The organism is Microbacterium album (assembly GCF_014643695.1).
Lineage (GTDB): Bacteria > Actinomycetota > Actinomycetes > Actinomycetales > Microbacteriaceae > Microbacterium > Microbacterium album.
In genome coordinates this window covers 1-47,295 of the sequence record NZ_BMJY01000020.1, presented here as the reverse complement: position 1 = coordinate 47,295, position 47,295 = coordinate 1, and the positions used below count along the sequence as shown (strand labels likewise).

The window sequence follows — 47,295 nt, the reverse complement described above, 5'->3', positions numbered from 1 at the left end:
CACAACCGGAGGCCCTCACCCCAGCACAAGCTCAGCCCCGTGTCGGGAAACAACGTCCCTGGACATCACAGCTAGTCAACGGTCGAGGAGGTCGCGGCGGACGATCACGGCGTCGCGGCCGGGGCCGACCCCGATGACGGAGATGTGCGTGCCGCTCATCTGCTCGAGGGCGAGGACGTAGTCGCGCGCGGCCTGCGGGAGGTCCTCGAACGTGCGCGCGCCGGAGATGTCCTCGTGCCAGCCGGGGAACATCTCGAGGATCGGCTTGGCGTGGTGGAAGTCGGTCTGGTTGACGGGCAGCTCGTCGAAGCGGCGGCCCTCCACGTCGTACGCGACGCAGACGGGGATCTCGTCCAGCCCCGTGAGGATGTCGAGCTTGGTCAGCACGAGATCCGTGATGCCGTTGACCCGCGTGGCGTAGCGCGTGATCGGCGCGTCGTACCAGCCGACCCGGCGCGGGCGGCCGGTCGTCGTGCCGAACTCGAACCCCCGCGCGCGCAGGAAGTCGCCGCTCTCGTCGAACAGCTCGGTGGGGAACGGCCCGGACCCGACGCGGGTGGTGTACGCCTTCACGATGCCGACGATGCGGTCCAGGCGCCCGGGTCCCACGCCCGAGCCGGTCGACGCCCCGCCCGCCGTCGCCGACGAGGACGTGACGAACGGATACGTGCCGTGGTCGACGTCCAGCATGGTCGCCTGCCCGCCCTCGAACACCACGACGTCGCCCGCGTCGAGGGCGTCGTTCAGCAGCAGGCCCGTGTCGGCGACCAGGGGCGCGAGGCGGTCGGCGTACGACAGCAGGTCCTCGAGGATCTCGTCGCACGTGATGGCCCGCCGGTTGAACACCTTGACCAGCAGGTGGTTCTTCTGATCGAGCGCGCCCTCGATCTTCTGGCGCAGGATGCTCTCGTCGAACAGGTCCTGCACACGGATGCCCACGCGGTTGATCTTGTCCGCGTACGCGGGGCCGATGCCGCGCCCCGTCGTGCCGATCTGGCGCTTGCCGAGGAAGCGCTCGGTGACCTTGTCGAGCGTGCGGTGGTAGTGCGTGATGAGGTGCGCGTTGGCGCTGACCTTCAGCCGGGAGACGTCGATGCCGCGCGCCGAGAGCGCGTCGAGCTCGGCGAACAGCACCTCCAGATCCACCACGACGCCGTTGCCGATCACCGGCGTCACGCCGGGCGACAGAATGCCCGAGGGCAGCAGGTGCAGGGCGTACTTCTCGTCGCCGACCACGACCGTGTGGCCGGCGTTGTTGCCGCCGTTGAACTTCACGACCCAGTCGGTCCGCTCCCCGAGCAGATCCGTGGCCTTGCCCTTGCCCTCATCGCCCCACTGGACGCCGACGATGACGATGCCTGGCATGGAAATACCCCCTGATGGGATCGGTGTGCCCGGGTGCCGGAGGCGGCGTCCGGGAGGGCCGCGAAGGCCCCGGTCAGTCTACCGGCGGGCCCGGCGATGCTCGGCGTCTCCCCCTCCCGGTAGCCTGGAGGGCGGAGGGGCGGCGCCGTGACGACCGCGGCCGACGGGGCATCCGGACGGGGCCCGCGACGCACCTTCGCGAGCGAGGGGGACCGCGCCGGATGGAACTGCAGCAGGAACAGCAGCGGCAGGGCGAGCCGTCGATCCACGGGGACGGGCGGGGCGCGCCGTCCGAGGCCGAGCTCGCCCGCGCGGCAGACGTGCTGCGTGGGATCTCCGAGGCGTACTCGGCCAAGATGGTCGGCCAGGAGCGCCTGCGCTCGAGCCTGCTGGTCGCGCTCATCGCGGGCGGGCACATCCTGCTCGAGAGCGTGCCGGGCCTGGCGAAGACCACCGCCGCCAGCACCCTCGCGGACACGGTCAGCGGCCGCTTCAAGCGCATCCAGTGCACGCCCGACCTGCTGCCGAGCGACATCACCGGCAACCAGGTGTACGACGCCAGCTCGGGCAGCTTCCGCACCGTGCTCGGGCCCGTGCACGCCAACTTCGTGCTGCTCGACGAGATCAACCGCTCGAGCGCCAAGACCCAGAGCGCGATGCTCGAGGCGATGCAGGAGCATCAGACGACGATCGGCGGAGAGGTGCATCGCCTGCCGAAGCCGTTCCTGGTCATGGCGACGCAGAACCCCATCGAGCAGGAGGGGACGTACGCGCTCCCCGAGGCGCAGCTCGACCGCTTCCTCCTCAAGGAGATCGTCGAGTACCCCAGCCCGCAGGAGGAGTTCGCGGTGCTCGAGCGGATCGACACGGGCGCGCTCGACCCCGAGCATCACGTCCGCAGCACCGCGACGCTCGACGACGTGCTCATGCTGCAGGACATCGCGCGGCGCATCCACGTCTCCCCCGCGATCCGCAACTACATCGTGGGTCTCAGCTACGTCACGCGGAATCCCGCCGCGTACATCGGCGAGGAGCGCGCGCGCTACGTCAAGTACGGCGCCAGCCCGCGCGGGAGCATCGCGTTCCTGCAGTGCTCCCGCGCGCTCGCGCTGCTCAACGGCCGCGCGCACGTGCTGCCGGAGGACATCCAGACGCTGCGGCACCTCGTGCTGCGGCACCGCGTGCTGCTGACGTTCGAGGCCGAGGCCGACGGCGTCCGCAGCGAGGAGCTGATCGACGCCGTCTTCGCCGCCGTGCCGACGCCGTAGGACGCCCCGTGGCCACGCTGCTCACGCGGGTGAAGAGCCGCCTCTTCATCCCCTCGTCGCGCAAGTCGCTGCACGCGCTCGAGGGCGCGCACGCGTCGCTGCTGCGCGGACGCAGCCTCGACTTCGAGGACCTGCGGGCCTACGAGCACGGCGACGACATCCGCGACATCGACTGGAGGGCGACGGCGCGGCTGTCGACGCTGCTGGTCAAGCGGTCGCGCGCCACCCGGATGCACACGGTGCTGTTCGTGGTCGACACCGGGCGCGGCATGGCGGCGCTCGCGCCGGACGAACGCCCCAAGAAGGACCTCGCGATCCTCGCGGTCGGCGCGCTCGGCGTGCTGACGCTCCGCCACGGCGACGACTTCTCGGTGCTGCACGGCGACGCCGCGGGCGTGCGCCGGACCCCCGCGCGCCGGTCGGAGGGCGCGCTCGAGCACGCGCTCAGGGCCATCGACGCCGCCGCGGCGCCGCACGCCGCGGCGAGCGCCCGCGACGAGCTGCTGCGCGCCGTCGTGCGCAGCGTGAGCCGCCGCATGATCGTGGTCGTCGTGACCGACGAGCAGCCGCTCGGCGACGAGACCGAGCGGCTGCTGCGGCGCCTGCGCGTGCAGCACGACCTGCTCTGGATCACCGTGCGCGACGCCGATCCCGTGCTCGCCGCCGCGCCCCGGTCGCCCGCGCGGGCGGAGCGGCGCGATGTCGACAGCGGCTGGGCCGTGCCCGCCTTCCTGCACGGCGACGACGCCGTCGTGCGCGAGCTGCGGGAGCAGCGGGAGGCCGAGGACGCCCGGCGGGGCGCGGCGCTCGACGCGCTGGGCATCGGGCACGCGGCGCTCGGATCGCACGACGACGCCGTGCCGCAGCTGCTCCGCCTGCTGCACCGGAGGGCTGATGTCGGGACCCGATGAGCTGTACCCGCCGGCCCAGTACGGCGTCGGGTGGCTGCTGCTGGCGCTCGGGATCCTCGCGGCGCTCGTCGCGCTCGCCTGGCTGGTGGTGCTGCTGACCCGGTCGCGTGCCGAGCGGCAGCCCCCGCCCGCACCACCCGCCCCCGTGCCGCTCGACGTGCTCGCGCAGCTGCGGCACGAGTACGGCGAGCGGATCGACCGGATCGAGCAGGCGTACCGCGCCGGCGAGCTCGACCCGCGCCGCGCGAACGCGGAGCTGAGCCGGGCGGTCCGCGAGTTCGTCAACGAGTACTCGGGCCTCGAGGCTCCGGTCATGACGCTGCAGGATCTCGCGGCGCGCGGGGTCCACCCGGCGCTCCTCGATGCGCTGCAGCGCCACTACTACCCCAGCATCTTCCGCAGCGGCCCTCCGGTCGACCCGATCGCGGGCGCGGCAGCGGCGCGAGAGGTGGTCGCGGCATGGCACTAGCGACCGTCTGGCCCCTGATCGCCGTCGCCGCCGCAGTGCTCGCCGCGGCGGGGGCGGGGCTGGCGTACGGCTGGCGTCGCCGGCCGGGCCGGGACGGCACGGTCGACGCCGCGCTCGTCGCGCGCGCCGAGCGCGTGCGGGACCTGCCCGCCGTGCGGCGCGCCACGCGCCGCCACGCGGCCGCGGTCGCCGGGCTCTTGGCGCTCGCGACCACCGCCGCGCTGCTGGGCGGCGTGGTCGGATCCCGCCCGCTCGCGGAGCAGACGATCGTGCCCGAGAACACCAGCCGCGACATCATGCTGTGCCTGGACGTCTCGGGGTCGATGAGCGAGGTCGACGTCGAGGTGATCACGGTCTTCGAGGAGCTGCTGGAGGGCTTCGAGGGCGAGCGCATCGGGCTGACGATCTTCAACAGCTCCCCCGTGCAGGTCTTCCCCCTCACCGACGACTACGAGTTCGCGCGCGATCAGCTCGCGAGCATCCGGCGCAGCTTCGACTACGTCGACGACGTGCCGGAGCACTGGCTCGGCACGCTCAACGGCGCGGGGGCGTCGCTGATCGGCGACGGGCTCGCCGCCTGCGCCCTGCGCTTCGACCACAGGGACGAGGAGCGGTCCCGCTCGATCGTGTTCGCGACCGACAACGAGGTGAACGGGGCGAGCATCGTCACGCTCGAGGAAGCCGCGGGGCTCGCCGCCGCGGCGGGGGTCCGCGTCTTCGCGCTGAACCCGGTCGAGGGGAAGGACGCCGACGTGAGCGCTCAGCTCGCGGCCGCGGCGGCGAGCACGGGAGGCGCGGCGTACGCGCTGCGCGGCGCCACCACGGTCGGCGACATCATCTCCGAGGTGCAGCGGCAGGAGGCCACCGCCCTGATCGGGCAGGCCCGCGTCGTGTGGGCCGACGAGCCGACCGTCTGGATCGTGCTGCTGCTGCTCACCGTGCTGGGCGGCGTCGTGCTGATGTGGAGGGCACGCCTGTGATCCTGCAGCCTGTGATCCTGCATCCCGTGATCCTGCAGCCTGTGCTCCCGCCACTCCCGCTCGCGGTGATCGTCCTCCCCGCGCTGGGCGTCGCCGCGTGGGCGCTCGTGCGATCGCGCACGGCCTCCTCGCGCCTGGCGTGGGCGCTGCGGGTGCTGCTCGTCGTCGCCGTGGCCGTCCTCGCGCTGCGCCCGGGGATGCCCGGCGGCACGGCCCAGACCGTCGCCACCGACACGGATGTGGTGCTGGTCGTGGATGCGACCTCCAGCATCACCGCGGAGGACTGGGGCGACGGCTCCCCGCGGCTCGACGGGGTGCGCTCCGACGTCCAGGCGCTCGTCGCCGCCTACCCGGGGGCGCGCTTCGCGCTCCTCACGTTCGACACGAACGCCGAGCTGCGCCTGCCGCTCACGACCGACGTGGACGCGCTCATCACGGCGATGGAGGTGCTGCGGCCGCCCGTCACGCAGAACGCCCGCGGCAGCTCGATCGGGGTCGCGAGCGCCATGCTCGCCGACACGCTGCGCGCGGCCGCGACATCCTCGCCGGAGCGCGCCCGCATGGTCTTCTACCTGGGGGACGGCGAGCAGACGGCCCCCGGCGCCCCGGAGTCCTTCGCCGACAGCGCCGCGCTCGTCGACGGCGGCGCGGTGCTCGGCTACGGCACGCAGGAGGGCGGTCGGATGCGGGCCGTCACGGGTCGCGGCGACGACGACGCCGCGCCGTACATCCTCGACGGCGCCGAACCGGCGCTGTCGCGCATCGACGAGGCGGCCCTGCAGACCATCGCGGACGAGATCGGCGTGCCGTACCAGCACCGCACCGCGGAGACCGCGCCGGAACTGCCGCCCGCGCCGGCCGCGACGTCCGTGGTCGCCGAGGCGCGCACGCCGGGCAGCACGATCGAGCTGTCGTGGCTCGTGGCCCTGCTCGTGGCCGGCCTGCTCGCGGTCGAGGTCGCGCGCGGCGCCGCCCACCTCGCCCGCACGCTCCGCCTCGCCCGCCCGGGCCGGCCGGACCGGGCGGGCGGACGACCCGAGGACGGGAGACGCGCATGAACCGTCACGACGCCCCCCGCGCGGACACGCGACGGCGTGTCCGCCGCTGGATCCTGTGGGGCGGCGCGCCGTTCGCGCTGGTCGCGCTCGTCGTGGTCGCCAAGATCCTGAGCATGTACGCGTTCGCCCACCAGACGATCACGTCGACCCTGGCCGACGACGCGCCCGCCGCGATCCGCGCGGCGCAGGGGCAGGCGCCGCTGAACTGGTTCGAGCCGTACAAGGCGCCGTACAACCTCGGCGTCGCCCTCGCCGCGGCCGAGCGCCTGCCGGAGTCCCGCGCCAAGCTCGAGGAGGCCCTCGCGCTCGCGAACGGGCTCGAGGAGTGCCCCGTGCGCGTCAACCTCGCGCTCGTGATCGAGCGCCTCGGCGACGCCGCCCGGGGCCGCGGGGAGCCCGACGCGGCCGCGGAGCTCTACGCGGAGGCGATGGACGTCACGCTCGCCACGCCGGACGAGTGCCGCACCCCCGAGGCCGACGAGCAGTCGCCGGATCCCGAGCGCAGCACCACCGAGAGCCTCGAACGGCTCGAGGACCGCCTGCTCGAGAAGCAGGGCGAGCAGCAGGACCGGCAGGACCAGCAGAGCCCCCCGCCGTCCGACCCGCAGCCCGAACCCAGTCCGCCGACCCCGTCGCCCGATCAGCTCCAGGAGCTGGAGGACCGGCTGACGGACGGCGCGCGCGAGCGGGAGGAGCGCGGCGAGGAGCCGCCCGGAACCGGAGTGGAGCGGCCATGGTAGGCGGCGCGTCCGGCATCCCCCCGCGGGATCGCTACCGGGGCGGCACGGACGGCGCTCCCCCGCTGCCGCCGCCGGGCGGCTATCGCGGCGCGCGGCGCATCCCGGTGCACCCGGATGCCGCCGCCATCCCGGGCCTCGGCACCTTCGCGGCCCCGCCCCCGCGACCGCGGCCCCGCGCCCATCCGCTCGGGTGGATCGCGCTCGCCGGGGCGAGCCTGTTCGCCCTGGTGCTCCTGGGCATGCTCGCGTTCGGCGCGACCGACGCGTTCTACGGAGTGACGGCCCTGACGATCCAGCTGCTCGTGGCGGCGGCGATCGTGGCGGCTTTCGTGGTGCGCCGCGGGCGGACGCTCGCGGGGATCGCGCTGGCGCTGACCCTCCTCGTGAACGTCGCGACCGTCGGCGCGCTGAGCGCCGTGCACACCTCGGCCGCCGGCACCTATCCGGGCGCGAGCGACCCGCGGGCCGCGTACCCCGGTGTGCGTGGCGTCGACCCCGACGACATCCTCGCGCGGCGCTCATTGGAGCAGGTCCGGGACGAGACCGACGCGCTGCTGGAACGCGTGCGCGACCGCCTGAGCGCCGAGTACGGGTACACCTGGGTGCAGGCGGGAGGCGAGGATCTCCGCCCCGAGCGCAACGGATACGGCGGTGAGTCCCTCCTGGTCGAGTACACGTCGCCGAGCTGGGCGACCGTCGAGCCGATCACGGACGTCTCCCGCAAGTACGCCGTGATGGCGACGATCGACGAGGTGCTCGTGAGCGGGGGGTACTGGAACCTCCTGCCGCTCAACGATCCGCGCTCCGGCATCGACCCGGGTGTCCTCACGCGCTTCTACGGCAGCGACGACCCGGACACGCAGGCGATGTGGGAGTGGTACAGCTCACGCATGGACGACCGGCTGAGCCCGGACCGCGGCGAGACGACCCTCTTCTACGCCACGCTCCACGATCTCTCGCGCGATCCCACGGGCGACTTCCGCGCGGCGCGCGAGGCCCAGCACGCCCGCACGGGCGAGCCCCTTGAGGGCCTGCAGCTGACGTTCCTCGCCCCCATGCTGCTGAGCGAGGCGGACCGCGAGGCGTTCGAGCAGGGCATCCGCGACCATCCCGGCGGCTGAGTTCCCGCGGCGGCGCGGATCCCGCATGATGGAGGCATGTCGACGAACAGCGCACGCGTGACCAACCGCACCGCCTGGGCCGCCTTCTGGGTCGGGCTCATCGGGCTCGTGCTGATGCCGATCCCGCTGTTCGTCGGGCTCGTGCTGGGCGGCGGCCTGTCGCTCGTGGCCGCCGTGCTGGCGGTCATCGCTCTGCTGAAGGGCCTCAGCCGTCAGGGCAAGGGCATCGCGCCCGTCGTGTTCGCGGGCATCTTCGTGGCCCTGACGTGGGCGGGCATCTCGGTCGGCGGCGGCGTCATCTGGTGATCCGCGCCGGGCGGCGGCCGGACGCCTCGCGGCGGGACGACACGGCTGCACGCCATAGGATTGTCAGCATGTCGAAGGTCCTCGAATCCCTGCCCGTCGGCGAGCGCGTCGGCATCGCCTTCTCCGGGGGGCTCGACACCTCGGTCGCGGTCGCCTGGATGCGCGACAAGGGCGCCGTGCCGTTCACCTACACCGGCGATCTCGGCCAGTACGACGAGGACGACATCGCGTCGATCCCGAGCCGCGCGCTCAAGTACGGCGCCGAGGCGTCGCGCCTGATCGACTGCAAGCCGATGCTGGTCGAGGAGGGCCTCACCGCGCTCGCGTGCGGCGCCTTCCACATCCGCTCGGCCGGACGCACGTACTTCAACACCACGCCTCTCGGCCGCGCCGTCACGGGCACGCTCCTGGTGCGCGCGATGAAGGAGGACGGCGTCGAGATCTGGGGCGACGGCTCGACCTACAAGGGCAACGACATCGAGCGGTTCTACCGCTACGGCCTGCTGGCCAACCCCCGCCTGCGCATCTACAAGCCGTGGCTGGACGCGACGTTCGTCACGGAGCTGGGCGGGCGCAAGGAGATGAGCGAGTGGCTCGTCGCGCACGGCTTCCCCTACCGCGACTCGGCGGAGAAGGCCTACTCGACCGACGCCAACATCTGGGGCGCCACGCACGAGGCCAAGACGCTGGAGGAGCTGGACGTCTCGCTGGAGATCGTCGAGCCCATCATGGGCGTGCGGTTCTGGGACCCGGCCGTCGAGATCCCCGCGGAGGATGTCACGATCGCGTTCGAGGGCGGGCGCCCCGTCGCCATCAACGGCACGGAGTTCGCCGACGCCGTCGCGCTCGTGCAGGAGGCGAACGCGATCGGCGGCCGCCACGGGCTCGGCATGAGCGACCAGATCGAGAACCGGATCATCGAGGCCAAGTCGCGCGGCATCTACGAGGCGCCCGGCATGGCGCTGCTGTTCATCGCGTACGAGCGCCTCGTCAACGCGATCCTCAACGAGGACACGCTCGCCACATACCACGAGCAGGGCCGGCGCCTCGGTCGCCTCATGTACGAGGGCCGCTGGCTCGAGCCGCAGTCGTTCATGCTGCGCGAGTCGATCCAGAAGTGGGTCGGGTCGGCGATCACGGGCTCCGTGACGCTGCGCCTGCGCCGCGGCGAGGACTACACGATCCTCGACACCTCCGGTCCCGCGCTGTCGTACGCGGCCGAGAAGCTGTCGATGGAGCGCGTCGGCGACGCGGCGTTCGGTCCCACCGACCGCATCGGCCAGCTCACGATGCGCAACCTCGACATCGCCGACTCGCGCACCCGCCTGGAGCAGTACGCCGGGCTGGGCCTCATCGGGGGGCCGACCGCGGAGCTGGTGGGCGCGCTCGAGTCGGGCGGCGCGGCGCAGATCACCCACTCCGCCGAGCCGGTGGGCCTGGGCGAGGGCGAGCTGGCCGAGGCCGTCGACCAGGCGAGCGAGTCGGCCGCCTTCGACTCCGGCACCGACTGACCGGAGGGGCGGGACCGACCCGAGCGGCGGGCTGTGCGGCTCAGCCGCGCTTCGGCTTGTCGTCCGGGGCCGCCCCGTCGATCAGCGGGACACCGCCGTCACGGGCCGCGGAGGCGAGGCGCCGGTCGAAGGTGACGAGCGGCACAGCGAGCGACAATGCGCTGGCCAGCACGACGGCATCGGGCATCCTCAGTCCGCGGGACCGGGCCACCGCGATGTCCTCGGGCGATGGCGCGCCCTCGTCGATGACCGCGAAGCCCGCGCGTGCGAGCGCTGCACGCTGCAGCGCCGCCTCCTCGCGGCCGCCGCGTCGCGCCGGGTGGACCAGCACTTCGCTCAGCGTGAGCGGATGGACGTGTTTCGGCCGCCCGACCAGCGTGCGCAGCACGGCCGCGGCCTGCTCATGCGTGGCGTCACGGGCGTCGAGGAGCGCGATGATGACGTTGGCGTCGACGACCACTCCCGCCGAGCTCACTCGGGCCACTCCTCGCGGAGCTCCTCGAGGTAGCCCCCCGGATAGGAGGAGGAGCCGATGAGCTCCTCGAGAGCGCGCCGCTCGGCGTCATCCCGTTCCCGCAGCTCCTCCGCCCGCTCCACGGCGAGCGCGACGATGAGCCGGGCGCCGTCCAGACCCGCGTAGTGCCGCCGCGCGATCTCCATCGCCTCGGCGAGCTCGCCGGTCTCCGTCACCATGTGACGCTTCTTCGCGGTCGGCATGAATCAAGTGTTGCACTTTCATCAGCACGGAGCAACACCCATGGGTGTGCCGGCGCCGTCCCCGACGCGTCCGGGTCAGCGGCGCAGGATGCGCCGCGCGAGCCAGTTGCCGAGGCCCTGGACGATCTGCGTGATGATGACGATGATCACGAGCGCGGACCAGGTCACGACCTCGTCGAACTGCCGGTAGCCGAAGGCGAGCGCGTAGTTTCCGAGGCCGCTGCCGCCCGCGATGCCCGCCACGGCCGACATGTCGATGATCGCGACGGTCGCGAACGTGAAGCCCAGGATGAGCGGACCGAGCCCCTCGGGCAGGATCACCGTGAGGATGATCCGCCACGGTCCGGCTCCGGCCGAGCGGGCCGCCTCGATCACCCCCGGGTCGACCGTGACGAGGTTCTGCTCGACGATGCGGGCGATGCCGAACGTCGCGGCGAGCGAGAGCGTGAAGATGATCGCCTCGTTTCCGATGCCGCGGCCCACGACCATCCGCGCCAACGGCTGCAGAGCGACCAGGAAGATGATGAAGGGGATCGGCCGGATCGTGTTGACGAGAGCGTTGAGCACCCAGTACACGACCGGCTGGGCGAGGATGGCGCCGGGTCGCGTGACCGTGACGGCGGTGCCGACGACGAGGCCGCCGAGCCCGCCGAGGACGAGCGATGCAGCCACGAGCCACAGCGTGACACCCGTCTGCTCGAGCAGAGCGGGAGCGAGGCCGACGAGGCGGTCGAGGAGCTCGGTCATGCCGCGACCTCCGTGATCGTGACACCCGGGCCGACCGCGGCGAACGCCTCCTGCACGGCGGCGTCATCGCCGCGCACCGCGATCGTGAGCAGACCGTAGACGCGACCCTGGATGTCGTCGACCCCGCCGTGTACGAGGTTGAAATCGACCCCCGCGCGGGCCAGCGCACCGAACACGCGGGCCTCGGAGGCGCCGTCGTCGGTGAACGAGATCGTGAAGAAGCGGCCCTCGTGCTGGCGGCGCAGCGCCGCCAGCGCGTCCCCGTCCGGCAGGGCGCGGACGACCGTGCGGACGAAGCGCTGCGCCGTGTCGCTCTGCGGGCGCGTGAAGACGTCGTACGTCTTCCCCTGCTCGACCACGCGACCCCGTTCCATCACGGCGACGCGATTCGCGATGCGGGAGATTACGTCCATCTCGTGCGTGATCACGACGGTCGTGACTCCGAACTCGCGATTGATCCGCGCGAGTAGGTCGAGCACCTCGTCGGTGGTCTCCGGATCCAGGGCGCTGGTCGCCTCGTCGGCGAGCAGGATCGCCGGCTGCGCCGCGAGAGCACGGGCGATGCCGACGCGCTGCTGCTGTCCGCCGGAGAGCTGCTCGGGGTACGCGGTGGCCTTGTCGGCGAGCCCCACGAAGTCGAGCAGCTCAGCGACGCGCTCGCGGCGCTGCGCCCGTGGCATCCGCGCCACCTCGAGGGGATACGCCACGTTGCCGCGGATCGTGCGCGAGCGCAGCAGGTTGAAGCGCTGGAAGATCATGCCGATCCCCTGCCGCACGCCGCGCAGCCGGCGCTCGGGCAGGGTCGTGATGTCGACGCCGTCGATCTCTATCGACCCGGACGTGACCGGCTCCAGCCCGTTGATGAGCCGCACGAGCGTCGACTTGCCGGCCCCCGAGTAGCCGATGACGCCGAAGACGTCTCCCCGCTCGATGTCGAGGCTCACGCCGTCGACGGCGGAGACAGCCTCGCCCCCGCGTCGGGGCGCGGGATAGACCTTCGAGACGTCGCGGATGCGGATGTGGGTCATGGCTCCTCGCGCGGACGATGCTCGGCACGACGGAGGGCGCGTGCGCGATCCATTGTCGCGCACGCGCCCTCGTCGGATCAGCTGTTGGCCCGGATGTCTTCCTCGACCGTGACCAGCGCGGCCTGCAGCTCGGACTTCGGGGTCGTGAGGAAGACCGCCGTGCCGCCCGAGACGTCCTGCACGCCCTCGAGCACCTCCGGGGTCGACTGGTAGATCTCCACGAGGCGGTTCAGCACCTCGTTGTCCACGTCGTCGGCGCGCACCGCGAAGATGTTCACGTACGGCAGCGCGGACGGGTCGGCCGGGTCGTCCTGCGCGATGGCGTCGGTCGCGTCGAGCCCCGCGTTGCCGAGGAAGTCGTTGTTGACGATGGCCGCGGCGACGTCCGGCAGCGAGGTGACCGTCAGCGCCGCGTCGAGCGCCTCGACCGCCACGCGCGATTCCGCCTCGATCACGTCCTCGAGCGTCGAGAACGGGCTTCCGCCGTCCTCGAGCGCGACCAGGCCCGCCGACTGAAGCACGAGCAGGCCGCGCGCCTGGTTGACCGTGTCGTTCGGCACGACGACCGTCTCGCCGTCGGGGATGTCCTCGACACTGTCGTACTTGTCGGAGTAGAGGCCGAGCGGGTAGATGGCCGTGGCGCCGATCGGCTGCAGGTCCTCGCCCGCGCTGACGTTGTAGTCGCCGAGGTACTGGATGTGCTGGAACTGGTTGATGTGCAGCTCCCCCTCGGTCAGAGCGGGGTTCAGCTGGGGGTACTCGGTGAAGCCGACGATCTCGAGTGCGATGCCCTCGGCTTCCACGGCCTCCTTGTAGACATCCCAGTAGGGGTCGCTGGCCCCGACGACGCCGAGGCGTACCGGGTTCTCCTCCGTGCCGAGCTCGGCGTCGGAGGCCTGGCCGGCGCAGCCGGCGAGCGCGAGAAGGCTGAGGGCGGCGAGGGGCGCGAGTGCGCGGATGGCGCGAGACATGGTGACTCCTTCGGGTGCGGTGACCCCACGCTAAGCGCCCGCCGCACCCACGTTCCAATCCGCACGACACACGCCGAAACAGTCCAGCCCTCACCCTCCAGCCCGACCACCGCGTCGGAGAAATCCACCGCGTCGGAGTGGGATCGCCGGATCGCTCCGAAGGCGTGGATATCTCCGAATCCGTGGCGCCGGATCCGGCCCCGCGAGGGGTCAGCCGCGCGCGGCGCCGGGCCGAGCCCGGTGCAGACCCTGGGCGATCGCGGTGGCGATGAGGTCCTGCACGGTGACCCAGTCCTCGAAGATCTGGCGATAGCCGATGCGGATGACGTGATAACCCATGAGAGTGAGCCGGGCGTCGTGCTCGTTGTCGGCGAGTCGCTGCGCGTCGACGTGGTGGCCTCCGTCCACCTGCACGACGAGGCGTTCGCCGATCAGCAGGTCCACCCGGCGGCCGGCGATCCACACCTGGCGCCGCATGGGCAGGCACATCCAGCGCAGGCGCGACATGACGACGGTCTCGGTGCCGGCGTCGGCGAAGGGGCGGGCGTCGGCGAGGACGCGCCGCGCATCCGGACCCAGCGGAAGACGACGCATCACGTCGAGATCGAGAAGGCCCTGACTCAGCGCGGACTCCCACACTGCGAGGGCGTGCTCGTACGGCTGGCATGCCGCCAGGATGGCCAGCGCGTTGACGAGGGAGTCCTCGATCATGGTCGGGTCACGGGGCACGAGCGCTGCGGCCCAGTGCACGCGGGCCGCCGTCTCGCGCATCAGGCGCGCGTGCGGCTCGGCCGCGACATGAACGGCCTGCGCGCGTTCTGACCACAGCCCGCGGCGCCGCGCCAGGGTCACGCAGCTCAGCACGACGCCGAGCTCGGCCGCCGCGCGCAATTCCGGGTCGACGTCCGGCACGCAGAACCAGCCCGGCCGGATCCGCTCCACCGCCCCCGCCGCCAGCGCGCGGCGCAGCGCGTGACGGGTCACACCCCGCCGGGCGAGGGACTGCGCCCGGGCGACCCCGCCGAGTCCTGTCAGCACCACCACCGGATCCATGCCGCCAGGCTCGCTCCGCGACACCCCCGCGGAACGCTCCAACACCGCCAGCGGGGACAACTCTCCCCCTCGCTGCGCCTGGGGACGACCCGCGCGCCGCACCACCGCGTCGGAGAAATCCACCGCGTAGGAGCAGGATCGCCGGATCGCTCCGAAGGCGTGGATATCTCCGAATCCGTGGCGCCGGGACGCCGGGACGCGGGGCTCGTCAGGGCTGGTCGCGGCGGTCGCGGAGCTCGTCGAGCACGAGCGTGTCCTCTTCGACCGTGCCGTTGCGGTAGGCCTGGCGGCCGACCATGTGCGCCGACAGCGGTGCGGTCGCCAGCTGCATCAGCACGATCGGCACGAGCGCGGCGGCCACCGCCCAGGAGCGCAGCGCGAGCGCCACCGCGGCGACGATGAGCAGCAGGCCCAGCACCTGCGGCTTGGTCGCGGCGTGCAACCGGGACGGCACGTCGCGGAAGCGCAGCAGGCCGATCGCCGCCGTGAGGCACAGCAGCGCGCCCAGGAGCACCAGCACGAGGGCGACGATGTCGAGGATCTCGTTCATGTGTGGGTGTCCCTCCGCGCGACGAAGCGGGCCACCGCGATCGAGCCGAACACCGCGATCGCGGACACGACCAGCATGGCGGGCAGCGTCCGCGTGTGATGGTTGATCACCATCTCGGCGCCGAGCAGGCACAGCACCTCGGTCAGCAGCACGTCGCTCGCCACCGCGCGATCGAGGATCGACGGTCCCTTCACGATCCGCACGATCGTGAGCGCCGCCGCGATCACGAACACGACGACGATCACCGTCAGGAGGATCCCGCTCAGGCTCATGCGGTGGCTCCCTTCCGGCTCCCGTACGCCGCCCGGATGGCCGCGAGGTCCGCGCGCGAGCCGACGGCCCGCACGATGCGCGCCTCCCAGCGCAGCACAGCGTGCCGCTGCGCGTCGGCCTCCTCGGCGTTGCCGACGCCGAGGACGTGCAGGTACAGGACGCGGCTCTCGCGGTCCGCCTCCACGATGAGCGAGCCGGGCACGAGCGAGGCGGTGATCGCCGTGTGCGTCATGACCAGGTCGGAATCCGTGCGCAGCGGGACGGCGATGATCGCGGCGAGCGTCTCGCGGGGCCGGATCGTCTGCCAGGCGACCACGACCGCGCCTCGCACCAGGGCCACGAGGAAGGCCAGGATGAAGACGAGGCCGTACCAGAGGTTGATGCGACCCGACAGCTCGGCGGTCGGCAGACGGAACACGGTGGTGACGAAGATTGCGACCGCGATGCCGGTCACGACGGCGAGCACCGTGAACTGGCCCCACAGCATCATCCACAGCACCACGAGCCACACGAAGAAGGGCAGCTGCGTCCAGAAGTGCCGCAGCGGGCTGCGCGCGTCGGGGCCCATCACGACTCCCCCTCCAGCTCGCCCAGCTCGACGAGCGAGATCGGCTGGAGCAGCGCCGACCCGATCCGCTCGCAGATGTCGTACAGGGGGCCCGCGAAGACGGTCAGGCCCACAGACAGGGCGACCATCCCTACGGTCGCCGCGGTCATGATGCGCGGGATGGCGCGCCGCTCGGTGACCACCTCGGCCGCGGGAGCCGCGCCGAGATACTGGATGCGCGCCTCGGTCTCGACCGAGTCGTCCTCCTCGCGCCAGAACGACAGGTTCCATGCCCGCATCAGCGCGTACAGCGTCAGCAGCGAGGTCACGACGCCCGCGACGATGAGCGTGTACATCAGCGGCGTGCCCACGGCCGCGGCCGCATCGAACAGCGCGTACTTGCCGATGAAGCCCGAGAACGGCGGGAGGCCGCCGAGGTTCAGCGCGGGGATGAGATACAGCACCGCGATCACGGGCGCGGCCGCCAGCATGCCCTTGACCTTGAGGATCGAGGTGCTGCCGGCGCGGCGCTCGATGAGACCCACGGCGAGGAACAGTGTGGTCTGCACGACGATGTGGTGGACCATGTAGTAGATGGTCGCGCCGATCGCCGCTTCCGTCGCGATCGCGAGCCCGAAGATCATGTAGCCGACGTGGCTGACGAGCGTGAACGACAGGATTCGCTTCAGCTCCGCCTGTGCGACGGCGCCGAGCACTCCGACGATCATCGTCGCGAGCGCCACGATCAGCAGCAGCACGTTCACGTCGCTGTTCGAGAACAGCTGCGTCTCGGTACGGATGATCGCGTAGACGCCGACCTTGGTCAGCAGGCCCGCGAACACGGCGGTGACCGGCGCGGGTGCCGTGGGGTACGAGTCGGGCAGCCAGAACGACAGCGGGAAGACGGCCGCCTTGATCGCGAACGCGATCAGCAGCAGCAGATGCAGCACGAGCTGCACGTTCTCGGGCATCTCGGCCATGCGCTCGGCGATCTGCGCCATGTTGACCGTGCCGAGCGCGCCGTAGATCACCGCGATCGCGGACAGGAACAGGATCGACGACACGAGCGAGACGACGATGTACACCACGCCGGCGCGGATGCGGGACTCGGTGCTGCCGAGCGTGATCAGCACGTACGAGGCGACGAGCAGCATCTCGAAGCCGACGTAGAGGTTGAACAGGTCGCCGGCGATGAACGCGCAGAAGATGCCGGCGGCGAGGATCAGATAGGACGGGTGGAAGATCGACACGGGCGTGTCGTCGTCGCCGTCCGCCGCGCCCTGGCCCACCGAGAAGAGCAGGACCGCGAGCAGCACGACGCTCGACACCGCCACGAGCAGAGCGGACAGCCGATCGACGTACAGGACGATGCCCAGCGGCAGCGGCCACCCCGCGACGGACACCGCGAGCGGGTTGCCGCCGTCGACCGCGACGAACAGCGCCACGGCGATCACGAACGTGATCGTGAGGGTCACGATCGAGACGGCGACCTGAAGGCGGCGGTGACGGCCGGCCACAAGCGTGGCGGCGGCGCCGATGAGGGGCAGCCCCACCAGCAGCGGGATCAGCAGGCTCATCGTCATCAGCGGACCCCCTCGCCCGGATCCATCGGGCCCGCGTCGTCGCGCGGAGCGTCCGAGCGGTCCCCGGCCTCCTCGAGATACGCCGCCGACGGGGTGTCCACGGGCGCGTCGGCGACCAGGCCCATCGACTCGGCTTTCTCGAACGACGTCAGGGGCGAGCGAACGACGTCGACGAAGTCGGTCGCCGCCTCCTCGGCGCCTCCGGCCTCCTCGTCCATCGCCTCCTTGGCCTCCGCGGCGCGCGCGCGCAGCGCGACGTCCTCCGCGTCGTCCTCGACCGTGTCCGCCTGCCCCAGCTGCCAGGAACGGTAGATGAGGGCGAGCAGGAACGCACTGATGGCGAACGTGATGACGATGGCCGTCAGCATGAGCGCCTGCGGGAGCGGGTCGCTGTAGGGACCCTCGTCGCCGTAGAACGGCGACACCCCGGGGAAGCCCATCGCGATCAGCAGCAGCAGGTTGCTCGCATTGCCGAGCAGCAGGAACCCGATGAGCACGCGCGTGAGGCTGCGCTCCAGCATCGCGTAGACGCCCGCGGCGTAGAGCGCGGCCATGATGATCACGAGCGTGAGCGACACGTTCATCGGGCGCCCCCCGTCCGCTCAGTGGCCCGCCACCGCGGCGGATCGTCCTTCAGCTGGCGGTCGACCTCGGCCCCGAGGCTGCGCAGCACGTCGAGCACGAGGCCGATCACGACGAGGTAGACGCCGATGTCGAACAGGGTCGACGTGACGAACTCGACGTGGCCCAGCACGGGCACCTCGGCCTCCCAGATGATGCGGGTGAGGGGATCGAGGCCCATGAACATCGGCGCGACGGCCGTGCCGACCGCGATCAGCATGCCGACGCCGAGGATCTGCCCGGCGTCCGTGGGTGCCGCGACGCCGAGCTCGTACCGGCCGCCCGCGATGTACCGCATCACGAGCGCCATGCCCGCGAGCAGGCCGCCGGCGAACCCTCCGCCGGGCAGATTGTGGCCGGCGAACAGCAGGTAGAGGGAGGCGACGATGATCGAGTGGAACAGGATGCGCACGACCACCTCGAGGATGATCGAGCGCGACTCGGCGCTCATCCTCTGACCGCCCAGCAGCCACGCGCGCGGCCGGTCGCTGTTGCCGCTCGTCTGCACCTGGATGCCCTCGGTCGTCTCGACGAGGGGGCGGGTGCGGGCTGCGCGCCGCTTCGCGGCGGACAGGCGGGGCGCGAGGCGCTGCAGCGTGTCGGAGCGGTGGGTCACGAACACCAGGGACGCGACGCCGGTCGCGGCCACGATGAGCACGGAGAGCTCCCCCATCGTGTCCCACCCGCGGATGTCGACGAGCGCGACGTTGACGACGTTGCGGCCGTGGCCGATCTCGTACGCCAGCTCGGGCCAGCTGACCGACACGGGCTCGTGGATGCGCGCGCTGGTCGCGATCACGACCACCGCCGCCATCGTGACACCGACCGCGACGGCGATGAGGGCGCGCAGCAGCGGGCGCGAGGATCCGTGGTGGGCGCCCATGCGCGACGGCAGTCGCCGCAGCACGAGCGCGAACGCGATGAGCGTGACGGCCTCGATGACGACCTGCGTCAGGGCCAGATCGGGAGCGCCCATGGTCGCGAACAGCACGATCATGCCCAGGCTGGTCACCGACACGAGCACGACGCCCGTGTATCGCTTGCGCGCGACGATCGCGACGATGCCCGCCGCGATCATGAGCGGCGCGACGGCGAGCTGCGCGGGATGCTGCCAGTCGTCGAGCGCGAGCCGCCATTCGTGCCCGCCGATGAGCGCTGCGGCCTCGCCCGCCACGAGCACGACGAAGACGGTGCCGACATAGATCGGCAGCGAGCCGCGCTGGGTGAGGCTCGTGACCGCGACGGAGAGGCGGTCGACCGCGCGCGTGACGCCGTGGTACGCGTCCGCGGCGGTGAACGGCAGCACGCGGCCCGTGATGTCCCAGCCCGTCGCGCGCGTGATCCAGTGGATGCCGATGCCGACGAGCAGGCTCAGCAACGACAGCAGCAGCGCGAGCTCGAATCCGTGCCACAGCGCGAGGTGGTACGGGTAGTCGGCCACGGGGGCGATCGCCGCCGCCGTGTCGGCGTAGGGCGCGAGCAGCGTGTCCACCATGGGCGCGACGAGTCCGGCGGCCAGGCCCAGCGTGGCGAGCACCAGCGGCACCGCGAGGAAGCCCAGCGGCGGGTCCGGCCACTCGGTCCGCTCGCGCGGCGCGCCGTCCCGGCCGTGCTTGGTCCAGAACGCGCCCCACACGAACCGGATGCCGTACGCCACCGTGAGCGCGGAGCCGATCACCACGCCGACGAGGGCGATCGTGCCCCAGATGTCGCCCGCGCGCGCCGCGCCGAGCAGGCCCGACAGTGCGGCCTCCTTCGCGACGAACCCGATCGTGGGCGGCAGGCCCGCCATCGACGCGACCGCGATGAACGACGTGGCGGCCATGACGGGCGCCTGGCGCCCGACGCCGGAGAGGGCGTCGATGTCGCGCGTCGAGAGCTGGCGGTCGATCACGCCGACCACGAGGAACAGGGCCGACTTGAACAGGGCGTGGCCGAGCAGCAGCGCGACGCCCGCGAGCGCGGCGTCCCGCGTTCCGAAGCCGACCACCACCGAGATGAAGCCGAGCTGGCTCACGGTGCCGAACGCCAGGATGCGCTTGAGATCGACCTCGCGCAGGGCCTGCCATCCGCCCAGCAGCATCGTGAAGATCCCGAGGATCACCACGATGGGACGCCACGGCTCGGCCTCGGCGAAGGTCGGCGCCAGACGCGCGAGGAGATAGATGCCCGCCTTCACCATGGCGGCCGCGTGCAGGTAGGCGCTCACGGGCGTGGGAGCCGTCATGGCCCCCGGCAGCCAGAAGTGGAACGGGAAGATGGCCGACTTGCTCAGCGCGCCGACCAGCAGCAGCACGAGGGAGACGTTGACCAGGACGCCCGTCGGCGCCAGCGCGAGGATCTCGCTGACGCTCGTGGTGCCGCTCTCCACCGCCAGCAGCACCACGCCGATGAGCATCACGAGGCCGCCGAGCGTCGTCACCAGGAGCGCCTGCAGCGCGGCCCTCCGGCTGGCCGCCCTCAGGTGATAGTGGCCGATCAGGAGGTACGACAGGATGCTGGTGATCTCCCAGAACATGACCAGCATCACGATGTCGTCGGTCAGCACCAGCCCGTACATCGTGCCGGCGAACGCGAGCAGCACGCTCGAGAAGCGTCCGAGGCCCTCGGTCTTGCCGCGGAAGTACCAGCGGCAGTAGAGCAGGACGAGCGCGCCGATGCCCGTGACGACGAGCGTCATGATCCACGACAGCGTGTCCATGCGCATCGAGATCTCGACGCCGAGGGGCTCGATCCACGGATATGAGTCGAACGGAATGTCTCCGCGCAGCACCCGGCCCGACGCGAGGACGGCGTGCACGAGGGCCGCGAGGGGGAAGATCGCCGCGACGTAGAACACGCGTGCTCCCAGCGGCTTCGCGAGGAACGTCAGCGCGAGCGATCCCACCGCGAACGCGAGGAGGAGATAGAGCATGCGTCTCCTCAGGCTCGTCGGTACGTGGGCGGCTCAGCAGGCGGCGGTATGAAGTGTCGGCCTATTCTACCTGCCGCACGCACGCGGCCCGGCGGGCTGTTCAACGGGCCGGCGCGCCCGCGTCACGCCTCGGCGGCGGCCGCCGCCCGGGCCGCGCGCGGCAGTGCCTGCGCGATGCGCTCCAGCACGGCGTCGTCGTGGGCCGCGGTGAGGAACCACGCCTCGAACACGCTCGGCGGCAGGGACACGCCCTCCTCCAGCATGGCGTGGAAGAACGGCCGGTATCGCCAGGCCTCCTGCGCCTGGGCCTGCGCGTAGTCGGCCGGCGCCGCGGGTGCGAACACGAGCCCGAAGAGGTTGCCCGCCCGGGGCACGGCGTGTGCGACGCCTGCGGCCGCGAGCGCGTCCGACAGGGCGTCGGCCACGCGGGCCGCCGCGGCGTCCACGCGCGCGTACACCTCGGGCGTGGCCAGCCGCAGAGTCGCAAGCCCCGCGGCGACCGACAGCGGGTTCCCCGACAGCGTGCCCGCCTGGTACACGGGCCCGGCCGGAGCGAGCTGGTCCATGATCTCCGCGCGCGCCCCGAGCGCCGCGAGCGGCATGCCTCCGCCGATGACCTTTCCGAACGTGAAGATGTCGGGCTCGTACGACGAGCCGCGCTCCACCTCGAGGCCCCAGTATCCGGCCGGGTGCACGCGGAAGCCGGTGAGCACCTCGTCCAGGATCACGAGCGCCCCTGCGGAGTGCGCGATCTCGACGAGCCCGGCGTTGAAGCCCGGGGCGGGAGCGACGACGCCCATGTTCGCGGGCGCGGCCTCCACGATGATCGCGGCGATCCGGTCGCCGTGCTCGGAGAACACCGCCCGCACGAGGTCGAGGTCGCCGTAGGGCACGACCAGGGTCTGCGCCGCGATCGGCGCGGGCACGCCCGCCGACCCCGGCAGCGCGAGCGTCGCGACGCCGGACCCCGCCTCCGCGAGCAGGCCGTCGGAGTGCCCGTGGTAGTTGCCCGCGAACTTCACGAGCAGATCCCGTCCCGTCACGCCGCGAGCGAGACGGATGGCCGTCATGGTCGCCTCGGTGCCCGTGGACACCAGCCGGACGCGGTCGATCGGCTTCAGCCCGCCCGCCGTCACGCGCTGCGCGACGAGCTCCGCCAGCTCGACCTCCCCCTCGGTGGGGGCGCCGAACGACAGTCCGAGCGACGCCGCCTCGCGCACGGCCTCGACCACCTCGGGATGCGCGTGGCCCAGCAGCGCGGGCCCCCACGACGCGACGAGGTCGATGTACTCGCGGCCCGCCGCGTCCGTCACGTACGGCCCCGCGGCCTTCGCGAGGAACCGCGGCGTGCCCCCCACCGATCCGTAGGCGCGGACCGGTGAGTTCACCCCGCCGGGGATGACCTCGCGGGCATGGGCGAACAGGTCCTCGTTGCGATCGGGCATTCTCTTACTCTCGCAGCCACGCGGCGGCCTCGGCGGCCCAGTACGTGAGGATGGTGTCGGCGCCGGCGCGGCGGATGCCGAGCAGCGACTCGAGGACGGCGCCGCGGCGGTCGATCCAGCCGTTGGCCGCGGCGGCCTCGATCATCGAGTACTCGCCGGAGACCTGATACGCCCATACCGGCACGTCGACGGACGCGCGCACGTCCGCGAGCACGTCGAGATAGGGCAGAGCGGGCTTGACCATCACGACGTCGGCGCCCTCCGCGACGTCGAGCAGCGCCTCCTTGACGCCCTCGCGAGCGTTGGCCGGGTCCATCTGGTAGGTGCGGCGATCGCCCTGCAGCTGGGAGTCGACGGCCTCGCGGAAGGGGCCGTAGAACGCCCCGGCGTACTTCGCGGAGTAAGCGAGCAGGAGCGTGTCCGTGAAGCCCTCGTCGTCGAGCGCCCGGCGCACGGCCGCCACCTGCCCGTCCATCATCCCGGACAGCCCGAGCAGTGCCGACCCGGCGCGCGCCTGCGCCAGCGCCATGGCGGCGTACCGCTCGAGCGAGGCGTCGTTGTCGACGGTCCCGTCGGCAGCGAGCACGCCGCAGTGCCCGTGGTCGGTGAACTCGTCGAGGCAGAGGTCCGTCTGCACGACCAGCGCGTCGCCGACTTCCGCCACGACGGCCTCAGTCGCGACGTTGAGGATGCCGCGCGGGTCGTCCGCGCCGGAGCCCACCGCGTCGCGCACGACCGGCACGCCGAACAGCATCAGGCCGCCCACCCCGACCTCGGCGGCGGCGACGGCGGCGGCCCGCAGGGAGTCGAGCGTGTGCTGGCGCACGCCGGGCATCGACGAGATCTCCCGCGGCTCCGAGATGCCTTCGCGCACGAACAGCGGCAACACCAGCTGCGAGGGCGCCAGGTGCGTCTCGCGCATCAGGCGGCGCACCGCCGGCGACTGCCGCAGGCGCCGCGGGCGGTGGGTGGGGAAGCTCACGAACCCGCTCCCTGGGGCGCGTCGGCGTCGTCGATCCGCTCGATCGCCCCCGTAGGGAGGGCCTCGGTGTGCGCCGTCCCCGCCGCGACGCCACCGGTCGGAACCGTGCCGGTCGGCACGGGACCCGTCTCCGGCACCGCGCGCGCCTCCGCGGACGGCTCGGGGACGGGAAGATCCGCGAGCACCTCGATGAGCGAGTCGATCGTCTGCGCGGGCGCGATCACGCGGATGGGCAGGCCGAGGAGGTCGGCGTCGTGCGCCGTGCGCGGGCCGATCGCGGCGATCACCGTGTCGTCCGGGATGTCCGGGAACTGCTCGCGCACCTGCTGCGCGACGGATCCGCTCGTGACGAGGATCGCGTTGATGCGCCCGTTGAGCACGTCGCGCACGACCGAGTCCTTCGCGGGAACCCCCACGGTGCGGTAGGCGACGACGCTGCGCACGTCGTGCCCCGCGGCCACGAGGGAGTTGGTGAGCACGGGCTTGGCGAGCTCGCTGCGCAGCGTGAGGATCCGGCGCGGCTGCGGCTCGAGCTCGTTCATCTGGCGCGCCATCCCCGCGGCCGAGTTGTCGCGGTCGGGAACGAGATCGACGCGGTAGCCCACGGCGCTGAGCGCGGCGGCGGTCGTCTCCCCCACGGCGGCGACCTTCGTCGTCTCCGGGATCTTGGCGTTGTAGGCGTAGAGCACGTCCACCGTCGTGGCGCTGGTCACCGTCACCCAGTCGAACTGGCCGGCGGCGAGATCCGCGAGCGCCTGCTCGAGCGTGGCCAAGTCATCGGTGGGGGCGAAGTTGATGAGCGGGGCGATCACCGGCACGGCGCCGCGCGCGCGCAGCGTGGCCGCGACGCCGTCGCCCCACGGGCCGCCGCGTGGGACGAGCACGCGCCAGCCGGCGAGGGGCTTGTCGGGACGATTGTGGGTGGCTGTGTTCATGAGGGGAGCTCTCGCGATACAAGATCGGCCGCCCCGCGTTCGAGCAACCGATGTGCGATACCTGAGCCGATATCGCGCGCGCGGTCGATCTGATCCGCGCCACCGGCAGCATCTGCACCGTTGCCACTGCCTCCGTCCCGAATATACCCCTGCTCGGGCAGAAGTACGGCCCCGTCCTCGACCAGCCGCTCCCCTTCGGCCCCGTAAACGGCCGCACGTATGTGCAGCCGATCCCCCTCATAGTGGGCGTGCACGCCCACCGGGGCGTGACATCCGGCCTCGATCCCCGAGAGCACGGATCGCTCCACCGTGACGGCGATCCGCGTGCGGGCGTCGTCGAGGCGCCGGATCGCGTCCCGCAGCTCCGTCTCGGCATCCTCGCGCGTCTCGACGGCGAGAGCTCCCTGCCCCGCCGCGGTCGGCCACTCGTCGAGCGCACGGGGCTCGAGCCGGAGCGGCGTTCGCGTGTCGAGCCGGTCGAGCCCGGCGGCCGCCAGCACGATCGCGTCGAGCTCGCCGTCGATGACCCGCTGCATGCGCGAGTCGACGTTGCCGCGCAGGTCGTGCACCGCCAGGTCGGGGTTGGCGCGCAGCGCCTGCGCGATGCGGCGGGGCGACCCCGTGCCGATGAGCGCGCCCGGGCGCAGCCGCTCCAACGGGGTGCCGTCGCGCGTGAGCACGACGTCGCGCGCGTCGGCGCGAGCGGGCGTGGCGGCGATGACGAGCCCGGGAGCGGGAGCGGTGGGCAGGTCCTTGAGCGAGTGGACGAGAAGGTCGCACTCCCCCGCCCGGAGCGCCTCCCGCAGTCGCGTGGCGAACACGCCCGTCCCACCGAGCTGCGACAGCGAGCCGCGGTTGGTGTCGCCCTCGGAGACGATCTGCACCAGCTCGACCGGGCGGCCGGACACCTCCTCGAGGGCGCGGGCGACATGGCCGGACTGCGTCATGGCCAGCGCGCTGCGGCGCGTGCCGAGACGGATGGGCGGTCCGGCGAGCGTCACGCCGCTGCCCCACCCGTGGAGTGGGTGACCACCGCCGCGAGTCTCACTGCAGGATCTCGGGGATCTCGGCGACCTCGATGCGGCGACCCGTGAAGAACGGCACCTCCTCGCGCACGTGGCGACGGGCCTCCGTGTAGCGCAGCTCGCGCATCAGGTCCACGAGCTCCGTGAGCTCGTCCGACTCCAACGGCAGCATCCACTCGTAGTCTCCCAGCGCGAAGGACGCCATCGTGTTGGCGGTCACCCCGCGGAACGCGGCGCCCTTGCGCCCGTGGTCCGCGAGCATCGCCCGGCGCTCCTCCTCGGGCAGCAGATACCACTCGTAGCTGCGCACGAACGGGTACACCGTGAGCCACTGCTTCGGCGCGATGCCGCGCAGGTAGCCCGGGACGTGCTGCTTGTTGAACTCCGCGTCGCGGTGCACGGCCATCGCGTTCCAGGTGGGAAGGAGCGGCCGGAGCAGGTCGGTGCGGCGCAGGCGCCGGATGGAGCGCTGCAGCTCCTGCGGCTGCGCACCGTGGACCCACACCATGAGGTCGGCGTCGGCGCGCAGCCCGGAGACGTCGTAGAACCCGCGCACCGTGACTCCCGCTTGGGAGAGGTAGCCCACGATGTTCTCGAGCTCTGTCGCCTCATCGGACCAGACGGGCTGGGCGGGATTGCGGCGCCACACCGCCCAGAGGCTGTAGTCGTCACCCACGAGCTCGCGCTCGTCGGCGTCAGTGGCGGCGTCACCGGCAAGGGGGGAAGTCGAGTGCTCGGCCATGCCTCCCATCCTCCCCCGGGGACCCGCCAGTGCCAAACGCGCCCGGTCAGCGCGGAGGCGACTCCCACGAGGCGGGACTGCACGCCCGTCTCGACACCGCGACCGCCCGTCTCGACGTCGCGACCGGCGCGCGGTTCAGCGCGAGATCAGACGCGCCAGCCCCCACATCGCCGCCCCCACGGCCAGGGCCGCTGCGACGGCGGCGCCGGCGGCGGCGACCGGCGAGCGCCGCGCGAAAGCGCGGGCGCGCACGGCGCCCAGTTCGGCGGCCTCCGCGGCGCGTCGGGGCAGGTTGGCCTTCTGCTCGATCGCCGCCAGCGTCGCCGCCAGCTCGGCCCGGGCACGCTCCACGGGGTCCGTGATGCCGCTCGGCACGATCGTGCGCGACTGGTCGTGCGCCGGCGTGCGGGGCGTCAGCTCAGAACTCATCCGCGACCTCTCTCACGATCTTGACGTCGGTCTTGGCCGCCTGCATGGGGCCCTCGCGCTTCCCGATCCGTCGGTAGAACACCATGCCCGCGAGCGCCACCGCGATCGCCAGCAGCACTCCGACGCCCATCACGATCAGCGCGGCCGCCCACACCGGCAGCCACAGCGACAGGAGCGCGACGAGGAAGGTCAGGAACAGCGGCACGACCCACGCGATGAAGAACAGGGCCACCAGCATCAGGCCGGTGCCGATGCCGGCGTCCCTGGCCGTCTTGACGAGCCACCCCTTGACGGCGTTGAACTCCGCGACGACGAGGTTCCTCACCAGCTGCGGAACGTCGCCGATGAGCCTGAACAGGCCGTCGTCTGCGCGATCGCGCAGCGGTGACTTCGCGGTCATCGCGGGCCAGCCGCCTTCGTCACATCCTCGTCCGTCGCCTTCTTGACGTCCTCGGCCGCGTCCTTGGTCGCGTCGAGGGCGGCATCCAGCTTCGCGCCGGGCGAGCCCTGCTTCGACACGGCCTTGGCCACGCCCACCGCGCCGCCCCACGCCGCGCGCGGGAGCGCCATCGCGCTCGAGGAGGCGACCTTGCGGACCTTGGCGACCTGCTCCTGCACGGGGTCGAGGCTCCACACCTTCAGGGCCTGCGTCTTGATCTGCTCGTACCTCTGACGACCCGCTCGGGCGCCGAGCACGTAGCCCGCGCCGAGTCCGATCACGAGTCCCAACTTTCCGCGCATGGGTTCTCCTCACGTCGTTTGCGGGTACTGCACCGGGTCCAGAGTATCCGCGCATTCCGACTTCGGCATCCGTCTTGCGGCGGGCCGCCGGACACGCTACGGCGCGGGATCGGAGCCGGGCGCCTCGGGATCGGACCACAGCGCCGCGCGGCGCACCCGGTCCGCCTCCTCGACGGCGTCGGGTACGACCTGCGCCAGGCCCGTGCCCGCAAGCCACGCCCCCACGACGCCGAGGGCGGGCACGGCTCGGATGCGCTCGCGCACCCGCCGGGTCTCCTCGCGCAGTCCGATCGTCGCGGCGGGCTGGGACTGGGTGAACCGCTCGATCCGGCACCCCACGAGCTGCTCGGGGGTGAGGGGCACCCCCAGCAGCGCCGACGCCTCCGTCAGCGCGAGCCGGGTCGCGTCGGGCTCGTCGAGCCCCTCGGTGGCGGGCTCCTCGCCCTGCGCGCCGAACGACACCCGCACGACGTGCCGCCCCTGCGCATCCCGCCGCAGCCACTCCCACTTCGCGGTGGCGTGGGTCAGCGCCTTCGCGCGGTGCGAGCCCGGAACCGTGAGCACGCCGGTGCCGCGCGGGGCCGCGTCGAGCGCGGGCGCCTGAAGCACCAGTGTGACGACGTGCACGACCGGCCCCGGGCGGGCGGGGCGCTCGTCGAGCCCGGGCACGTGGGCCGCCAGCAGACCGCGGGCCGTGCCCTCGTCGGTCGCGACGATGACGACGTCGGCCGTGTCCGCGCGCGCGCCGTCGCCGTCCGCCGGGTCCTCCCCGGAGACCGGGGCACCTTCCGGCGCCGGGGCGTCCGCGGACGCCGGGATACCCTCGGCCGCCGCGGGCCGCTCGGCGACCTCGGAGCCGTCGGCGCCGTCGGCGTCGAGCTCGACGACCCATGCCTCGCCCTCCCGGCGCAGCCCGGTGACGCGCGTGCCGGTGCGCAGCACCACGCCGCGCTCGGACAGGTCGGCCGCCAGGGCATCGACCAGCCGGCCCATGCCGCCGTCGATGCCCTCGACGGCCGTGCCGGGCGCCCCCCGGCGGGCGGCGGCCAGCTCCACGACGGCTCCCGTGAGCGAGCCCGCGCGCGTGAGCGCCGCGTTGAGGCCGGGCGCCGCGATGTCGGTGTCGATGTCGTCGGGACGCGCGGAGTAGACGCCCGTCGTGACGGGAGCGACGAGGCGCTCGAGCACGGCCTCGCCGAGGCGTGAGCGCACGAGCCGGCCGAGGCTGTGCTCGTGGCCGATCGTGAGCGGCGGCCGGACGCGATCGAGGTAGGCGCGCCATGCGCCCCGCCAGCCGATGACGCGCCGCACGTCCTCGGCGAAGGGGTTGGCGGGGATGCCGAGGATGCCTCCGCGCGGCAGCGGAGCCGCCGCCGAACCGCCGCCCTCGCCGCGTCCCGGAAGACCCGCGACCCAGGCCCCGCCCGCGCCCGGCGTCACGACCGCGTCGCCCAGGCCGAGCTCGTCGACGAGCCGCCGCACGTGCCCGCCGCGCGTGGCGAAGCTCTCCGCACCCAGGTCGAGCCGGATGCCCGCGATCTCGCCCGTGCGGATCGCGCCTCCCGGCTCCTCACCCGCCTCGAGCACGGTCACGCGCATCCCGACCTTGGCGCACTCGCGTGCCGCGACGAGCCCCGCGATGCCGCCGCCGATCACGACGACGTGCGTGGCGCTCGCCTGCTCGTACAGGTGCCCGAGGTCCATCACAGACCGTGCGCCAGCTCGACGATGCGGGTCAGCACAGCGGGATCCGTCTCGGGCGGCACGCCGTGGCCGAGGTTGAGCACGTGTGCGCGCGCGGCGCCTCCCCGACGCAGGACGTCCCGCACATGGGCCTCGAGCACGGGCCACGGCGCCCCGAGCAGCGCCGGGTCGATGTTGCCCTGCACCGTCGTCTCGGGGCCGAGCAGTGCGGCGGCCTCGTCGAGCGGCAGGCGCCAGTCGACCCCCACGGCCGCCGCGACGCCGTCGAGCCGCATGTCGGCGAGGAACGGGCCCGTGCCGACCCCGAAGTGGATGACCGGCACCGGCAGGTCCGCGACCGCGGCTTTCGAGTGGGGTGCCACGAAGGCGCGGAAGACGTCGGGGGCGAGCGACCCCGCCCAGGAGTCGAACAGCTGGACCGCCGCGGCCCCGGCCCCGATCTGGGCCTCGAGGAACGCGCGCGAGACGCGCGAGAGCCACCCCGCCAGGCGATGCCAGGACTCCGGATCGGCCTGCATCATCGCGCGGGCGCGGAGGTGCTCCTTCGAGGGGCCTCCCTCGACGAGGTAGGCCGCGAGCGTGAACGGAGCGCCCGCGAAGCCGATGAGCGGGGTCCCGGTGGCGTCGAGCTCGGCGACCACCGCCGCGACGGCCTCGCGCACGGGTCCCGCGGCGGCCGCCACCTCCGCCGGGTCGGTCGCGACCACGCGCGCGACATCCGACGCGTCCCTCACCGGGTCCGCGAACACGGGGCCACGCCCGGGCTCGATCTCGACCTCCACGCCCGCGAGCCGCAGCGGCACGACGATGTCGCTGAAGAAGATGCCCGCATCGACCCCGTGACGGCGCACCGGCTGCAGCGTGATCTCGGCGGCCAGGTCGGGAGTCAGGCACGCGTCGAGCATCCGCGTGCCGACGCGGAGCTCGCGGTACTCCGGCAGGGAGCGTCCGGCCTGCCGCATGAACCAGACGGGAGTCGTCTCGGGCCGGTCGCCGCGCAGGGCCCGCAGCAGGGGGGCGTGAGAAAGAGCCATGCCCCCTATTGTCCTCCGCCGGCGCCTGCGCGATTCCCGGGGGCCTGCCGTCCCCGGCCCGGGCGCCGTCCCCAGAGGTTCCGCTCCGCGCCGTCAGGCTTCGCCCTGCGCGGACACCACCGCCTGGTACGCATGGTAGAGGTCGGGTTTCCCCGGCCAGACCCGCGCCGACGGGCGGCCCGCGGCGTCGAGCTCGTGATGCCACGATCCGGCCGGGTCCGCGAAGCGCGATTCGATGTCCGCCCAGATCCGCTCGCCCCACACCGCCGCTCCCGGAACGCCGCGCCGCGCCAGCGCGGCTGCGGCTCCGGCGGCCTCACTGACGACCCAGTGCAGGCGCGCGTCGACGACGACCCGGTCCTCCCAGTCGAGCGAGTAGACGAAGCCGGCCCGGCTGTCCGGCGACCAGCCCACCTCGAGCGCCCGCTCCCACAGCGCGGTCGCCGCGTCCCCGAGCCACCGGGGCGATTCCCGGCCACACGAGGAGAACGCGTCCGACAGCTGCACCAGCAGCCGCGCCCACTCGAAGGAATGCCCCACGAGATAGCCATACGGACGGAACTGATCCTCCGGACGGTCGGCGTTGTAGCGGAGAAGCGGCCTCCAGTGCTCATCGAAGTGCTCCGGGATCCGCCAGCCGTGCGAGCGCGCGGCGCCGTGGATCAGTCGCTCGGCGATCCGGCCGGCCTTGCGGAGCCAGTCCGCGTCGGCGGTGGCGGCCCACGCCGCGAGGAACGCCTCCACCAGGTGCATGTTCGCGTTCGCGCCCCGGTAGGGCTCGGGATCGGACCAGTCCGCGGCGAAGGAGTCGGCGATCGCGCCTTCGTCGGCTCGCCAGAACCGCTCCTGCACGATGGCGGCTGCGGCGTCGAACAGCGCCGCTCCCTCCGTCCCTGCGTCGCGTACCGCCGCGGCCGCCAACAGAACGAAGGCGTGGTCGTAACCCGACTTGCGACCCAGCGGTCGTTCGAGCTGGGATACCCAGCCGCCGTGCTCCCGATCGGGAAAGCGGTCGAGCAGCGCACGGACGCCGTGGTCGCGCAGGCCGGCTGCGTCGGAACGGCCCCGCCGGGCTGCGATGGCGAACACGTACGTCATGCGGGCCGTCACCAGAAGCGGATGGCCCGCGGTCTCGTCGATCCGGCCCGTCGAGTCCAGATAGCCGAACCCGAGATCGTCCACCGCCCGCGCACCCCAGTCAAGCAGCCGCTGCTCCTCCGCGCGCAACCAGCGGACGCGAGCGTCCGGCAGTCCCGGCGCCGGTCCGAGCGGGGTGGTCATCCGAGCGGCCTCAGGCTCGACACGAAGAACCGCTGGCACGCGAGGAACAGCACGATCGTCGGCAGCGACACCGCGATCGCCGCGGCGAGCACGACCGGCGGACCGAGGCTCGAGAATCCGTTGCTCACCTCCGCCAGCGCGGCCATCACCGGTCTCGCGGTCGGCGTCGCGGTCAGGGTGATGCCGAACAGGAGGTCGTTCCACACCCAGGTGAACTGGAAGATGAACGCCGCGAACAGCGCCGATTTCGACAGCGGAAGGTGGATGCGGGTGAACAGCCGCCACCAGCCCGCCCCGTCCAGCTGAGCGGCCTCGGACACCTCCTTCGGGAGCGTGGTCAGGAAGTTGCGCATGATGAAGAAGGCGAACGGTACGCAGATCGCCGCGTAGATGAGGATGAGCCCGAGATGCGTGTCGTAGATGTCGAGCGCCACGTATCCCCGGAACAGCGGGATGAGGAAGATCTGCAGCGGCAGCAGCGTACCCATGTAGATCACCCAGAACCACAGCGTCCGGAAGCGGGTGCGCATCACGACGACGGCGAAGCCTGCTGCCGCGGCGGCGAGCACGGCGGCGCCGGCGGACACCGTCGCGTACACGAGGCTGTTCAGGACCCCGGCGCCCAGGCCCGAGGACGTCCACGCGATGCTGAGGTTGTCGAAGAACCCGAACCCGTTGGGGACCCACGTGGGCTGACCGCTGTACTCCGCCGACGGCGTGAAGGCGTTCACGACGAGCAGGTACAGCGGGATGAGCCACAGCACGGCCAGCGCGCCGAGGACGAGATAGCGGATGATCCGGCCGGCCATGTCACGCCTCCTTCGGCATCTGACGGCGCAGGTACGCCCACGAACTGAGGACGACGATCACGGCCAGGACGACCGCGACACTCGCGCCGTACCCGTAGTCGGTGAGGATGAAGGACTCCCGGTACATCGTGACCGCGAGCGTCTCGGACGAGCCGCCCGGGCCGCCCTTCGTGAGCAGCCATATGAGGTCGAAGACGCGCAGGCTGTTGGCGAGCGACATACCGATGACGACGACGGTCACCGCGTGCAGCTGCGGGAAGACGATCGAGCGGAACAGCCGGAATCCACGGGCCCCGTCGAGCGTGCCGGCCTCGACCGTCTCGGGCGGGACCGACTGCAGGCCCACCAGGAACAGGATGACCGCGACACCGACCGCCTGCCACGTGTTGGCGAGGATCATGACGATCGTGTTCGTGGGCCACTCCAGGAGGAAGCCCGCGCGCGACGGCTCGCCGCCGAAGAACGCGATCGCCTGGTTCAGCGCACCGTCGGAGCGGAGGACGAACCCCCAGATCACGGCCGTGGCGGTTCCGGACAGGGCGAACGGAAGGATGAAGGCGATGCGCAGCCAGCGGCCACCCTTCAGACCGTTGGTCATCATGGCGATCGCGAGACCGAGCCCGACCGGGAGCACGAGCGTGCCCACCGTCCACATGACGGTGTTGATGATCGCCTGAACGAAGTTCGGGTCGCGCACGAGTGCCGCGTAGTTCTCGAACCACACGAACGACGACATGTAGCCGTTGTCGTTCGTGAAGCTCTGCGCGAACGTCACCGCGAACGGTACGAGCAGCAGGGCCCCGACGAGCGCGACGGCGGGGAGCAGGAACGCCGCGGGGGCGACGGCTTCGAGAGGACGACGGCGCACGGGCGGCCGGGAGGTGCCCGGTCGCCCGTGCGCCGTGTCGACGGTCGAGACCATCAGCGGGTGGCCTCCCAGGCGGCCCACTCGGTCTCGGCGAGTTGCTGGAGCTTCTCGAGCGTCGGCATGATGTTGCCCTCGCTCGGGTTGACCATGAACGTCGCGAAGTGCTGCACGGCGGTCTCGATCAGCTTCGGCGGGCTGGCCTCCCAGTACCGCTCGAGCTCGATCGGCGTGGAGGCGTTGACCTGCTCGGTGACGGAGGCCAGGATCGCGTCGTCGGTGACGACCTGCGGGTTGGCGGAGGTGTCCTTGATGGAATCCACCCACACCTGCTGCACGGACGGGTTCAGCCACTCGGCCATCGTCTCGATCGCCGCGTCGCGGTTCGGGGCGTTCTCGGCGACCGCGAGCACCCCGGACTCGGTGATGACGGACTGCGGGGCGCCGTCCTCGATCATCGGCAGCAGGTAGGCGCCGTAGTCGTCTTCCGTCATCCCGTTCTGAGCGAAGATGCCGTTCCGCCACGTGCCCATGGGCACCTGGGCGACCGTGCCCTGCTGGAACAGCGCCGGCTCGTTGTCCCAGGCCACGTCCGGAGCGGTGAAGAAGTCGGCCTCGTACAGTTCGGACCAGATCCTCAGCGCCTCCTGGGCGGGCTCGTCCGTGTACGACGCGTCGCCGTTCATCAGGTCGATGTAGAACTGCGGGTCCAGCCGCGAGAGGATCTCGCCGAACCAGATGAAGGACGTCCAGCCGGCCTCCTGCGTCGCGAACAGCGGCGTGATACCGGCGTCGCGGATCGCCTCGTTGTTGGAGACGAACTCGTCCCACGTGGTCGGAGGCTGGAGACCGAGATCCTCGAACACGTGCTTGTTGTAGTACACGACCCAGTAGGACTTGTACATCGGCAGCCCGTACACGGTGCCGTCGTAGCTGAAGCTCGGAGCCGTGTCGGGATTCAGCCAGCCCTTCTCGACCGCCTCATCCCACACGTCCGTGAGGTCGGCGAGGCCGCCCGCACGCGCGAGGTCCTGGAGGCGGTAGCCGCTCCACCACTTGACGATGTCGGTGGTCGAGTTGGTCTGCAGCGAGGAGCGGATGACCTGCTGATAGTTCTCGGTCGAGGGGACGTTGCGCGCCTCGATCCCCTGGGCGCCCGCCGCTTCCAGCGCCTGCGATGCCGCCTCGTACGCCGGAAGGAAGTCGGCGCGGTCGCCGTTGAGGGTCACCGCTCCGGGCGAAGCGCCGGTCTCATCCGACGGCCCGCCGCTGCATGCGGCCAGAAGCGCACCGGCGGCGACCAGCGCGGTCGCCACGGCCGGCCACCGGGGCCGACGACGGGCTGTGGTCTTGCGTGACATGGGATCTCCTTTGATCGATTTCGGGGGTCAGGGAGCCTCGCTGGTCGCCGTCCCGCGCACGTACGCCTTCACGGTGGCGAAGCGCGTGGCGGAGGCGCCGGGAGCCGGGGTGATGTCATAGGCGCCGACGGCAGCGGGGACGATGAACGTCTCCGCGTAGTGGACGACGAAGTCGTCGAACGAGCCCGAGGGGCTGGAGACGACGACCTCGTCCCCTTCCACGAGGTTGAGCACGTTGACGGTGCCGTGCGTGTGGTGCGGCGTGCGTCCGGTGAACCAGTGGCGGCGCACCTCGATGAACTCGAGCTCGTGCAGGCCGGTGCGCTCCTCCGTCCAGCCGTCGCCCGAGGCGATCGGCTCGACGCCGGAGAGCTGGGCGATCCACTCGGTATCGCGATCCCACTGGATGTTGCGCAGCCCGTGCTCGAGGTGGACCGGCCGCGGCAGCCCGTCGAGCCCGAGCCGCCCCCAGTCCCACAGCTTGAACGTGAAGATGTACGGGGTGGCCGAGATCTCCAGCACGAGCGAGTTGGCGCCCGAGCAGTGAACGGTTCCGGCCGGAATCGAGAAGTGGTCGTGCTTGCGGGCCGGCAGGATGTTGACGAACTCCTCCGCGGGGAAGGGTGCACCGCCCGCCTGCGCCTCCTCGAGGGCCGCCGCGAACGCCCGCGGGTCGGCCCCGGTCTTCAGCCCCAGGTACACCGTCGCGTCCTCGTCGGCGTCGAGCAGGTAATAGCTCTCGTCCTGGGTGTACGGCATGCCGAAGCGGTCCTGGATGTAGCCCGTGAGCGGGTGGACCTGCAGGGAGAGGTTGCCCCCGCCCATGGTGTCGAGGAAGTCGAAACGAATGGGGAACTCCGGGCCGAAGCGCGCGTGCGTCCGCGCGCCGAGCAGCTCCCGGGGGCGCGTGAGCACGACGTCGATCGCCGGCAGCTCCAGCACGCGCTCGCCGTCGGACAGGAGAATGCTGTTCTCCTCCGGAACGCAGTCGAACGCCCACGCATAGTTCTCGGGCCCCTCGGGCAGCCCCAGCGCCTCACGCATCCACTGCCCGCCCCAGACCCCGGGATCGAAGTAGGGCACCACGCGGAAGGGCGAGGAGACCGCCGCCTCCATGCCCGCGCGAAAGGCCTCCGCCGTGATCGCGAGCGCGTCGGCGGGGGCACGGTTGCCGTCGATGACGAGATCGGCGCGCGGGTAGAGCGTGTCCTGCTTGTGACGGTCGGCGATGCGCCACTCCACGAAGAAGCCGCGCTTGATCTTGCGGAGGACGTCCTCATCCCCGTTGTCCGTGCGCCAGTTGCCGAGCCCCGCTCGGTAACGGAGGGTGATCTCCCAGCGCGCGAGCTCGATCGACACGATCGCGGCGTCGTCTGAGGCGACGAGCGCGGCTCCCCATCCGAGGAGGACGACGGGACCCTGCCGCGCTCCGACCTCGTCACGGAGTGCGGACAGCTTCCCCTCGTCGTACACGGCCTCGATGCGGTGATGGCTCATGACGCCGAACACGCGGTCGTCGGTGAGGTTCTGTCGGAACAGTTCCTGGAGCTCGTCGGTGTCGAGCGCGGCGCGCTGCTCGACGTCGATGAGCGCGGCATCGGGATATGCCTCGGCGAGCGCGGCTTTCCAGGCCTGCAGATCGACGCCCGGGTAGGCGTCGACGACGACGAGGGGGCGGCCGGGGGCCCGCTCCTCGGCGATGGCGCGAGCACGGGCGAGCGCCTCCCCCGCCTCCAGGATGCGGCGGTCGCCCCCGAGTCGGATGGTCGGCTGCAGCTCGTAGTTGCCGGGGAACATCCTCGAGGGCTCCGAATTGCGCTGAGCGTTCATGCAGTGGCCTCCGTGGGGGACTGGGTGGGGGTCGTGTCGGCTCCGCCGTGCCCTCGGGTCTCGGCCGCCTCTCGGGCGAGCACGGCGAGGCCGAGGAGCACGGAGAACTCGGGACGCGCGGCGACGACGACGCGCGGGCGATGGGCGGACGACCACATGAACGCGGCCTGGTGCCTCTCGATGGCTTCGGGCACGAGCGCGCCGGCGCGCAGGACCCCTCCGGCGAGCACGAGGACGTCGGGGTCGTACGCGTGGCACAGATTCGTCGCCGTGGCTCCCCAGGCGAGCAGCGCCTCGTCTCGCAGCGCGATCGCGAACGGGTCTCCGTCGGCCGCGCGCTCGAACACCAGCCGGTAGTCGGCGGTTTCGATCCGCGCCTCCCACGCGGCATCCGGGGCCACGGCCAGCCGGCGTCGGATCCGGCCCGGAAGGGCCCAGGAGCCGCCGACGGTCTCGCCGCAGCCGAGGTTGCCGCAGTTGCAGCGCTCGCCGAAGAGGTCCGTGGTCAGGTGACCGCCGAGCACACCCGCATGATCGTGCGCTCCGCGCAGGAGACGCCCTCCGATCAGCGCCGCGGTGCCGATACCCGTGCCGAGCGAGAGGGAGACCACGTCGGTCTCGCCTCGGGCGACGCCGTAAGTGACCTCGCCGAGGAGCGCGGCGCGGCCGTCGTTCTCGATCTCGGCCGGGACCCCGAACCGCTCACGGGCCCACGACCGCAGATCCCGGCCGTGCAGGTAACCCTGCTTGCCGTGCGCGGCGGCGAGGGTGCCGCGTCGGCGGTCGACGATGCCGGGCACCGCGATGCCGACGCCGGCGATCGCTCCGTCTCCGATCAGCGCACGGGCCTCGTGCTCGGTCCGTTCGAGGTCTCGCGGAGTCGAGGTGCTGACGAACTCCGTCGTGCCCGACAGCTCGCCATCGGCGACCACGCCGACCTTGATGGCGGTCCCGCCGAAATCAACGCTGAGCGTCGGCATGTCTCGTTCTCCGTCCTTGGCTGTTGGTAACGATACCAGCTTCGGCATCGAGCGCAAGCCGCAGCGCCGGGGCACGGTTTCAGGCCTGCACGGACACGGGCAGCTCGACGAAGCGCGGCGGGCCGTCGAACCCGTCGAGCCGTTCGAACAGCATCCGCGCCGCGATGCCGCCGAGCTCGCGCGCGTCGTGGGACACCACCACGGTCGGCGCCGGCACGAACTCGATGAGCTCCACGTCGTCGAAGCTCGCGAGCGCCGGGGCCTCGGCCAGCCGCCCGTCGGCGAGCCGGCGGGCGATGACCTGCAGGGCGCCGATGGTGTTCCGGTTGTTGGCGGCGAACACGGCCGTCGGGGGCTCCGCGAGATCGAGCAGCCGGGTCATCGCGGCGCGCGCCGCTTCCAGGTCCTGCTGGCCCGCGGAGGCCAGCGCGGGATCCTCGGCGATCCCGGCGGCCTCCAGCGCGCGCCGGAACCCCTCGTAGCGGCGGCCGGCCGTGAACATCGACACGTTGTTCCCGAGGAATGCGATCCGCTCGTGCCCGAGCGCGACCAGTCTCTCGGTCGCCTGCCGCGCCCCCTCGACATCGTCGAGCAGCACCGCGTCCGCATCGATGCCCCCGACCTGGCGGGAGGCGAGGACGACGGGCAGGCCTCCGAGCGCTTCGGCCCGGAGGTGCTCCCCCGAGGGCCCGGACGGCACGACGATCAGTCCCTCGACCTGCCGGCCGACGAAGTCGGACACCAGCTGCCGCTCGCGGTCCAGGTCCTCGCCGGTGTTGCCGAGCAGCACCCTCCGCCCGCGCTCGGCGGCGACCTCCTCAACGCCCAGCGCGAAGTTCCCGTAGTACGGATTGCCGATGTTCGTGATCGCGACGCCGATGAGTCCCGAGTGCTGGCCCGGGCGGATGCTGCGCGCGTTCTCGTTGCGGCGGTACCCCAGCCGCGCGACGGCGTCGAGCACGCGCTGCTGCAGCTCCGGGCGCACGTTCCGGCCTCCCGCGAGTGTGCGCGACACCGTCATCGGGCTCACCCCGGCTGCCTGCGCGACCTCTCTCACGGTGGGGGCATGGCGATCCGATCCGCCGTCCGACCCGCCTCCCGCGCGCCGTTGCCCTGCACCCATTGGTCAAAGATATCGCTGCGGGTCGCCGTGACTGGGGACCGGGCCGAGCACGCCCGGCGACGACACGCGATTCGGGTCGGCCGGGATCATGGATCACTCAGGAAGCGTTTCGACGAGCTGTAGAATATCGACGTGCTGCTGTGTGTCACCGCGAGTCATAAGACCGCCCCGTTCGACCTCCTCGAGCAGCTCAGCAGCCCCTCGGCGGAGGCCGTCGCCCCGCTGATCGCGCGCACCGCGCCGGAGGTGCGCGGCGCGGTCGTGCTCGCCACATGCAACCGCTTCGAGGCCTACATCGAAACCGGCGACGACGACAGCGCGGGCGTGCAGGCCGCCCTGGGGGCGATCGAGGCCGCCACCGGTGTGGCGCGTGACGACCTGGCCGGCTCCTACGAGGTAAAGCGCGGCGGCAAGGTGGCCGAGCACCTCTTCGCGGTCGCCTCCGGACTGGAGTCGGTCGTGATCGGCGAGGGCGAGATCGGCGGCCAGGTGCGTCGCGCGCTCGCGCAGGCGCGCGCGCAGGGAACGACCTCGAGCGAACTCGAGCGGCTGTTCCAGCGCGCCACCGAGACCCAGAAGGGCGTCAAGAACACCACGGCCCTCGGGCGCGCCGGACGATCGCTCGTGCGCCTCGCGCTCGAGCTCGCCGACAGCCGCCTGGCGGACTGGACGACGCAGCGTGTCCTGCTCGTCGGCACCGGCGCGTACGCCGCCGCGACCCTCGCGGCGCTGCGCGACCGGGGCGTGACGGACATCACCGTGTTCTCGCCGTCCGGCCGCGGCCAGAAGTTCGCCGCCAAGCACGGCATCGCCTGGACCACTCGCGAGGACTACCCGGGGGCCGCCGCCGCTTCCGACCTGGTCATCACGTGCACCACGAGCGAGGACCCGGTCCTCGACGCGGCGCTCCTGCGTGAGGGCGGTCTGGACGACCGCCTGTTCGTCATCGACCTGGGCCTGCCCCGCAACGTGGACCCGGATGTCGCGGAACTCGACCACGTGACCCTGCTCGACCTCGAGACGATCCGGCTGCACGCTCCGCTGGAGGAGCTGCAGGCGACCGAGACGGCGCGCGCCATGGTGAAGGACGCCGCCGCGCGCTTCCACCTCGTGGGCCGGCAGCAGAGTGCGCAGCCGGCCGTCGTGGCGCTGCGCGAGCACGTGTTCGGGCTGCTCGAGGACGAGATCGCACGCGTGAGGCGTCGCAGCGACGCGGCCACCGCCCGCCAGACCGAGCAGGCGCTGCGTCACCTCGTGGGCGTCCTGCTGCACGCCCCGACGACGCGCGCGCAGGATCTGGCCGTCGAGGGCCGCGCGGACGAGGTGTTCGCGGCCGTCGAGGCGCTCTTCGGCGTCGACGTCCGCGGCGCGGAGCAGGCGGAGGGCGACGCCGCGACCGGCTGCCCCTTCCCCGGCGAGGCGCGCAGCGCCTGATCCGGCTGTCGCGTGCGGACTCCGCCGCACGCGCGCGTCACCGGCCCCCGGAGAACCCGCCGCCTCCGCCGCCGCCCGAGAAACCGCCGCCCGAGAAACCGCTGCCGGAAGACGCCGACCCGCCGCTGGGCGCGAAGCGCGACGGCGCGAGCGTCGCGTTGGTGGACGACATCGCCCCGACGAAGACGCCCGTGCGGAAGCCGGCGCCGCCGTCGCTCCACCACGCCGGGGCGCCGAGCGCGTCGTAGCGCGCGGCGAGCGCCTCGCTCCACGAGCGCTCCTGACCGAACAGCACGGCCCAGGGCAGCAGCCGCTCGTACAGACGCACCAGCTGGCGGTCATCGCCCACGTCGATCCGCTCGGCCCCCTCGACCGACTGCAGCATCCGTAGCCGGTCGGCCTCGGCGAGCTCGATGAACTCACGCAGGCCCCGAAGGTGCTCGAGCGCCCGGCTTCCCCGCTCGGTGCGCAGCTTCGGCGCGGCGCCGAACGTGAGCGACAGGACGACGTGCAGCAGCGTCACGATGAAGACGGCGAGAAACGCGCCGCCCGCACCGATGATCGCGCAGGCGGCGAGGAGCGCCACCCCCACGACGCCGCCGGCGAGGGCGGAGAACCGCCCGATCCGCGCGGGGATGCGGTCGGCCGGCTTCTCCAGGAATCCGCGCGTGAGCCGGACCCGGTCCAGGCGCTGGATCCGCGCGTAGAGCTTCTCGTCGCGCCGGTCGAGCGCGTTGACGCGCTCGCCGCCCGGGAACAGCGCGTCGTACGCCGCGCGCAGCGTCTCCGCGACCGAACCCTCGCCGGCCGGCGGGTCGCCGGCGCGCTCGACCTCGAACGTCGGCGTGCGTGCACCGGGATCCGTCACGACCAGACGCACGGACCCGGCGACCGCGAGCGCGACCACCTCGGCGGGGAAGACCCGCGCCTTCGTCGCAGATCCGCCCAGCAGCGCCGCGGCGAGCCGGAGCGGGACGTCGGGCTCGGGCTCGTACTGCGCGATGACGATGCCGCGGCCCGGCGCATGGCGCCAGCGCCGCTTCGCCGTCACGGCCACGAATCCGGTGGTGAGCGCGGCGAGAGCGCCCCACACCCATCCCACCGCCCGGGCGAAGGGCGTCTCGCTGCCGATGAAGGGCCGCGTGAACGTCCCCGGCTCGAACTGGACGGCGACGGTCCACTCCTGGCCGGGGACCCGCTCGCGGAGTTCGGCCTCGAGGACGAGGCCGCCGCCGGAACCGCTCTCGGTGACCTCGCACGGGTCCGTGGAGCCGTGCGCGCCCGTGAAGCAGAGCAGCTCACCCGTGTAGCGGGCGGCGACGTCCGGATCGACCGTGATGGTGGCCGTCGCCACACCGATGGGCTGCGGGGTGCCACCGGGCAGCAGGTCCCAGTACAACTCGTCGGGCGTCCCCTCCTCCCGGTCGGGCGCGAACGCGACGTTCTCGAGCGTGTACGAGATGACGTAGGTGGTCGTGCCGTGCTTGAACGTGTCGTCGTCGATCGACAGCACCCGGTAGTCGATGCCGTCGATCTCCTCGTCGTCGGACTCGAACACGACCGGGGCGCCGCTGCCGTCCGTCACGCTGACGTCGGTGGGCTCGGTGGGCGCACCGCGGTAGTCGGTGGGGATGCCGCGCACGATGCCACGGTTCTGGTCGTGGTCGGGGAACTCGGCGACCCACGTCTCCGTGACGTCGAGCCGCGCCCGGCCGTCCTCCGTCGTGCCGAGGTGCATGTCGACCTCGTAGCGGGAGTAGGAGAAGTCGTCGACATCCGCGAAGGCGGAGGGCGCGAGGGCCACCGCGCCCCCGGCCGCGGCGAGCGCGGCGGTCGCCGCCAGCACGGTCCGTCGGGTCATCACCCCAGCTTACGAACCGCGTTCGCACGCCGCCTCCGTCGCGAGAGGGATGCGGTGGGAGGATGTACCCATGGCACTGACGATCACCGGTGACGAACGCGCGGACGCGCTGCTGACCGACAACCCGCTGGCGCTGCTGATCGGCATGCTCCTCGATCAGCAGATCGCCATGGAGACCGCGTTCGCCGGGCCCGCGAAGATCGAGGACCGCGTCGGTGCCGTCGACGCCGCCACGATCGCGGACTACGACCCGGAGGCGTTCACCGATGTCTTCCGGCAGACGCCCGCGGTGCACCGGTTCCCGGGCTCCATGGCCGGGCGCGTGCAGACGCTGTGCCGGACGATCGTCGACGAGTGGGACGGCGACGCGGCCGCGATCTGGACGCGCGGCGAGCCGACGGGCGCAGAGGTGCTGCGGCGTCTCAAGGCGCTTCCCGGGTTCGGCGATCAGAAGGCTCGCATCTTCCTCGCCCTGCTGGGCAAGCAGTGCGGCTTCGACGGCGCGGGATGGCGCGAGGCCGCGGGCGCCTACGGCGAGGAGGGCGCGTTCCGATCGGTGGCCGACATCACGAGCCCCGAGTCGCTCGCCAAGGTGCGCGAGAACAAGCGCGCGGCGAAGGCCGCCGCCAAGGCCAAGTAACCGCGGCCCCTCCGCAGGTCAACCCGGGCGCGGGGCCTGGCCTTCCGTCCCGGGATCCGGCATGAAGCGGACGACCGGTGCGGGAGCGGTGGCGACGGTGCGGCCGGTCGGAGTGGTCCACTCGAGCACGCCGCCGGCACGGTGCGTCACCCGCCACGGCGAATGGTGTTTGAGCATGTGGTGGGCACGGCAGAGCGCGGCCAGGTTGGTCACCGCTGTGGCCCCGCCGTCGGCGTAGGCGGTCGTATGGTCGAAGTCGCAGCGCCGAGCCGGTTGGATGCAGCCGGGGAAGCGGCAGTGCTCGTCCCGCGCGGTGAGGAATCTCTTCTGCTCGGCCGTCGGCGTGTACGCGTCGACCGTGCGGAGGCACCCGGTGTCCGCGTCCACGAAGAGCCGGGCCCACGTGTGCGTCCCGCCCGCGAGCCGACGGGCGGTCTCGGGGTCGATCGGGCCGTATCCGGCCAGGACCGCGGGCCGAGAACCGCCCGCGATGGTGTCGGCGGGGATCGTGACCTGCACCGTCGCGCGGATCGCGCCGAGGGCGTCCCCCACGGACCCGGCGCTGGCCGACGGATCGGGGTGGCCGGTGAGGACGAGTTCGGCGAACGTGTCGGCCCGCAGCTGCGCGAGCGTACGGTCGTCGGTCGGCAGGGGCGCGTCGTCGTCCTCGTCGAGCTCGCCGAACGCCGTCCCGGCCGCCGCGCGGGCGGCGCTCTTCACGGTCCGGGCGAGCTGCGTCACTCGATCGTGCATGCCGTGGGCCAGCGTCGACTCCACCAGCGCGCTGAACACGCTCATGCCGTCGCCGACGTCCTCCACCCAGACGCGCCGCTGTTCACGCGCCGCCTCGTGGCGCTCGACGAACGTCGTGGGCTCGACCTGCTCGGCGACGTGCTTCGCGACGGGACGCAGCTGGGCCGCCGAGAGCCCCGGCGCCCGGTCCAGCAGGCGCTGCTCGTACGCCGTGCGCGCCGCCGCGTCGGCAAGCCGCAGCCCCTCCTGGACCACGACCGAGGCGTGCGCCCGGGAGATCCGCCCCTGGGACAGCGTCGCGAGCGTGGCAGGGAACTTGTCGACCAGCACAGCCGCCTCGTCCATGCGGCCCCGGATCGACGCGTCCGACGCTGTTGTGGCTGCGGCGATCTCCGCCGCGATCGCGCGCAGCGGCAGCTGGTAGCTCGACGGGCCGCCGAGCTCCGCCATGATCTGCAGGGCGAGGTCCTGGGCGCCGGCGAGAAGGTGCGCCTTCGCGGCCTCCAGCTGGGCGATCATCCGATCCGCCGTCGCAACGCCCTCCACGACGGCCGACAGCGCCGCCCGCCGGTGGGGGTCGAGTTCCCACCGCTCCGCGAACGACTGCCTGGACATGCCTCCAGCATGTCACGAGCCTCGGACATTTGTTCGAATGTCGCTGCGCCTGTGGATGCCTGGGCTCCACCGCCACGGTCAGTCGTCGTCGCCCTCGCCGGCTTCCTCGCCCTCGAGCAGACCGAGAGCGGTCGCGCGGCTCAGCGCCTCGGTGCGGGAGCCCACGCCCAGCTTGCGGTACAGCGACCGCAGCTGCGATTTCACGGTGTTGCGGGAGACATACAGCCGCGCCGCCACCTCGTCGACCGACCCCGCCTCGGTGAGTGCGCGCAGCACCGCGAGCTCGCGCGGGCTGAGCGACTCGGGCGCGTCGTCGGGCAGGACCGAGGGGCGGGGCTCTCGGAGCACCGCGGCCTCCACCACGCCCGCACGCTCCATTCGTTCCGCCATCGCCAGACGGTCGCGGCTGCTGACGAACATGAGCGGGGCGCGCAGGCCCGTCTCCCGCAGCAACCCGGCGACGCGGAGGAGGATGAGGTCGGCGTCGTCGGCGCGCCCCGTGCGCAACGCGATCGCCGCAGCGAGCAGTTCGGCCTCCAGGCGCCCGCGCGGGTGGAGATCCGGCGTCGCGAGGACCGACCCGACCCTCGCCATGGCCTCCGCCTCGCGCCCCAGCGCGAACTCCACCCGCGCCAGCGCCAGGACCCCGGCCGCGCGATGCCGCGCCCCGCGCGCAGCCAGGCGGCGCGCGTGCGCCAGGTCGCCCAGGGCGAGGCGCAGATCCGCCTCGGCGATGTCGAGCAGGCTGCGGGCCCCGCTCGTGGTGGGAGCCTGACCGCGGCGGCTCCGCAGCGCGCGCAAGCGCATCAGCCCCGTCGCGGCGTCGCTCGCGGCGATGTCGCGCCTGGCCTGCACGATCGCGAACATCGGCCAGTGCTCGACGATCTCGGCCACGCGCCCCGCCTCCTCGAGCCACGCCTGGGCGGCATCGGGATCACCGTCCTCGACCGCGACGATCGCCATCCCGAGGTGGAAGAAGTCCGCCGGGCTGGACGCGCGCCACCCCGGCGGCCACTCGGCCGCGTCCGCCTCCGCCAGCAACTGGCGCGCAGCGGGCAGGTCGCCCTGCCACGCGGCGAGTCCCGCGCGCATCGAGAGCGGGTCCACGACATCCGCGCGCCCCGCCTCGCGGTGCTTGGCGTAGCCGATCTCGAAGCACCACTGCGCCAACCCCTCGTCGCCGAGGTACATCGCGCTGATGCCGAGGTGGACGTACAGCATGGGACCGAGGCGGCCGAGCGACTCCATGTCCGCAGGCGCCAGCGCCGTGTAGTCGTCGATCGCGCGCCGCAGGAGTGGCAGCGCGTGGTCGGCCAGAGGCGTGACGCGCAACGCGCAGGCCTCGAACGCGCGGTACATGACGCGATCGCGGTGCGATCCGCGACTGGGCTGCACCCGCTGGAACACCGACTCGGAGGCGAGCAGCTGCAGCGCTCGCAGCCGCGTGCTCGGCATCATGTTCGACAGCAGCGCCCGCATGACGATGAGAGCCGGGTATCCGCGCAGGTCGGAGCCCGGAACCTCCGCGAACACCGCGTACGTGTCATGCAGCTGCTCGAGCAGGTCCACCCAGTTCGCGAAGGCCACGGCCGTGGCGAGCTCGAAATCCCGCAGCCCCAGCGCCACGCGCAGAGCGGCGAGCGGCTGCGTCCGGATGAGCGACGCGTGCACCGCGTCCGTGAGGAGGCGTCGCCGGTGCGCCGCGGGCAGCGCCATCTCGGCGTCGGGCGCGAGCAGGCCCCGCACGAGCGGGGTGAGCCCGACCGTGTCGCCATCGGAGGTGGCGAGCCCCGCGTCCTCCGCCTCCATCGCCGCGGCCCAGGGCATGCCCCACGCTGCGAGGACGTCCGGGTCCACACGCTCGAGAAGCGTCATCGCCAGGACGGCATCCCGGAGCTCGGGCCGCTGGGCGAGCTCGTCGAGCAGGCGCCGCCGCAGCCGGGCCCTCGCGACATCGCCGCCGTCGTCGAGGGCGGCGCGGACGGCCGTGACGGAGCCCTCGGAGTCGGCCAGGAGCGCGTCCCGCTGCGCCGCGGGCATGTCCGGCGCGGCCTCCGCGAGCTCCTCGGACGTCACCCGCAGCTCGTCCGGGCCGATGCACGTCACCGGCGCGTCGCACGCCTCCGCCATGTGCCGCGCGGTGCGCGCACTGCGCGTCGCGAGCGCCACCCGCACCCTGCGGTGGGAGTCGACGAGCCGGCCGAGACGGCCGATCGCGTCCTCCGAGAGCCGCTCCGCCCTGTCGACGAGCAGCACCGCGCCGGTCGCGGCCTGCTCCTCGATCACGTCGAAGGGGAGATCGCCGTCGTCGCCGGGCTCATGCCATGCGACAGGGTCCGGCAGCGTGCCGGCCCACTGGACCAGCAGAGTCGTCTTCCCGGCGCCCGCCGACCCGTGCAGGATCGCCACCGCCTCGGTCTCCGCGAGGCGTCGCAGGAGGGCATGACGCGGCAGTTGCGGGCGCGCGATGCGCGGCACCGCTTCATGCGTCGTGATCGGTCCCGTCATGTCGACATCCCTCCGCGCGCACGGCTCGGGCCCGTCGCCGCACCGCGGAGCGACGACGACCGGCCGCGGATGAGTCCACGCTACCGGTGCGCAGGGGGGCCGACGGCCCGATTCGGGCTCCCGGGCGATCTCTGTGGAAAACCGTCCCGATCGGCCCCGGGAGGCGGCGAGGTCGAGCCAGCGACGCATGCCGCCGCTGAACTTCGCGATCGGACGGGACGCGGCCGCCGTAAGCCAGAATGCCTCCAGCAGCTCGGAGGCTTTGCGCCTGGCCTCCGAGCGGGACAGCCGGAGCAGCCGCGCGAAGATCATGAGGTTCTCGGTCGCCGACAGCGTCTCGTCGACCGAGACGAACTGCCCCGTGAGCCGATGATCTGCCGCACGGCGTGTGGCTCGCTCGCGACGTCCCGTCCGAAGAACTCCGCGCGGCCCCCGTCCGGGCGCAGCAGCGTCGCCAGCGTGCGGATCGTGATTTGACGTTCTGCGATGACCCGCGGCCCTCAGTCCATTGGCTGCTCTATTCGCGGTGGGCGGCCAGCCGCTCAAGACGAAGTATGAGCGGCATGACAGCGGAGGGACCTGGACAAGGGCAGGAAGAACACCACATCGGCAGTGCACCGTGGCATACGCGCGGATCGCAGCAGGCCGCTGCCGACGTTGCTAGGCCGCGCTGACGGTACGTCGCGTCATGCGGATTGACCACCCCACCGGGGGCATGGCGCCCAGAATGACGCTGGTGCCAACTCGGTAGATTCGGCAGAAGCCAACCTCCGAACTGGTGACAACAGCCGGACCGGCAGGCCCGACTCAGCCGAACATCGCGGTCTGTTAGGTGCGCTTGCCGCCCGCCGAGACAGCGACGCCGATCTCCTATCGGTCGCTCGGCTAGACCGAGCCCGCCAGTCTCTGGGATCGATGGTCGCTCGTACCTGCCTCCGCGCCGCTCCAGTTCGGGCGGTCACCTGGCCGCCGCCCATCATTGACCGAGCCCCCGCTCACCTCTCGGAGCGGGACTCGCTACGTTGCCGCCGAATGGAACGGTGCGCACTCGCGGACGGGCAAGGGCATGGTTGCCATGGATGGCTCGTGCACCTCTGCATGAAGACGGCCTCTTTGCCCGGCTTTGTGCCAGAAAGTGCGTGAGACATCCCGAATCGGTTGCTTTCATGGATTCTCAGCCGTGCCGGGCCGTCAAGGATTTGTTCACTAGCTAACCTTCTAAGTTGCGCACAGAGGCTATTGACCTGCCTTTTTACGCAGCTTGGCCGCAAGGAACAACTATGTTTGATGCATGCATGGATGCAACTCAGAACGGACCTTCTTGTGATCACCCATCGCGGCAGGTATTCTCAGCAGCCCACCACGTTATAGGAGTGCTGCATGGGGTCAAGTCCCCGGTAGTGGTGTAGCCGCTTCGTGATCCTTCGGTGCTGGGTTAGGCGCTGAGTTCGAGGATGGTGTCGGT

The 47,295-nt window shown here is 72.2% G+C and carries 44 protein-coding genes and 1 pseudogene; 11 read left to right on the top strand and 34 right to left on the bottom strand.

The window, feature by feature from the left end:
* Positions 1-75 precede the first annotated feature (75 nt).
* Positions 76-1,365 carry an adenylosuccinate synthase gene (locus IEX37_RS14675; RefSeq protein ID WP_188757119.1) on the bottom strand — a complete coding sequence of 430 codons (1,290 nt, stop codon included), beginning with the start codon at positions 1,363-1,365 and terminating at the stop codon, positions 76-78.
* Between the two features lie 221 nt (positions 1,366-1,586).
* Between IEX37_RS14675 and IEX37_RS14670 the strand changes: the two genes are divergently transcribed.
* The 9 genes from IEX37_RS14670 (at position 1,587) to argG (ending at position 9,729) form a co-directional block, all read left to right on the top strand.
* Positions 1,587-2,633 carry an AAA family ATPase gene (locus IEX37_RS14670; RefSeq protein WP_188757118.1) on the top strand — a complete coding sequence of 349 codons (1,047 nt, stop codon included), beginning with the start codon at positions 1,587-1,589 and terminating at the stop codon, positions 2,631-2,633.
* A gap of 8 nt (positions 2,634-2,641) precedes the next feature.
* Entirely contained in the window at positions 2,642-3,544 is a 903-nt protein-coding gene (locus tag IEX37_RS14665) for a DUF58 domain-containing protein (RefSeq protein ID WP_188757117.1), read from the top strand.
* Positions 3,528-4,013, top strand: a complete 486-nt coding sequence (locus tag IEX37_RS14660; RefSeq protein WP_188757116.1) for a hypothetical protein — start codon at positions 3,528-3,530, stop codon at positions 4,011-4,013. Before IEX37_RS14665 ends, IEX37_RS14660 begins: the two co-directional genes overlap by 17 nt.
* Positions 4,004-4,993 (top strand): VWA domain-containing protein, encoded by a 990-nt coding sequence (locus tag IEX37_RS14655; RefSeq protein ID WP_188757115.1) that lies wholly within the window; start codon positions 4,004-4,006, stop codon positions 4,991-4,993. Before IEX37_RS14660 ends, IEX37_RS14655 begins: the two co-directional genes overlap by 10 nt.
* Positions 4,990-6,051, top strand: a complete 1,062-nt coding sequence (locus IEX37_RS14650) for a VWA domain-containing protein (protein ID WP_188757114.1) — start codon at positions 4,990-4,992, stop codon at positions 6,049-6,051. Before IEX37_RS14655 ends, IEX37_RS14650 begins: the two co-directional genes overlap by 4 nt.
* Positions 6,048-6,791: a tetratricopeptide repeat protein gene (locus IEX37_RS14645; protein WP_188757113.1), complete on the top strand. Its 744-nt coding sequence runs from the start codon at positions 6,048-6,050 to the stop codon at positions 6,789-6,791. Before IEX37_RS14650 ends, IEX37_RS14645 begins: the two co-directional genes overlap by 4 nt.
* Positions 6,785-7,912, top strand: coding sequence for a hypothetical protein (locus IEX37_RS14640; protein WP_188757112.1), 1,128 nt, complete (start codon positions 6,785-6,787; stop codon positions 7,910-7,912). The genes IEX37_RS14645 and IEX37_RS14640 overlap by 7 nt, the downstream gene beginning before the upstream one ends.
* 36 nt (positions 7,913-7,948) lie before the next feature.
* Positions 7,949-8,218 carry a hypothetical protein gene (locus IEX37_RS14635; protein WP_188757111.1) on the top strand — a complete coding sequence of 90 codons (270 nt, stop codon included), beginning with the start codon at positions 7,949-7,951 and terminating at the stop codon, positions 8,216-8,218.
* A 68-nt stretch (positions 8,219-8,286) separates the two neighbouring features.
* Complete coding sequence (gene argG / locus IEX37_RS14630; RefSeq protein ID WP_188757110.1) at positions 8,287-9,729, top strand: argininosuccinate synthase; 1,443 nt, start codon at positions 8,287-8,289, stop codon at positions 9,727-9,729.
* Positions 9,730-9,769: 40 nt separating this feature from the next.
* On the opposite strand, the gene IEX37_RS14625 is transcribed toward argG, so the two are convergent.
* From IEX37_RS14625 to IEX37_RS14485, 29 genes are all read right to left on the bottom strand, one after another.
* On the bottom strand, positions 9,770-10,204 hold the full coding sequence (locus IEX37_RS14625) for a type II toxin-antitoxin system VapC family toxin (RefSeq protein ID WP_188757109.1): 435 nt from the start codon (positions 10,202-10,204) through the stop codon (positions 9,770-9,772).
* Positions 10,201-10,446, bottom strand: a complete 246-nt coding sequence (locus IEX37_RS14620; RefSeq protein ID WP_188757108.1) for a hypothetical protein — start codon at positions 10,444-10,446, stop codon at positions 10,201-10,203. The genes IEX37_RS14625 and IEX37_RS14620 overlap by 4 nt, the downstream gene beginning before the upstream one ends.
* Positions 10,447-10,521: 75 nt before the next feature.
* Positions 10,522-11,193 carry a methionine ABC transporter permease gene (locus tag IEX37_RS14615; protein ID WP_188757107.1) on the bottom strand — a complete coding sequence of 224 codons (672 nt, stop codon included), beginning with the start codon at positions 11,191-11,193 and terminating at the stop codon, positions 10,522-10,524.
* A complete protein-coding gene (locus IEX37_RS14610) occupies positions 11,190-12,221 on the bottom strand; it encodes a methionine ABC transporter ATP-binding protein (protein ID WP_188757106.1) in 1,032 nt (343 codons plus the stop codon). Before IEX37_RS14610 ends, IEX37_RS14615 begins: the two co-directional genes overlap by 4 nt.
* 77 nt (positions 12,222-12,298) lie before the next feature.
* On the bottom strand, positions 12,299-13,192 hold the full coding sequence (locus IEX37_RS14605) for a MetQ/NlpA family ABC transporter substrate-binding protein (protein ID WP_188757105.1): 894 nt from the start codon (positions 13,190-13,192) through the stop codon (positions 12,299-12,301).
* A gap of 210 nt (positions 13,193-13,402) precedes the next feature.
* Positions 13,403-14,245 carry an endonuclease domain-containing protein gene (locus IEX37_RS14600; protein WP_188757104.1) on the bottom strand — a complete coding sequence of 281 codons (843 nt, stop codon included), beginning with the start codon at positions 14,243-14,245 and terminating at the stop codon, positions 13,403-13,405.
* A 208-nt stretch (positions 14,246-14,453) separates the two neighbouring features.
* Positions 14,454-14,795 carry a monovalent cation/H(+) antiporter subunit G gene (gene mnhG, locus IEX37_RS14595; protein ID WP_188757103.1) on the bottom strand — a complete coding sequence of 114 codons (342 nt, stop codon included), beginning with the start codon at positions 14,793-14,795 and terminating at the stop codon, positions 14,454-14,456.
* Entirely contained in the window at positions 14,792-15,067 is a 276-nt protein-coding gene (locus IEX37_RS14590; protein ID WP_188757102.1) for an MrpF/PhaF family protein, read from the bottom strand. Before IEX37_RS14590 ends, mnhG begins: the two co-directional genes overlap by 4 nt.
* A complete protein-coding gene (locus tag IEX37_RS14585; protein ID WP_188757123.1) occupies positions 15,064-15,636 on the bottom strand; it encodes a Na+/H+ antiporter subunit E in 573 nt (190 codons plus the stop codon). The genes IEX37_RS14590 and IEX37_RS14585 overlap by 4 nt, the downstream gene beginning before the upstream one ends.
* Entirely contained in the window at positions 15,636-17,192 is a 1,557-nt protein-coding gene (locus IEX37_RS14580) for a Na+/H+ antiporter subunit D (RefSeq protein ID WP_188757122.1), read from the bottom strand. The genes IEX37_RS14585 and IEX37_RS14580 overlap by 1 nt, the downstream gene beginning before the upstream one ends.
* Before the next feature lie 5 nt (positions 17,193-17,197).
* On the bottom strand, positions 17,198-17,782 hold the full coding sequence (locus IEX37_RS14575) for a Na(+)/H(+) antiporter subunit C (protein ID WP_188757101.1): 585 nt from the start codon (positions 17,780-17,782) through the stop codon (positions 17,198-17,200).
* The gene (locus tag IEX37_RS14570; protein ID WP_188757100.1) at positions 17,779-20,733 is read right to left on the bottom strand and encodes a Na+/H+ antiporter subunit A; all 2,955 of its coding nucleotides are present in this window, start codon (positions 20,731-20,733) and stop codon (positions 17,779-17,781) included. Before IEX37_RS14570 ends, IEX37_RS14575 begins: the two co-directional genes overlap by 4 nt.
* A 122-nt stretch (positions 20,734-20,855) precedes the next feature.
* Positions 20,856-22,178, bottom strand: a complete 1,323-nt coding sequence (gene hemL / locus IEX37_RS14565) for a glutamate-1-semialdehyde 2,1-aminomutase (protein ID WP_188757099.1) — start codon at positions 22,176-22,178, stop codon at positions 20,856-20,858.
* Positions 22,179-22,182: 4 nt separating this feature from the next.
* On the bottom strand, positions 22,183-23,160 hold the full coding sequence (gene hemB, locus IEX37_RS14560) for a porphobilinogen synthase (protein ID WP_188757098.1): 978 nt from the start codon (positions 23,158-23,160) through the stop codon (positions 22,183-22,185).
* Positions 23,157-24,095 (bottom strand): uroporphyrinogen-III synthase, encoded by a 939-nt coding sequence (locus IEX37_RS14555; RefSeq protein ID WP_188757097.1) that lies wholly within the window; start codon positions 24,093-24,095, stop codon positions 23,157-23,159. Before IEX37_RS14555 ends, hemB begins: the two co-directional genes overlap by 4 nt.
* Positions 24,092-25,096: a hydroxymethylbilane synthase gene (gene hemC / locus IEX37_RS14550; RefSeq protein WP_268236547.1), complete on the bottom strand. Its 1,005-nt coding sequence runs from the start codon at positions 25,094-25,096 to the stop codon at positions 24,092-24,094. Before hemC ends, IEX37_RS14555 begins: the two co-directional genes overlap by 4 nt.
* Before the next feature lie 43 nt (positions 25,097-25,139).
* Positions 25,140-25,862 (bottom strand): hydrogen peroxide-dependent heme synthase, encoded by a 723-nt coding sequence (gene hemQ / locus IEX37_RS14545; RefSeq protein WP_188757096.1) that lies wholly within the window; start codon positions 25,860-25,862, stop codon positions 25,140-25,142.
* A gap of 135 nt (positions 25,863-25,997) precedes the next feature.
* The gene (locus tag IEX37_RS14540; RefSeq protein ID WP_188757094.1) at positions 25,998-26,291 is read right to left on the bottom strand and encodes a hypothetical protein; all 294 of its coding nucleotides are present in this window, start codon (positions 26,289-26,291) and stop codon (positions 25,998-26,000) included.
* Positions 26,281-26,691 carry a phage holin family protein gene (locus IEX37_RS14535; protein WP_188757093.1) on the bottom strand — a complete coding sequence of 137 codons (411 nt, stop codon included), beginning with the start codon at positions 26,689-26,691 and terminating at the stop codon, positions 26,281-26,283. Before IEX37_RS14535 ends, IEX37_RS14540 begins: the two co-directional genes overlap by 11 nt.
* Positions 26,688-27,032 (bottom strand): hypothetical protein, encoded by a 345-nt coding sequence (locus IEX37_RS14530; RefSeq protein WP_188757091.1) that lies wholly within the window; start codon positions 27,030-27,032, stop codon positions 26,688-26,690. The genes IEX37_RS14535 and IEX37_RS14530 overlap by 4 nt, the downstream gene beginning before the upstream one ends.
* Positions 27,033-27,128: 96 nt before the next feature.
* Positions 27,129-28,736: a protoporphyrinogen/coproporphyrinogen oxidase gene (locus IEX37_RS14525; RefSeq protein WP_188757089.1), complete on the bottom strand. Its 1,608-nt coding sequence runs from the start codon at positions 28,734-28,736 to the stop codon at positions 27,129-27,131.
* Positions 28,736-29,770, bottom strand: a complete 1,035-nt coding sequence (gene hemE, locus IEX37_RS14520) for a uroporphyrinogen decarboxylase (protein ID WP_188757087.1) — start codon at positions 29,768-29,770, stop codon at positions 28,736-28,738. Before hemE ends, IEX37_RS14525 begins: the two co-directional genes overlap by 1 nt.
* A 93-nt stretch (positions 29,771-29,863) precedes the next feature.
* A complete protein-coding gene (locus IEX37_RS14515; RefSeq protein WP_188757085.1) occupies positions 29,864-31,051 on the bottom strand; it encodes an AGE family epimerase/isomerase in 1,188 nt (395 codons plus the stop codon).
* Positions 31,048-31,860 (bottom strand): carbohydrate ABC transporter permease, encoded by an 813-nt coding sequence (locus IEX37_RS14510; protein ID WP_188757083.1) that lies wholly within the window; start codon positions 31,858-31,860, stop codon positions 31,048-31,050. Before IEX37_RS14510 ends, IEX37_RS14515 begins: the two co-directional genes overlap by 4 nt.
* Before the next feature lies 1 nt (position 31,861).
* Positions 31,862-32,782, bottom strand: coding sequence for a carbohydrate ABC transporter permease (locus tag IEX37_RS14505; RefSeq protein ID WP_188757081.1), 921 nt, complete (start codon positions 32,780-32,782; stop codon positions 31,862-31,864).
* Positions 32,782-34,086, bottom strand: coding sequence for an ABC transporter substrate-binding protein (locus tag IEX37_RS14500; RefSeq protein WP_188757079.1), 1,305 nt, complete (start codon positions 34,084-34,086; stop codon positions 32,782-32,784). Before IEX37_RS14500 ends, IEX37_RS14505 begins: the two co-directional genes overlap by 1 nt.
* Before the next feature lie 27 nt (positions 34,087-34,113).
* The gene (locus IEX37_RS14495; protein ID WP_229663298.1) at positions 34,114-35,916 is read right to left on the bottom strand and encodes a class I mannose-6-phosphate isomerase; all 1,803 of its coding nucleotides are present in this window, start codon (positions 35,914-35,916) and stop codon (positions 34,114-34,116) included.
* Positions 35,913-36,896 carry an ROK family protein gene (locus tag IEX37_RS14490; protein WP_188757076.1) on the bottom strand — a complete coding sequence of 328 codons (984 nt, stop codon included), beginning with the start codon at positions 36,894-36,896 and terminating at the stop codon, positions 35,913-35,915. Before IEX37_RS14490 ends, IEX37_RS14495 begins: the two co-directional genes overlap by 4 nt.
* Positions 36,897-36,975: 79 nt before the next feature.
* Complete coding sequence (locus tag IEX37_RS14485) at positions 36,976-38,019, bottom strand: LacI family DNA-binding transcriptional regulator (protein WP_188757074.1); 1,044 nt, start codon at positions 38,017-38,019, stop codon at positions 36,976-36,978.
* Between the two features lie 132 nt (positions 38,020-38,151).
* On the opposite strand from IEX37_RS14485, the gene IEX37_RS14480 reads away from it, so the two are divergent.
* Positions 38,152-39,453: a glutamyl-tRNA reductase gene (locus IEX37_RS14480; RefSeq protein WP_188757072.1), complete on the top strand. Its 1,302-nt coding sequence runs from the start codon at positions 38,152-38,154 to the stop codon at positions 39,451-39,453.
* 37 nt (positions 39,454-39,490) lie between these two features.
* On the opposite strand, the gene IEX37_RS14475 is transcribed toward IEX37_RS14480, so the two are convergent.
* Positions 39,491-41,314 (bottom strand): DUF2207 domain-containing protein, encoded by a 1,824-nt coding sequence (locus IEX37_RS14475; protein ID WP_188757070.1) that lies wholly within the window; start codon positions 41,312-41,314, stop codon positions 39,491-39,493.
* Positions 41,315-41,384: 70 nt separating this feature from the next.
* Between IEX37_RS14475 and IEX37_RS14470 the strand changes: the two genes are divergently transcribed.
* Positions 41,385-41,954 carry an HhH-GPD-type base excision DNA repair protein gene (locus IEX37_RS14470; protein ID WP_188757068.1) on the top strand — a complete coding sequence of 190 codons (570 nt, stop codon included), beginning with the start codon at positions 41,385-41,387 and terminating at the stop codon, positions 41,952-41,954.
* 18 nt (positions 41,955-41,972) lie between these two features.
* Here IEX37_RS14470 and IEX37_RS14465 read toward each other — a convergent pair whose 3' ends face one another.
* The 3 genes and pseudogenes from IEX37_RS14465 to IEX37_RS16025 form a co-directional block, all read right to left on the bottom strand.
* Entirely contained in the window at positions 41,973-43,322 is a 1,350-nt protein-coding gene (locus tag IEX37_RS14465; RefSeq protein WP_188757066.1) for an HNH endonuclease signature motif containing protein, read from the bottom strand.
* Between the two features lie 78 nt (positions 43,323-43,400).
* Positions 43,401-45,830, bottom strand: a complete 2,430-nt coding sequence (locus IEX37_RS14460; protein ID WP_188757065.1) for a helix-turn-helix transcriptional regulator — start codon at positions 45,828-45,830, stop codon at positions 43,401-43,403.
* Between the two features lie 159 nt (positions 45,831-45,989).
* Positions 45,990-46,300 (bottom strand): annotated as a pseudogene (locus tag IEX37_RS16025) (ATP-binding cassette domain-containing protein); the annotation flags it as partial.
* Positions 46,301-47,295: the final 995 nt, after the last annotated feature.

Coding starts and splice junctions, on each gene's coding strand:
- IEX37_RS14675 (WP_188757119.1), bottom strand. CDS start 1,365: ATGCCAGGCATCGTCATCGTCGGCGTCCAGTGGGGCGATGAGGGCAAG.
- IEX37_RS14670 (WP_188757118.1), top strand. CDS start 1,587: ATGGAACTGCAGCAGGAACAGCAGCGGCAGGGCGAGCCGTCGATCCAC.
- IEX37_RS14660 (WP_188757116.1), top strand. CDS start 3,528: ATGTCGGGACCCGATGAGCTGTACCCGCCGGCCCAGTACGGCGTCGGG.
- IEX37_RS14655 (WP_188757115.1), top strand. CDS start 4,004: ATGGCACTAGCGACCGTCTGGCCCCTGATCGCCGTCGCCGCCGCAGTG.
- IEX37_RS14645 (WP_188757113.1), top strand. CDS start 6,048: ATGAACCGTCACGACGCCCCCCGCGCGGACACGCGACGGCGTGTCCGC.
- IEX37_RS14640 (WP_188757112.1), top strand. CDS start 6,785: ATGGTAGGCGGCGCGTCCGGCATCCCCCCGCGGGATCGCTACCGGGGC.
- IEX37_RS14635 (WP_188757111.1), top strand. CDS start 7,949: ATGTCGACGAACAGCGCACGCGTGACCAACCGCACCGCCTGGGCCGCC.
- argG (WP_188757110.1), top strand. CDS start 8,287: ATGTCGAAGGTCCTCGAATCCCTGCCCGTCGGCGAGCGCGTCGGCATC.
- IEX37_RS14620 (WP_188757108.1), bottom strand. CDS start 10,446: ATGCCGACCGCGAAGAAGCGTCACATGGTGACGGAGACCGGCGAGCTC.
- IEX37_RS14615 (WP_188757107.1), bottom strand. CDS start 11,193: ATGACCGAGCTCCTCGACCGCCTCGTCGGCCTCGCTCCCGCTCTGCTC.
- IEX37_RS14610 (WP_188757106.1), bottom strand. CDS start 12,221: ATGACCCACATCCGCATCCGCGACGTCTCGAAGGTCTATCCCGCGCCC.
- IEX37_RS14605 (WP_188757105.1), bottom strand. CDS start 13,192: ATGTCTCGCGCCATCCGCGCACTCGCGCCCCTCGCCGCCCTCAGCCTT.
- IEX37_RS14600 (WP_188757104.1), bottom strand. CDS start 14,245: ATGGATCCGGTGGTGGTGCTGACAGGACTCGGCGGGGTCGCCCGGGCG.
- mnhG (WP_188757103.1), bottom strand. CDS start 14,795: ATGAACGAGATCCTCGACATCGTCGCCCTCGTGCTGGTGCTCCTGGGC.
- IEX37_RS14590 (WP_188757102.1), bottom strand. CDS start 15,067: ATGAGCCTGAGCGGGATCCTCCTGACGGTGATCGTCGTCGTGTTCGTG.
- IEX37_RS14585 (WP_188757123.1), bottom strand. CDS start 15,636: ATGGGCCCCGACGCGCGCAGCCCGCTGCGGCACTTCTGGACGCAGCTG.
- IEX37_RS14580 (WP_188757122.1), bottom strand. CDS start 17,192: ATGAGCCTGCTGATCCCGCTGCTGGTGGGGCTGCCCCTCATCGGCGCC.
- IEX37_RS14575 (WP_188757101.1), bottom strand. CDS start 17,782: ATGAACGTGTCGCTCACGCTCGTGATCATCATGGCCGCGCTCTACGCC.
- IEX37_RS14570 (WP_188757100.1), bottom strand. CDS start 20,733: ATGCTCTATCTCCTCCTCGCGTTCGCGGTGGGATCGCTCGCGCTGACG.
- hemL (WP_188757099.1), bottom strand. CDS start 22,178: ATGCCCGATCGCAACGAGGACCTGTTCGCCCATGCCCGCGAGGTCATC.
- IEX37_RS14555 (WP_188757097.1), bottom strand. CDS start 24,095: ATGAACACAGCCACCCACAATCGTCCCGACAAGCCCCTCGCCGGCTGG.
- hemQ (WP_188757096.1), bottom strand. CDS start 25,862: ATGGCCGAGCACTCGACTTCCCCCCTTGCCGGTGACGCCGCCACTGAC.
- IEX37_RS14540 (WP_188757094.1), bottom strand. CDS start 26,291: ATGAGTTCTGAGCTGACGCCCCGCACGCCGGCGCACGACCAGTCGCGC.
- IEX37_RS14535 (WP_188757093.1), bottom strand. CDS start 26,691: ATGACCGCGAAGTCACCGCTGCGCGATCGCGCAGACGACGGCCTGTTC.
- IEX37_RS14530 (WP_188757091.1), bottom strand. CDS start 27,032: ATGCGCGGAAAGTTGGGACTCGTGATCGGACTCGGCGCGGGCTACGTG.
- IEX37_RS14525 (WP_188757089.1), bottom strand. CDS start 28,736: ATGGACCTCGGGCACCTGTACGAGCAGGCGAGCGCCACGCACGTCGTC.
- hemE (WP_188757087.1), bottom strand. CDS start 29,770: ATGGCTCTTTCTCACGCCCCCCTGCTGCGGGCCCTGCGCGGCGACCGG.
- IEX37_RS14515 (WP_188757085.1), bottom strand. CDS start 31,051: ATGACCACCCCGCTCGGACCGGCGCCGGGACTGCCGGACGCTCGCGTC.
- IEX37_RS14510 (WP_188757083.1), bottom strand. CDS start 31,860: ATGGCCGGCCGGATCATCCGCTATCTCGTCCTCGGCGCGCTGGCCGTG.
- IEX37_RS14505 (WP_188757081.1), bottom strand. CDS start 32,782: ATGGTCTCGACCGTCGACACGGCGCACGGGCGACCGGGCACCTCCCGG.
- IEX37_RS14500 (WP_188757079.1), bottom strand. CDS start 34,086: ATGTCACGCAAGACCACAGCCCGTCGTCGGCCCCGGTGGCCGGCCGTG.
- IEX37_RS14495 (WP_229663298.1), bottom strand. CDS start 35,916: ATGAACGCTCAGCGCAATTCGGAGCCCTCGAGGATGTTCCCCGGCAAC.
- IEX37_RS14490 (WP_188757076.1), bottom strand. CDS start 36,896: ATGCCGACGCTCAGCGTTGATTTCGGCGGGACCGCCATCAAGGTCGGC.
- IEX37_RS14485 (WP_188757074.1), bottom strand. CDS start 38,019: ATGGGTGCAGGGCAACGGCGCGCGGGAGGCGGGTCGGACGGCGGATCG.
- IEX37_RS14475 (WP_188757070.1), bottom strand. CDS start 41,314: ATGACCCGACGGACCGTGCTGGCGGCGACCGCCGCGCTCGCCGCGGCC.
- IEX37_RS14470 (WP_188757068.1), top strand. CDS start 41,385: ATGGCACTGACGATCACCGGTGACGAACGCGCGGACGCGCTGCTGACC.
- IEX37_RS14465 (WP_188757066.1), bottom strand. CDS start 43,322: ATGTCCAGGCAGTCGTTCGCGGAGCGGTGGGAACTCGACCCCCACCGG.
- IEX37_RS14460 (WP_188757065.1), bottom strand. CDS start 45,830: ATGACGGGACCGATCACGACGCATGAAGCGGTGCCGCGCATCGCGCGC.